The sequence below is a fragment of the Flavobacterium seoulense genome (assembly GCF_000695795.1).
Lineage (GTDB): Bacteria > Bacteroidota > Bacteroidia > Flavobacteriales > Flavobacteriaceae > Flavobacterium > Flavobacterium seoulense.
In genome coordinates this window covers 115,344-173,014 of the sequence record NZ_JNCA01000001.1, presented here as the reverse complement: position 1 = coordinate 173,014, position 57,671 = coordinate 115,344, and the positions used below count along the sequence as shown (strand labels likewise).

The following is a 57,671-nucleotide window of genomic DNA, read 5'->3' as shown; positions in this document are numbered from 1 at the left end:
ACAGAATAGAAGAATCTAAACTAAGCGAATTAATTGTTACTGATTCTATTCCATTAAAGAGAGAATCAAAGAAAATCAAAGTAGTAAGTTGTGCGCCACTTTTTGCCGAAGTAATGCAAATGGTACAAAACAACAACTCCATTAGTGGAAAATTTATAATGTAGTCATTGCGAAGAACGAAGCAATCTCACTACAAAAAGCGCTAAAGAACAGCACTCAAAAAGAGTTTAATTAATAACTATATAAATATTTAAAATGAAATCGATTACAATTAAAGGATCAGAAAGAGAAAGCGTGGGCAAAGTAGCTACTAAAGCCTTACGTAATGCTGGAGCGGTTCCTTGCGTGTTATACGGAGGAGATCAACCAGTTCATTTTTCAGCAGAAGAAAAAGCATTCAAAAACTTGGTTTACACTCCAAACGCTCACACAGTTGTGATCGACTTGGGTAACGGAAAATCATTCAACGCGATTCTTCAAGACATTCAAGTTCACCCTGTTTCTGACAAAATCTTACACATTGACTTTTTCCAATTGTATGATGACAAAGAAATCACTATTGAAGTTCCTGTAAAAATCATTGGTAACTCTAAAGGAGTTATGGCAGGTGGAGATTTACGTATAAGTAACCGTAAATTAAAAGTGAAAGCTTTACCTAAAAATCTTCCTGATTTTGTTGAAGCAGACATCACACCTTTAGACATGGGTAACAAATTATACGTTACTAAAGTACCTACTCCAAACTTCAAAATCATGCACCCAGACAATACTGTAATTTGTCAAGTGAAGATTTCTCGTGCTGCTATGAAAGCGGCTCAAGAAGCTGCAAAAGCTGCAAAAGCTCCTGCAAAAGGAAAGAAAAAATAATCTTTTTTCAATCATACTTAAAAGCATCAGTTTTACTGGTGCTTTTTTTTGCGCTATGCTTTTTTAAGAAGCAACAACCATTGTACTTTCAAATTACGAATCCACCTGCCATTCGCTAAATCTTTTTCTGGTCCCGTTACAAAAAAACGAGACCAGAAAAAGGATACCGCTGCTGTCAGGGCTAGACCAGCACTTCTAATTTACAAAACAACAAATAAACCCATTTAACAAATCAACTAATAAGCAAATTATACTATTTTTGCCCCATGATAAAATGGATTACAAAACTGTTTTCATCACCATCAAAAGAAGAAAACATAGACAATATGAAGAAATTTTTAATTGTAGGTTTAGGAAATATAGGCGCCGAATATGTAAATACCCGTCACAACATTGGCTTTAAAGTATTAGATTATTTAGCAAAAAAAGAAAGTCTTGATTTCCAAACCGTAAAATTAGGCGCACTAGCCGAATACAAATTCAAAGGAAGAAGTTTTTTTCTTTTAAAACCCAACACCTACATGAATTTGAGCGGTAAAGCAGTTCAATACTGGATGGAAAAAGAAAACATTCCGCTGGAGAATATTTTTGTAATTACCGATGATTTAAATCTTTCATTTGGAACTATCCGCATTAAACCTAAAGGAAGCGATGGCGGTCACAACGGATTAAAAAACATCAATTTAGTATTAAATACGAATCAATACACGCGTTTTCGTTTTGGAATCAGTGACGAATTTAAAAAAGGGAAACAGGTAGATTATGTCTTAGGCGAATGGAACGACCAGGAAAAAGAACTCCTTCCTGAACGACTGGAAGTAGCTTCTGAAATCATTAAATCTTTTGGAACTGCAGGTCTTGAAAACACCATGACATCTTTTAATGGAAAATAGAAAAGGCTGGAAAATTTTCCAGCCTTTTCATTATATATCTCAACAGCTTATCTTATTATCATTTTAGTCGTCTTTTTAGCATCTCCATCCATTAAAACCACAAAATAAATTCCCGCCTGCGGTTTGTTTGGCAATTGAACATCCTGAATAAAGCCGCCATTATTTGAATATTTTTGATCAAATAATCTTTTCCCTGAAACATCATAAACTAAAATCTGAATTTCTTCATTAGAAGAAGCACTATTGTATTTTACATTAAAATTACCATCATTAGGATTAGAACTCACCCTTAAATCCTGATTAATTTCGCCACTTGGCATCAAAGTATAATCCTGAGTACAAACAGTAATCGAAGCTGCATTTAAAACTCCTGTATCATTTGTAAAAATGTCACGAATACGCAATGACCAGTTTCCATTTGGATTTTCACCACTAAAATTACCTAAAACACCTAATGGAGCTACAGTTTGTAAAGTAGTATTTCCACAAGACAAAGCACCTCCAAAATCATCAAAATTCAGCTTCAAGCGGCCATTAGTACTTGTACATCCATTATAAAGTAATTTCACAACAGTTCCTTCCGGACTTACTAATTCCATTTGTACATCAGAAAAATAAGCATGAGTGACATCTACACTTACATTCACATTAACAACAGACGACGATAAAGGTACATTTACCACTCGCGAAGCAAAATTTCCCTGCTCAGGAATCACAAAATTCCCTTCAAAATCAAAAGTCTGACAACTGGAATCTACAATATAGCCAATAGAAAATGTTTTAGCATTAACAGCATAAAAAATATTATCAGCAGCCTCAATTAATATTTTACAAAACTGAGCCGAAACATCAGGTACAACAATAGTTTCTGAACCGTCATTAGCAACTCCTGAAGCCAGAGTGATTGGAAAAGTCAGTCCGTTATCTATAGACAATTTAATATTCACTCTGGAAGCGCCCGGCAAACTATTTGTCCCATTTACATTCCAATTAATAGTTTGATTGCTGTTTTGAAACCAACTCAAATTATCTATATTTTGAGAAGTCACTTCAAATGGTCCTGCCGATCCACTAACATTTACAATCATTTCATCTGAGATAGTCTGAGCCAATCCTTCTGCAGCATTATCTCTGGCGGTTAAAACAAAATGAAGCGTTCGGACAACTGTCGGAACCGATTCCCATCTGCTTGACAATCTTCCTGCCAAAACATTTTCTAAAGCGGGCATATAACGCACAGGAGTACTTACAGGAGGAAAAGATCTAAAAATAGGTCCATTCGTTTTAGAACCCGAAGCAATACTTAAATCACCACTGGCCGATGTAGCCGAATCATTTTGTTCCCAAACATAAGTAGCAGATGAAGAAGTCCCTCCTGTTCCTTTTAAAACAAAAGCCGTTCCCATAGGAATTGTATAATCTGCACCAGCATTTACTGTTGGCACAGCAGCACTTATAGTCGAAACTACAGGACAACTTTTTGTTGCCAAATTGTTTTGAATCTGAGCAATACTTGCAAAAGAAAAATAGTCACTAGAACGCTGTTCAACATCATAATCAGTAGTAATTCCCGCATATCCCATAATCGTAGAACCGCTTCCCGGCTCAACACTTACACCAGCCCCTTCCAGTTCATGAGAAAAAGTATGATTAGCCCCTAACTGATGCCCCATTTCATGTGCCACAAAATCAATATCAAAAGCATCACCTATAGGAATATTATTAGATGGCGAAGTATAAGCGCTACCCTTGCCAGTATCGCAAACACAACCGATACAACCTGCATTTCCACCACCACCAGACGCACCAAATAAATGTCCAATATCATAATTAGCATTTCCTATAACTGAGTTCAAATTATTTTGTAATTCTGCACTCCATCTTCCGGCAACAGTCGAAGTACCCACTCCCGGTCCTGCATCAGAATAAGGATCTGTCGAAGCATTGGTATATATCACCAAATTATTATTGGCAATAATTACTAATTTTACCGCTAAATCACGATTAAAAATTCCGTTAACTCTAGTCATTGTCGCATTCATAGCTGCTAAAGCTCCGTTAACAGTACCGCCATGAAAAGCAGCATATTCGCCAGTACAAGACAATGCTAATCTTAAAGTTCGAAATACCTGATTACTCGAAACTAATTTAGCATTTTGAGTTGTCGTTTTTTTATTCGAATTCACTGTTTTCTCCGTAGAACAAACAAAAGGCAAACGTTCTTTCAGCTTATTTTTAGAATCAAAAACAACATATAAATCCTCATTTTGAGTATCTTTTTCTATAAATTCCATTTGATTCCCATTTCGGGTAATCATGGTTTGAATTCCTAAAGGAGACATGCTAAAATTGATAACAGCTTTTGTATCTGTTATACCAATTCCTGAATAAGAACGAATATCCGGGAATTTTGCCTGAAGTTCGGGTTCGAAATTAGAATCTTCATGAATGGAGAATTTTTCCAAAACTCCATTAGCATTAGGAATTGTAATTACAACATCCGATTTTAAAGTTCCTTTATCATGAACCGAAGTTAATTGAGCTTTGAAAACCTGTTCATTCAATTGAAACAAAACAGCATCATTAACTTCTGATTTATCAAGAAGTTTATTCGTAATTTGAGTCGTAGAAGAATTAATTCTTTTCCAAGGTTCTGTATCCTGAGCATTAATTACAGAAAACCACAACAACAGAAATACGAATACACTATTTATTTTCATGACCAGCTTATATTTATCTTCCAAAAATAAAGTATTTATGTCAAAATAGATTCAACAAAATTGCTTTTAATTAAACCTAGCGAAGCATTTAATTTATTAAATAATATTTCCTTTTTTGATAGAATTAACACAAATACTTCAAAAAACACGATTGGCATACGGCTAAATTTAAATTAGATAGTATAAATTTGCAGCATTATAAAATAATTGCTTTGAAGATTTTTCATTCTATAAAAGATTTCAGTTCCTCAAAAAAAACAATCCTTACTTTAGGCACTTTTGATGGAGTACATATTGGGCATAAAAAAATACTTGAAAAAGTAATTCAGTACACTGAAGATGAAAAATATGAAAGTCTTGTACTGACTTTTTTTCCGCATCCAAGAATGATTTTACAGGAAAGTTCAGAAATAAAATTACTCAATACCATTTCTGAAAAAATCAATTTATTAGAGCAATTAGGGATCCAGAATTTAGTAATTCATCCTTTTGACGAAAGTTTCTCAAGATTAACAGCCGAAGAATTTGTAAAAACAGTATTGGTTGAGCAATTTAAAATCCACAAAATAATTATTGGTTACGACCATCGTTTTGGAAGAAACAGAACTGCCGATATTAATAATTTGATTGAATTTGGCGAAAAATACAACTTTGAAGTCGAACAAATATCGGCTCAGGAAATTAATGATATCTCGATAAGCTCTACTAAAATTAGAAATGCCATTCATGATGGCAATATAACTTTAGCAAATAAATATCTCGGATACGATTATTTTTTAACTGGGACTGTAGTTCAGGGAAAACAACTGGGAAGAACTATCGGTTTTCCAACAGCCAACTTAAAAATCGAAGAAGACTACAAACTTATTCCGTCAAAAGGAGTTTATATTGTGTCCAGCCAAATCAATAATCAAAAAGTATATGGCATGATGAACATTGGCCACAATCCCACTGTTGGCGGACAGGAATTATCGATTGAAGTTCATTATTTAGATTTCGAAGGAGACTTATACAATCAAAAAATTACTGTTTCAATCCTGAAACACATTCGCACAGAACAAAAATTCGATTCTGTAGCTTTATTGAAAGAACAAATCGAAAAAGATAAAATCCAGACACTTTTATTTACAAATTCTTTAAAATTGCAATAAAAAAACTATTCTTTTTTTAAAATCGCTCCTCTTTTTTACGTAAATTTGATAGAGAACGCCTTATTTATCAAACAATTATTTTTTAACCCTTAAAAAATTAAGCGTATGAAACTGCCAAAAGAATTATATAATGGAGTTATTATTTTTATAGGTATTGCTCTTTATTTCGTGTTAATGGAAGTTTTAAAACTTTCTGATCAAGTGTACTTACGATTATTCAATATTCTATTTATTTATTACGGAGTTAACAAGACTTTAAAATCTAATGTTGCTGAAGGCAAGACCAATTTTGCCGAAAATGCTATCTCTGCATTAATCACCGGATTAACCGGTGTACTTTTAAGCATTGCAGGTTTAGTTGCCTATATTTACTCCAAAGGTGGAGACGAATACATTCAAACACTTTCTGACACCTTATTATTTGTAGGTGAACCTTCAGTTATGACTTATAATATTTCTTTACTTATCGAAGGAATTGTATCGGTTGTAATTGTTACATTTTCATCAATGTTATTCTGGAAAAAGAAATATCCATCAGATTAACAAAACCAGCTATTAAAAACCACCGACCTTAGTTTAAGATTAATTTTTTAATTTTAAAACAATCCAAAATGAAACCACCTAAAGAAATTGTAAATGGATTTATCATTTTCTTAGCCATTGGGATTTATTTTTTGCTAATGCAAGTTTTAAATCTGACTCATATATTCTATTTACGTTTTTTAAATGTGCTTTTTGTTTTTTATGGCGTAAATAGAACTATCCAAATGAACCTGAATGAAGGAAAGAAGAAGTTTGTTTCCAATGCAACCTCAGCTTTATTCACTTCGGTTATTGGAGTTATCCTGAGCGTTATTGGATTAGTTATTTATAGCTATTTACAACAAAGTGATGAATTTTTACAATCCCTATCAGAAACTTTCCTTTTTGGAGGAAAGCCTTCTATTGATATGTATTCAATATCTCTATTATTTGAGGGTATTGCTTCTTCTGTTATTGTAACACTATTGCTAATGTTGTATTGGAACAATCAATTTTCATCAGATTAATCCAATATGGTTCTTTCTGTTCCATTCCTTTTTAAAGCTATTGCATTGCTATTTTGAACAATTTGACTACTTTTGACGCATCAAAACACACAATACAATGAGTATTACAAAACACAATTGGACAAAAGAAGAAATTATCGCTATATATAATAAACCTATGATGGATTTGCTTTTTGAAGCAGCTTCGATTCATAGAGAACACCACGATCCTAATGTGGTTCAGGTATCTACTTTATTATCTATAAAAACAGGAGGTTGTTCAGAAGATTGTGGTTATTGTCCGCAAGCAGCACGATACAATACAGGTGTTGAAGGAAATGATTTAATGAGTGTTAGTCAGGTAAAAGCGCAGGCTTTGCGTGCTAAATCTACAGGTTCTTCCCGTGTATGTATGGGAGCAGCCTGGAGAAACGTAAAAGACGGACCTGAATTTGATCAGGTATTAGAAATGGTTCGTACCATTAACAAACTAGACATGGAAGTGTGTTGTACACTAGGAATGATTACTGAGAATCAAGCACAACGTCTAGCCGAAGCTGGATTATATGCCTACAATCATAATTTAGATACTTCTGAAGATTATTATAAAGATGTTATTTCAACACGAGCTTTTGAAGACCGTTTAGAAACCATAGAAAATGTTCGTAAAACTAATGTTACGGTTTGTAGCGGAGGAATTATCGGAATGGGAGAAAGTATCGAAGACAGAGCAGGAATGCTTGTAGCACTTTCTACTTTAAACCCGCAACCAGAATCAGTGCCTATTAATGCACTTGTTGCTGTTGAAGGAACTCCAATGGAGGAAGAAAAACCAGTTGAAATTTGGGAAATGATTCGAATGGTAGCTACAACCCGTATCGTAATGCCAGAAACTCAAGTACGTTTATCAGCAGGAAGAACCAATATGAGTCGCGAAGGACAAGCCATGTGCTTTTTTGCTGGAGCCAATTCTATTTTTGCTGGAGACAAATTATTAACTACTCCAAATCCTGATGTTAACGAAGACATGAAAATGTTCGAACTGTTAGGTTTGAATCCGCAAAAACCTTTTACAAAAGTGGTGCAACCACAAACCGTCGAAGCAGCCGATTCTAAATATGCTTCTTTAGGTGAAAAACCAAAATGGTCTCGTCCAGGACATACTATCGAACGTAATATTAAAGCATCTGTTAAAGGAAAATAAATACAACAAACATTAATAAAAAAATCCATCTCGTTTTAAAACGAGATGGATTTTCTATTTAAAAGTGGTTATGGTTTTAAGTTATATCAATAGATTATTTTCTTTACTGCTTTTTTACCATTTTCTAATACAACCTGCACAATTAAAGCCTGATGAGCAGTTGATAAATTACTAATGGTTGTGCTTTCCAGATTAACCTCATTATCAGCATATACAAGTTTTCCTGAAAAATCATAAACAGCAACAGTTTCAATTATAGCATCGTCAGCGGCAATAGTAATTATTTTATTTTTAGTCGAAATTACCACACCCTCAACAGGAACATCAACATCTTCAATTACAGCATTTTTATCCTCATATCGTAATACAAATCGATTATTAAAAATACCTTTTTCGGTAGTAAAAGAATAAGGCGCTTTTTTAAGATCATGAAGCACTTGTAGATCTTTATCTTCAACAAAAATCTGCTGATTTGACAAAACCCCATCCAAATGATCAATACTAATTTTAAAATCTCCTTTTATAGCCGATTTATAACCTAACACAATACTGTCTTTTTCCTGAAAAGGTAAAGCCCGCCCCTGAATAGCTAAATTCAAATCTTGTCTCACACTGTAAAAATCCAGGTATTCATTTCCATCATAACTTACACCATCAAATTTTCCTTCATAATCATTAGTTGCCCCCGTAATATAGCCCACCAATGTTTGCTTAAAAGCACCTTCTTCATTCGTTAAATTCAACCATACACGGTTTTTTTCTATTGTCGTTGTAGCATCTGTTACATTTGATTTTGATGTATCACTCAATTTGAAAAATTGTGAATTATCCATTACTTCATTAGTCAAAAGCCGCATACTGTTATTAAAAACTATTTCCCCTCCCACTACACTTGTCGGAGCAAAAAAGCCTTGGGCAGCAGTAATATAACCATTAGGAATATTAGAATTAATATCCGGATAATTTAAATTAGAATCCGGTATAGCAGCTTTTGTAGCCGTACCACCTGTACGATTATAAGTAGCATAATCATTAGCTGTATAATTATACTTTTTATCCCCACTGATGTACTCACTAGGAGGGGAATTATGTGTCCAGAAATAAAGAGTTCCTTGTAATTTTGTTTCATTTGCTAATAAAAATGCATCTGCACTTATAGCTGATGGATAAGGATTCCCTAATAAATACACTTTATCACCTGCTAAATTCTTTCTTATTTCACCATTAAAAGGCACTCCTTTAAAAACTGCCGGATAATTTGCAGGATTTCCGCTAATAGCAATTATCTGTGGTGCTCGAACACTATAACCTTCCCCTATGTCCATAGCTGTTTCGCGAACTATAGACACCCAGGCATTGTTATACTTAAAATATTTATCATAGAATGTTCCAGGAGATAATTGTTTTAAAGTCATACCTACAACTGGCGAAGACCAATAGGTAAAATCATAACGATTTACCGGTGTAGTAATACGCTTGTAGTTAATAATTCCTGTATTTAACACATTATTTATTTGAACCAAACTCGCATTATTTTCAAAAGTAAGCGAACCATTAGAATCTACGATTAATTCATTTCTTAATTTCAAATAATACCCTGAATTAAAGACAACAACAGCACCTGATTTTACTTCGCAAGAACAAGCCGTAACACTCTTATTTATATTATAATCTGATTCGAATAGTACTTTTTCATCGATTGTTGGATCAGCACCATCCCACACACCATTTTTCCATGTTTTTACAGGCAATTTCTTTACTACAACTGAAAAATTTGCAGATGTACAATTTCCATTAGAAAATGTAAAATTATAAGTTGTTCCCGGTGTTAAGCCTGCAATTGTAGCAGTTGCTCCTGAACCTGTTAAACCTGTCAATCCTACATTAGGTGTAGCATTTATTATCCAGCTTCCTGACAAACCATTTACAACCACATTTGCTGTAGGCGCAGTACAAATAGGTTCTGTAGGAGTACCTATTACAGGTGCAAGAATACTATTTACTGTTATTGATACAGGATCACTATATACTGTTGCACAGTTGGCGTTAACATAATACCTAATATGTTTACCACTATCAGCTAAAGAAACCGTATAAGGAACTGTCAAATTCGCATAAGTACCACTTCCAACTGCGGTTTCTAATTGCCAACCAGATGCAGTAATTACAGAACTGTTAGTGGTAATTGATGGAACTGATGGATTCAATATACCTCCAGTACATAATGCTGCTGGTGTAGAAATAGTAGCTATAGTAGGCACACCACTAATGATAAACTTAACAGGTGTTCTACATTCTGGCGCAGAAGAACAGGCGGCATAATATGTATGTGTTCCTGCAATATTTGTATTAGCTAATCCTGAATTAGCAACTCCAACTGGATTAAAAGAAGTACCAGTACCTATTGATGTACCTCCAGATGAAACCGTATACCAATTTACAGGATTTGGAATATAATAAGTAACTGTAATCCCTATAGAACTCACAGTAGCTGTTGTTACATCCCCTAACAGACCCGAAGCACTAATATTTACCGCCAAGGCAACTCCAAAACTTGAACTATTAATCTCTGCTGGTGTCCATGTTGTACCCCATAAATCAGATTCATTTCCATAATTAACGTTACTTGAAGTAATCAACCAGTTACTAGCGGTTACTGCTTTATTAACCCCTACTACCCCAGTAGTTTTTATTAACTGTATAGTATTATCTCTAACATATCTAGAACTACTATTATCGCTACTATATCTATTTACAACAACTTGTATTCCTGTAATTTTAGCATTTGAGGGAATGGCAAAACCAAATGTTGTAGCCTGAAGATTATTAGTTATAACACTTTCACTTCCAAGTATTCCAACAGTTACTTTAGAAGAAGCAGTAGCTGTATTTATAGTCCAACTTGAACCTGTACTCGAATTTGTTCTAGCGCTTGGATTTTTCGCAACCGAAACAGCACTTCCATCAACACAACCCGATGCTGTTAAACTTCCTGCACCTCCAATACAAACAGTAACTGGGTTTGCCGCTGGTCCTGACACTGTCATTGTAATAGAATTAGATGTTGCCGGGCTTCCTGTAAGACAAGGAGAAGCATTTGATGTCATCACACAACTAACTACATCACCATTTATTAAAGTCGAATTAGTATAAGTTACAGCATTAGCACCCGCAACATTTACTCCATTTATTCTCCATTGATACACTGGTGCTGTTCCTCCATTAGTTGGCGTAGCTGTAAAAGTTACTGGTGTACCATAACAAATAGCCCCAGATGGAGAAGCTGCAATACTAACACTTGCATTTAAATTAGGATTTACAGTTACATCAACGTATTTATCTATATTAGTTGAACAATCAACTGATCTTATATTTTTTATAGTTATTCGGCTTGTCCCTACAGTCGTTAAACCTGTTACTGTAAACTTTAGAGTTCCTGTTGTAGTAACCCTTACATTAGCTGCCTGAAGTCCGGTTTGTGAAGGAGAGCTAACATCATAAGTTACAGTATATTTTCCTATAGGCAAAAAACCATTCAAGGTCACAACAGTAGTTCCAGGTGCAACACATACAGGATCAGCAGTAATATTTGAAACAGTATAAACTGGACAAGTATAAGTTACTTTTATTTGACCATTAGCTCCTGCACCTCCTGATGGACGACCAAAAAGACCTATTACATCTAACACAGTAATACTTCCTCCTCCACCTCCTGCCGGAAAACCACCAGCTAATCCATTACCATGAGTCAAATTTGAAGCAGTAATACCATCTCCACCTTTACCGCCTGCTCCGCCATCACTTCCATTAGCTATTCCGCCTGCTCCACCTGCCTGAGAAAGTATATCAACATTACTGCCTTTACCAGCGCCACCAGAACCGGCACCACCACCACCGCCGCCACTCACTAAACCAATACCTTGCCCCAGAAGACCAGCTGTAAAACCATCCCCTCCAGAAAAATTGCCTCCCTGACCTCCTTGGCCACCTATCCCATTCGAAGCATACAAATTTAATATTCCTCCTAAAAGTATTCCAGCTGCTCCTCCTTTACCACCATTAGCTGAGACAGTAGAAAAAAATGAATTCCCTCCATTTCTTCCATCAACAGTAGTAGGAGTTCCTCCTGCTCCTCCTGCTCCAATAGTGTAAGCAATTTTTATATTGTCTGGATCTTCACCTACATTATTTAGACTTCCCTCATGGAATGCACCACCGCCTCCACCGCCACCTACATTGAGCACATTAAGAAGACCCAATAGTGTTGCAGGACCACCACCACCACCACCAGCTCCCCAAGTTTGAACTTTTATTGAGTTCCCAGACATACCTACACCTGCGGGTATCTCTAAAGTTCCTGATCCAGGCAAAGAATTATGCAGATGATTCTTAACATCTTGCCCATAAGAAGAGATTGATAAAAAAATTACCAATAAAAAACAGAAGGTTTTAAACCTTTTTAATGGTAAATTAAAAGGAAAGTAGATTTTTTTCATGACCCCTACATTTAAAAAAATAAACAAACAGCCTGACAAAATTTATCAAGCTCATTTGATTTTTTAGGGGGTCTAAAAATCTGAGATAAAATTAATAAAAAAATCGCTTAAAGGAAGTTTTTCATCGTTAAAATACCTGTTTTAACAATAAAATAAAGTCAAAAACTACATATACAATTAATTATTTCGTCATAGATTAAGACTGATTAATTAGTGGCGAAAAAATACAAATCTTTGCAGTATAATTACAAAAAATCCCGATTACAGGACGCAATCGGGATTTTTATAAATCAATTTTCTAAATTAATTAATAATTTTTCTGCTGTGTTTTGTACCATCAGTCAATACAATATCGACTACTAATCCCTGATGATTCCAAAAAAAATTAGGAATCACTAATATGTTAGTATCCACTTTATTTTTTTGGAACAGCTTTCTTCCAGCCATATCATACACAATCACCTTATCTAATTTTGTTGCTGTAGCATTTATCTTGATTTCCCCATTCTTAACTGAAACAATAACTGCTGCATTTGAATCTTTTCCTGGTACTTCAGGAACGATTACTTCATCTACTGCATTTTTATCAGCATAACGTAATACAAAACGATTATTGAATACTCCTTTCTCAGTACTAAAAGTATACGCCTCTTTTTTAAGATCATGTAATACTTTTAAATCTTTATCTTCCAAAAAGATATTTTGAGTAGCCAAACTACCATCAATTTGATCAATACTAATTTTAAAATCACCTTTAATAGTCGATTTATATCCTAAAGCTACACTGTCCTTTTTTACAAAAGGCAAAGCACGTCCCTGAATAGATAGATTTACTTCATTATTTACACTATAAAAATCAATAAACTGATTACCATCATAAGTCACCCCATCAAATGCTCCATCATAATCATTAGTTGCTCCTGTAACATAACCAATTAAAGTTTGTTTGAAAGCACCTTCACTATTAGTCAAATTCAACCAGATACGGTTTTTCTCTGTCTTAGCCGTTGTTATTGTTTTAGCTGTTTTAGAATTAGTACTCAATTTAAAAAACTGTGTGTTATCTAATACAGCTCCTGTAGTACTCAAGCGCATCAAATTATTAAAAACTAACTCTCCTCCTGCAGCACTAGCTGGAGCAAAAAAACCTTGAGCCGATGCAATTTTTCCAGACGGTGGTAATCCTCCAGTAGTAGCAGCTTTTCCTGTTCCTACCCCACCTGTTCTATTATAAGTAGCATAATCATTGGTCGTGTAATTATACCTTTTATCTCCAACAAAAGCATCACTTGGTGGCGAATTATGAGTCCAGAAATAAAGCGTTCCTTGCAAAACTGATGAATTTAAAGCTAAAAATTGATCTGCATCAATAGCAGATGGATATGGATTACCTATAAGATAAACTCTATTTCCAGTTAGCGTCTTTTTTACTTCGCCATTATGTGGTTCTCCTGTAAAAGTCGCTAAAAAAGGAAGAGGATTACCAATAATTGCTGTTGTTTGCGGTGCTCTAACGCTATATCCTTCACCCTTAATCATAACGGTAGTACGAGGTACTGACACCCAAGCATTATTATAAATAAAGTATTTATCATAGAATGTTGTTGGTGATAACCCTACTGAAGGAAGACCTAAACTCATATCTTTAACTGGCGAAGACCAATAGGTAAAATCATAACGATTTAGCGGTAAAGTCACACGCTTATAAATGATATTTCCTGAATTCAAAGCAGCATCATTAACCTGAACTAAACTGGCATCATCTTCAAATGTTAATGTACCAGCAACAACCTGGAGCTCATTTATTACTTTTAAAGTATGCCCCGTATTAAAAACTACTACCGCATTATTCTTAACCTGACAAGAACAAGCATCTACATTCGCAGGAGAATTAGCATTAGATCCTGACGAATAATTAGCAAGAAACTCTACTCTATTATTAATAGTAGGAGTAGATGACCAATTTGAACCATTCCATGTAACAAGAGCTGGCGGTATATTTATTACAACATTAGCTGAAGCTGACGAATTACAACTTCCATTAGAAACCGTGAAAGTATAAGTTGTACCTCCTGTTAAACCTGTAATAGTAGTTGTAGCTCCTGTACCTGTCAAACCAGCGGTAGCTGGTGTTGCAGTTATAATCCAAGATCCCGAAGATGGCAAACCACTTAAATTTACACTTCCTGTAAGCACTGAACAGTTAGGTTGAGTTATCGTTCCAACTATTGGTGCTGCAGGAACTGTATTTATCGTAACTACAACAGATGTTCTTGTCGAACTTACACAACCTGTAGTGGTATTCCTTGATTGCGCATAATATGTTGTAGAAGATAAAGCCGTTCCTGATGTAAGAGCAGTACCACCTGATGAATTTGCATACCAATCAATAACACTTCCTGATGATGCTGTACCTGTTAAATTTGCAACCGTAGCACTACCACAAAAACTTTGAGCAGACGCTGTTGTAACTACAGGAACTGTATTTATCGTAACTGTTCTAGCAGTTGAAGTAACTGACGGTGTACATGTACCACTTACAACTACATCATAACTACCAGCATCAGCTGTTGTGGGATTTGTCAAAATCAAGGTAGCTGTTGTCGCTCCAGAGACAACCCCTCCATTTGATATATTTATCCCATCTTTCCTCCATTGATAAGTTAATCCAGATCCTGTAGCAACTACAGACATTGTTTGTGTTCCACTACCTGAACATGTTGCTGTTGGAGTCGATGGCTGTGTGGTTATACTTATTGGTGAAGAAACATTACCTAAATACAAATAAAAATACCTACTCCCAGGACTATTACATATTGAGCTGTTACTAGCAGAAACGGTGACATTCTCACTTTGAGAACTATTCCCTGTTATATAAGTTGCACTTGTAGTTCCTTGTCCGCTTACTAGAGTCCAACCAGGAGGAGTTGTCCAAACATAAGTTGTTGCATTCGGTACTGGATTGATACTAAGCACAACAGATGAAGAAGGACAATAATTAGCATTTCCATTTTCTGGATAAGCTACACCATTCATGGAAATTGCACCAGGAACCGCAACAGCTCCATATACGGTTATTTTAACTGAATTAGAATATTGTATATTACAACCTCCATTTTGAACAACTGCCCTGTAATAAGTATCTACTGTAACATTTGATGCAGTTATAGGACTTCCTGTACTATTAATTGTAGTAATTGTACCTCCAGAAAAATTATCCAAAGAAGACTCCCATCTTAAAATACTTCCAGTATTTCCATTTAAAGAAAGATTAGTACTATTACCTGGTAAACAAACATTTGTATTAGCTGGAGTTACTGTTCCTGCAATTGTAGCTGAACTAACAACAACCCATTGAGAGATTGAATTAGAAGTTCCACAACCAGTATTAGCAGCATTTACAGATACATTTCCCGTAGCTCCATTATTTGGAATATTAACAGTTATACTGTTTGTACCACTACCGGAGATTATAGTCCAGTTCGCAGGTAATGTCCAATTATAACTTGTCGCATTAGTCACTGGGTTTACACTATAAACCTGCGATGTATTACCAGCACATTGTGCACTTAATCCACTAATAGAACTTGGCGTGGTTAAACTACCATATACGGTTATTTTAACTGAATTAGAATATTGTACATCACAACCACCATTTTGAACAACTGCCCTGTAATAAGTATCTACTGTAACATTCGATGCAGTTATAGAACTTCCTGTACTATTAATTGTAGTAATTGTACCTCCAGCAAAATTATCTAAAGAAGATTCCCATCTTAAAACACTTCCAGTATTTCCATTTAAAGAAAGATTAGTACTATTTGAACTTGAACAGACATTTGTATTAGCTGGAGTTACTGTTCCTGCAATTGTTGGAGTACTAACAACAACCCATTTATCATAGCGCGCATTACCTGTACCACAACCATTACTGGCACTTACATATACATTACCTGTTCCTGCTCCTGAATTTAATCTTACAGTAACCGAATTAGTTCCTGCTCCTGAAGTTATCTGCCAATTACTATCAGGAAAAAACCAATTGTAACTCGTTGCGTTTGCAACAGCTGATACGCTATAAACTAGGCCTATAGCTCCCTGACATGCTGTTAAAGGTCCTGCAATCAAACCAGGTGTATCGGGATTACCTCTTGAAACCACTACATCATCTGAGACCGATCCACAACTATTTGTTACAGTATAACGGAAAATAGTAGTACTCGGACTTGTAACATTACTAACACCACCAGCTGAAGTTACATTAGCAGTTCCAGACACTCGTGTCCAAGTACCCCCTGATGGGCTAAATCCTGACAATGTAAAATTACCATTATTCGTTCTACAAACATCTGCTCCAGCATTTACAACTGGCAAAGTCTCTACTGTCACTAATTGTGAAGCACATGTCGTTGTATTACAAGTACCACTATATCGAACATAATAAGTTGTATTTGATGTTGGAGAAACAGTAATACTATTACCAGTTCCTACCGATGTTCCTCCACATGAACCTGTAAACCATTGTGCTGTAGCCCCTGTCCCTAGTGTTCCACCATTTACTGTAAGTGTAGTAGAACTTCCATTACAAATAGTTGTAGTTCCTGTAATACCAGTTGGCGCAACTGATGATGTATTTACTGTCACCATAGCAGTATTATTAGAACTAATAGCACTAGAACAAATTGATGGAGCTGTGCCACTTGAAAGATTAGTTACAGTAATAGTACTTGCAGCTGTTAAGGTTCTTGTAACAAATGTTCCTGTACCATCACTAAATGTCATAATAGCAGTATTGCCAGTACTTGTTGGAGAACTAGAGGTATTGTAAGTAACCGTATAAGTACCCGCTGGCAATGTAGTAGAAGTAAGTGTTACTGTAGAAGTTCCACCACTACAGATAGGAGTTGCAGAAGCTGCAGAGGTTAATGCGTATGTAGGACAAGTCCAAGAAACTCTTACTTGACCATTTCCTCCATTACCTCCTCCATATGGATCTGTAGAATATCTAAACCAATCATACCAAACTGGATCATAATAATAATCGGCTTCTCCTCCGCCTCCTCCGCCTCCAGGGGAATTTCCAACATTACCATTAGTATTACTTCTACCAGAACCTCCAGTTCCGCCAGAAGCAGGAGCATTACCCCCATTTCCACCAGTATTTCCACCACCATTACCTCCAACGCTACCTATTGTATTCGTAGAACCTCCAGTTGCTGTACCTCCAACCCCTCCCGAACCACTATTTGCAGTTCCTCCAGTCCCACCATTCGCTATCAAACTAGAAAAAGTTGATTGCCCTCCAGATGTACCATTTACACCTGTACTTCCAATACCTCCTATGCCAACAGTGTAATTAATACTAGTATTGGGACTAACTGAAAAACTAGGATTTGTAGTATAGCCACCAGAACCTCCACCAGAACCTCCATTGCCATTAGCTGTAGATCCTCCTCCAGCTCCTCCAGCTCCCCAAACTTGGACATTTACATTAATAACACCAGCAGGAACAGTAAAAGTTCCGGAACTATTATATGTTTGAGGTGATTGTCCAAAAGACAAAAAAGAAACTAATAATAAAACTAAAGTCCAGTAATTTATATATAAAAAGTAATTTTTCTTCATAGTAGTAGATTTTAAAATTAAAAGGGGGCTAACTTTTAAATTATCAATCAAAATAAATCAATCAAAACAGTCGCTTAAAACAAAGTCGTTTATCGGCATTTATAGTCGTTAAGTAGCCTGTTTTTGAGTATTCATTTCACAATTCAAGCAATTGTATTCAGCTTACTGAAAAGCAAGCTATTAGCTTTTTGACTACATCCGGTTTTATTTGAGTTTTGGTTTTAAGATGTAGCGTGTTTTTAACCGCAAAAATTTCGCAGAGTAGCGCGAAGAGACGCAAAGTTTTTTATTCTTTTTGAGATAAAATCAGCACTATCCGTGGGTAGTTTTACCGTAAAGAAAACGAAGAAAAAATCTTTGCTGAACTCTGCTAAACCTTTGCGAATCTTTGCGAAACTTTGGGAAACTTTAGGAAACTTTGCGGTAAAAAAACTATACAGTAGAGAAAGGTATTTATTAGAACACAAATTAATTGGTGCATTCGTGGCTAAAAATTAGTATAATTATCAAAAAAAATGCCCCTATTACGGGACACTTTAAATTTTCAAATCATTAATAAACAATCTTTCGGCTGAACTTTTTACCATTTGATAATAATACATCAACCATTATGATTTGGTTACTCGAAATCAATTCAGGAATAACAAATACTTTTTTATTCACTTTATTTTTCTGAAATAACTTTCTTCCGTTTATATCATATAGCACTAAATTTTCTAATGTTGTTAATTCAGAATTTATTGTAATTATTCTATCTTTAACAGAGATGATAACTGCCGCTTCAATACCTTCTTCTAAAGCATCAAGATTCAAATTTCCCTCAATCTTATTTTTATCTGTATAACGCAATATAAAACGATTGTTGAAAACACCCTCTTCGGTAGTAAAAGCATAAGCTTTCTTTTTAAGATTATGTTGTATTTTTAATTCTTTATCTTCTAGAAATATATCAAGAGTGCTAAGACTTCCATCTGTGTGATCAATACTAATTTGAAATTCACCCTTAATTGTCGATTTATAGCCTAAAACTACGCTGTCTTTTATAACAAACAGCAATGCACGTGCCTGAATAGATAAATTCTTAGTCTGATTTACACTATAAAAATCAACATATTGATTTCCATCATAAGTTACTGCATCAAATCCGCCATCATAATCATTAGTTACTCCTGTTATGTAACCAATTAAGGTTTGTTTGAAAGCACCTTGATTATTGGTTAAATTCAACCAAATTCGGTTTTTCTCTGCTCCAGAAGTAGTCATTTTAGAATTAGTTCCTAACTTAAAAAATTGAGAATTATCCTTTCCTGAAGTTCCTCCTGAAATTCGCATAGTATTGTTAAACACTACATTTCCTGTTGCTTTTAGAGGAGCAAAAAAACCCTGACCCGCTGCAATGTTTCCTGTCGGTGGCAATCCTCCGCTAGTAGCAGCTTTCGCAGTTACTATCCCCCCTGTTCTATTGTAAGTAGCATAATCAACAGTTGTATAATTGTATTTTTTATCTCCTGGAGTAGCTGAACTTGGTGGAGAATTATGTGTCCAAAAATAAAGAGTTCCTTCTAAAACATTCGAATTCAAATCTATAAAAACATCCGCATCAATTGCTGATGGATAAGGATTTCCTAATAAATGGGCTTGATTTCCAGCTAATGATGTTAGAATAACCAAACCATTGTGTGGCACTCCTTCAAAAGTCGCTAAGAAAGGAAGAGGATTACCGCTAATTGCTGTTGTTTGAGGTGCTCTAACACTATATCCTTCGGCTTTATTCATAGGAGTTTCACGTGGTACAGAAACCCAGCCGTTATTATAATTAAAGTATTTATCATAGAATGTTGATGGTGATAATTTCCCTAAAGTCATACCTGCAACCGGCGAAGACCAATAGGTAAAATCATAACGATTTAGCGGCGAAGTCTTACGCTTATAAATAATACTTCCAGAGTTAATTGTAGGACTTTCATTGACCTGAACTAAACTGGCATTATTTTCAAAAGTCAGTGTACCACTTATAACATCAACAGCATTAGTAATTTTCAAAGTATGGTCTCCATTAATAATTACGTCTGCCCCATTTTTAACTTGGCAAGAACAAGCTTCTATATCATTTATTGAATTGAAATCCTGCTCAAAAACAACACCTCTGTTAGCATCTGGAAGTCCATTAACCCAAGTCCCATTCCATATTGAAGGCAGTCCTACAGCAATTATTTGACAGGTAGTAACAGAAGAAACACAGCCTTCCGTATTCTTTATAATTATGTTGTAAGAACCAGCTGTTAGACCTGACTTTTCATTACTGATTTGAAAACTCAATCCGTTATCAAAACTGTAAACATCAGTTGCATTTTGAACAGTAACTGTAATTATCCCTGTATTTAATAAGCATGTTGGTTGCTTAATCGTTACTTGTGGTGTTGTCAACTGTGGTAGAAAAGTGATTTTACGAGGTCTGGTTGTACTTGCTACACTACAATCGGTACCCGAAGATTTAAAAGTAATATACGCACGATATTCTCCACTCTCAGCAGGAGTTCCTCCTATAATACTTAATGTTGCGGTGGTAGCTCCTGAATAAATCGCGCTATCACTAATTTCATCCCAAACTCCGGAAGTTACTGATTTTTTCCATCGATAAGAAACCACATTAGCCGGATAAGAAGTTGTAACCGTATATGAATAATTGGTACCAAAACACTGAGTAACATTAGTACCTCCAGTAACATTGGTAATTTCATTTATAGTAAGTGTGGCAATATTAGAAGTTATATTACAATTAGCATTAGAAACAACAACTCTAAATTGTGTTCCATTAGGATATTGGGCACTTCCTGCATTTGCTATCTGAATTTCATTTAAAACAGGACTGAAAGGATAAGATGTATTATTTTCATTACCTGTAAGTGTTATGAAACTTGCATCAGTAGGCTTTTTATATTGCCAGGAGTATGTTAATCCTGAACCAGAAGCTACTACCTTAAAATTCACAAGATTGCCTTCACAATCTAATTGACTTACAGGCTGACTAATAATGACAGGAAAAGGGTTTACGGTTGCAGTAACAGCTGTTCTCGAAGGAGTTGTACAGCCAGCATTAGTAGCAGCAACATAATATGTTGTTGAGTTTGAAATAGAAGGAGTGCTAAAAGTTGTCCCTGTTCCTAATGAAGTCCCTCCTGAAACTGCCGAATACCAATTAATCGTTCCCACAGAAGTTGTCGCTCCTAATGTTACTATACCACCCCCGCATATCGAAGATGGAGTTGTACTTGTTATTGTTGGAATAGGATTTACAATTACAACGACTTCTCTTCTTGGTGTAGTTATTGAGCCAGTAGTAGCCGAAACGTAATAAGTGGTGGTCGAAGTAATTGTTGGCGTAATTAAAGTTGTGGAATAAGGACTGGTAGTTGATACTATACTTGAAACGGCACTTCCACCAGTCGCTGTTGTATATAAATTATATGTAGTAGCTGCTGTAGGAGTTGGAATTTTAGAGACATTAATGAATGCGGTTCCAGATCCACAAACTGGATTAGAAGTTGCTTTCACATAATTAAAACCTCCATTAAGAACTAATTGATTAAAAGTATAGTCTGCTCCGGCACCACCATTACAACTAGCAATTAATTCAGCACCTATATATATTCTTTCAGAAGCATTACAACTGCCTCCTATTAAGCTTCCCCCAGTTTCTACTATTATAGAAGAACCTTCTGGCAAAACCAAACGTTCATTGCCCGGAGAAAAATCAACCGAAGCATTATTTCTAATAATAAACTGAATTGGACCTAAAGAACAGGAATTATACAAATTTAAAGTCTGATTCATTAATAAATTTGTATTAGTTATTCCATTCCCAATATAAATAACTGAATTACCTGAAAATGTAGCACATGAATACGAACTTGAATTTACAGACCCAGTAATAGTATATTGCGCATTTCCATTTGTTGTAGCAAGAAGCAAGACAACGAGTTGAAGTAGAAATAGTCTCATAAGTTTCGAATTATAAATTAAACAATCCTAAATCTTAACAAAAGAGTATATTAAAGTAAGCCACTAATAATCAACAACTAAAATATAATCGTTGATATACATTTATTAACGTTAATCAACTATAATTGTCAAAAACTAAGGTAAAATTCGAATCTTATCTCTATAATTAATTTTTACAAAAGGGATTAAAGATCTATTTTATTTGTTGAAAAAAAACTTTCACTTTACTATTCTTGCCAAAAACATAAGCAAAAAACAATTCTTGTAATATTGAATTGATTTTTTAAACAGTTATGAACAAATAATTACATTCAAAAAAGCACATTCAGTCTCAATAAAAAACTTACTCACTATTTTCGATTCATTACGCAACCTATACTATCAAAAAACCATCCAAAAGACAAAACATCATTGTCTTTTTCAGGGGTGATGTCATGAAGAACTGGAACAAAAATTGAGGGATATAAAAATGAATTAGAAAGAAAACAGATAATCGTGTATCTGATTCATGAAAATTTTCTAAATAAAAAGCGCTTTCCCTGTAATTTTAGCAGAGGAAGACACCGCATCAAACAATGAAATAAAACCCTAATTGCCAATAAATTAAAATTTAGAAGAATAAATCAACACTATCAATATTGTACTAAAAGAAATTAGTAACGAATAGCATTATACTAATATTGATAAACTGGAAAATAGAAATTGGGGCTCTATTAGAGAAACTAACTGCTTAGTGAATTTTTCTTAAAAACCTTTACTAAACTTTGCGGTAAAAAAAACTATACCATAGAGAAACAATTTTTTAAAACACAGAATTAATTATGTATTCGCAGCTAAAAATTGTTATAATTATCAAAAAAAATGTCCGTATTACGGGACATTTTAAATTTTCAAATCATTAATAAATAATCTTTCGACTGAGCTTTTTACCATTTGATAATAATACATCAACCATTATGATTTGGTTACTCGAAATCAATTCAGGAACAATAAACACTTTGTTATTCACTTTATTTTTCTGAAATATTTTCCTTCCATTTATATCATATAGCACTAGATTTTCTAATGTAGTCAATTCAGAATTTATTGTAATTATTCTATCTTTAACAGAAATGATAACTCCTTTATCGAGACCTTCCTCTGATGCATCAAGATTCAAATCGTCTTCAAGATTATTTTTATCTCTATAGCGCAATATAAAACGATTATTGAACACACCTTCTTCGGTAGTAAAAGTATAAGCTTTCTTTTTAAGATTATGTTGTATTCTTAATTCTTTATCTTCTAGAAATATATCATGCGTGCTAAGACTTCCATCGGTGTGATCAATACTAATTTGAAATTCACCTTTAAGAGTCGTATTATATCCTAAAGCCACACTATCTTTTTTAACAAATGGCAAAGCACGCCCCTGAATAACTAGATTCTTATTATTGTTGACACTATAAAAGTCGATATATTCATTACCATCAAAAGATATTCCATCAAAGCCATCATCATAATCATTAGTTGCTCCAGTAACATAGCCTATTAAGGTTTGTTTGAAAGCACCTTCACTATTAGTTAAATTCAACCAAATTCGGTTTTTCTCTGTTCCAGAAGTAGCCGTTTTAGAATTAGTTCCTAACTTAAAGAATTGAGAATTATCCTCTCCTGAAGTTCCTCCTGAAATCCGCATAGTATTGTTAAACACTACATTTCCTGTTGCTTTTAGAGGCGCAAAAAAACCCTGACCCGCTGCAATATTTCCAGTTGGTATCTTCTTAATTATTCCATCAGTGTCAGCAGCTTTTCCTATTCCTACTCCACCTGTCCTATTGTAAGTAGCATAATCATTAGTAGTATAATTATACTTTTTATCTCCGGGAACAGCATCACTAGGTGGCGAATTATGTGTCCAGAAATAAAGAGTACCTTCCAGAACACTTGAGTTCAAGTCTATAAAAATATCCGCATCAATTGCTGAAGGATAAGGATTCCCTAATAAATGAGCCTGATTTCCTGCTAATGATGTTAAAGTTACCAAGCCATTATGTGGTATTCCTTTAAAAATTGCTGAAAAAGGAAGAGGATTACCGCTAATTTCTGTAGTCTGCGGAGCTCTAACGCTATACCCAGTCCCTTTACTCATAACAGTTTCTCGGGGTACTGAAACCCAGGCATTATTATAACTAAAATATTTGTCATAGAATGTTTCTGGTGATAAGCCTACTAAAGGAAGACCCAAAGTCATATCTGCTACTGGCGAAGACCAATAGGTAAAATCATAACGATTTAACGGCGAAGTATTACGTTTATAAATAATACTCCCAGAGTTAATCGTAGGACTTTCATTGACCTGAACTAAACTAGAGTTGTTTTCAAAAGTTAAAGAACCACTAACAACAGCAACAGCATTAGTAATTTTTAAAGTATTCGTACCATTTATAACCACATTTGCACCATTAATTACCTGACAAGAACAGGCTACTAAATCACTTGTAGAACTAAAATCTTGTTCGAATACAACACCTCTGTTAGCATCGGGAAGTCCATTAATCCAGCTACCATTCCATATTGAGGTTTCACTTATTATCTGACAATTAGTTACTGGAGACAAGCATCCTGCTGAATTTTTTATAATTACATTATAAGATCCAACTCCTAATCCTGATTTCACATTACTTGATTGAAAATTGGCTCCATTATCAAAACTATAAGTATCGGCAGCACTTTGAACCGTTACCGTAATAGTTCCACTAGGAGTCAAACATGTTGGCTGAGTAATCGTAGTCACTGGCGTAGTTAACTGTGGTAAAAAAGTAAGCTTACGTGTTCTACTTGAACTATCTACAGAGCATTGTGTAGTAGAATTGTTAAAAGTAATAAATACGCGATATTCTCCGCTTTCTGCTGGCGTGCCTCCAGTTATAGTCAACGTAGCAGTATTAGCACCTGAATATGCTCCACCATTACTAATATTATCCCAGACACCAGATGTTACTAACTTTTTCCATTGATAAGACACAATATTAGAAGGATAAGAAGTGGTAACAGTATAAGAATAATTAGCGCCATAACATAGGGTTACATCAGTGGCAATTGGAGAAATCCCTGTTATAGTATTTACAGAAAGTGTTACTGCATTTGACACTATACTACAATTAGCATTTGCAACAACAACCTGAAATTGTGTACCATCTGGATACTGAGCACTACCAACATTTCCAATTCTAATTTCTCCAGCAGACGGATAAGTCGTATTAGTTTCTGTTCCGTTAAGCGTTATAAAACTAGCATCTGAAGGTCTTTTATATTGCCAGGCATAATTTAATCCTGTACCTGATGCTACAACTTTAAAATTAACAAAGCTACCTCCACAATCTAATTGATTTATAGGCTGGCTAGTAATTACCGGAGCTGAATTTACAGTTACTACTGTAGCTACTGAAGCCAAACTTTGGCAGCCATTTGCATTAGTAACTCTAACTGTATAGTTTCCAGATCCACTCACATTAATACTTTGGGTTGTTGCTCCTGTTGACCATAAATAACTGCTACCTACACTGGATGTCAGTGTTACACTTCCTCCTATGCAAAAAGTTGTTGGTCCTCCAGCAGTAATTATTGGCGTAGCAGGCAAAGCATTTATTGTTATTGTTCCTGAAGTAGTAACATTACCACATCCGCCTATCAACGTTACTGTATAAGGAAATGATCCAGAAACCGAAGATGTTCCACCAATAGTAAAAACATTAGCAGACCAAGAACCGGAAACTCCAGTTGGTAATCCAGAAACTGTAGCTCCTGTAGCACCAGTTGTTCCAAAAGTTATATTCGTTAATGCCGTATTAATACACCTTGTTTGATTATTTGTTCCCGCTCCTGAAGTCAAGGTAACTGTATTAGCTTCTGTTACCGTTATTGTTCCTGAAGTAGTAACATTGCCGCAACCACCTGTCAATGTTACTGTATATGGAAATGATCCAGAAACTGAAGGTGTACCACTAATAGTAAAAACATTAGCAACCCAAGAACCGGAAACTCCAGTAGGCAAACCAGAAACCGTAGCTCCTGTAGCACCAGTTGTTCCAAAAGTTATATTAGTTAATGCCGTATTAATACACCTTGTTTGATTATTTGTTCCTGCTGCTGAAGTCAACGCAACGGTATTAGCTGATGTTACCGTGATTGTTCCTGAAGTAGTAACATTGCCGCAACCACCTGTCAATGTTACTGTATAAGGAAATGATCCAGAAACTGAAGGTGTACCACTAATAGTAAAAACATTAGCAACCCAAGAACCAGAAACTCCAATAGGTAATCCAGAAACTGTAGCTCCTGTTGCTCCTGTAGTTCCATAAGTTATATTGGTCAATGTTGTATTAATACATCTTGTTTGATTATTTGTTCCTGCTGCTGAAGTCAACGCAACGGTATTAGCTGCTGTTACCGTGATTGTTCCTGAAGTAGTAACATTGCCGCAACCACCTGTCAATGTTACCGTATATGGAAATGATCCAGAAACCGAAGGTGTACCATTAATAGTAAAAACATTAGCAGCCCAAGAACCGGAAACTCCAGTAGGCAAACCAGAAACCGTAGCTCCAGTTGCCCCTGTAGTTCCATAAGTTATGTTTGTTAACGCTGTATTAATACATACTGTTTGATTATTTGTTCCTGTTGCTGAAGTCAATGTAACTGTATTAGCTGCTGTTACCGTTATTGTTCCCGTAGCGCTAACCGAACCACAACCTCCTATTAATGGAATACTATAATTAAACACCCCTGAAACCGTTGGAGTACCGCTAATAGTAATCGTATTAGATCCCCAACTTGCGCTAACACCTGCAGGCAATCCTGTAACTGTTCCAATTCCAGTTGCTCCAGTAGTTCCAAAAGTTATATTGGTTAATGCAGTATTGATACATCTTGTCTGGTTATTTGTTCCTGCTCCTGAAGTCAAGGCAACTGTATTAACACCTGCTATAGTAAGTGTAACAGCCCTGGTAGCAGTACAATTCCCATTATTGATTGTCATGACTCCTGAATAAGTTCCTACAGGCGGAGCAGATGGAACGAGGATACCTGTTACACTACCTCCACCTGGAGCAAAAGCAAAAGCAGTCACACCTTGATCAGCTAGTCCTGCTAAATTTGCTGCATTATCCCAATCAATACTATAATTAATTGGAGTACCTGTAGTAGCTGAATAGGCCAATGTCGTTGTTTGATTAACATTACTTTTACAAACAGGCACAACTACTGCTGGTGTATCTATAGTTGCTGTGGTAAGAGAGACTAGAGGAGTAACACTTCCGGTAAAACTAAAACTGTCAATACTCCATACTCCCGTAGTGCTAACTATACTATTCCATCCATATACTCTAAAAGTAATTGTTGAAATAATATTTTGATATGATGCTCCTGTTAAATTTATTGTAGCACCCGTTGCAGTAACTGTACCTATATTAGAAGAATAATTATCAATACTAGAACGAATAGCAAAATTTTGTGGTCCTCCTAATAAAGGAGGTCTGCTTGCTACAAAACTAAATTGAGTAAAATTAATTTTATAACAAGCATTAGGTATTAAAGTAAATTCAAAATAATCATTTGATCCAATGGTGTTATTTGTTGTCCAATTGCTAGCAGCGAATGTATTTGAGTATGCAAAAATAGTTGTAGTCAATGCAGGTGCTCTCCTTAAACCTGAAACAGTAATATTAGCATCTCTTGTTTGACCTGTAGTGTATGGATTTTCAGTTTGTGGATTCGTTCCTGTTATTGGATTAGTCCAAATATTTTGTCCAAAAGAATGTAAAGACATTAAAACAACAGTCATTACTAAAAGTAAACTTCTCTTCATAATTTCAGTATTTAAAGTTCAATTCCAATAGTTAAACAACTATTTTCTTTTTACATAAAGTGATTTTTATACCAATAAAAAAGAAACAAATTTTATTGGAGTGACACTAATTGGGGGGATTTTAATGTCATCATTAAAGCAGTAATTACCTAAAAAGGCAACATAATTCAACTTTAATTTATTGATATGCATACCAATAAACATAAAGTTAGAAGTTTTTAACTACAGAAACAAAAAAAGTCGTTAAACTGCATTTATTTTTAAAACTAGCATTTATAAACAAAATTCTAATTTGAAAAAACAATAAAAAAAGCGATTTTTGAATGCTCAAAATCCTTCAAAATGAAAGACATTTACACTATAAAAGAAGCCATCCAGAAAATAGAACATTATTGTGCCTATCAGGATCGTTGTCATGAAGAAGTGGAGCAAAAATTGAGGGAAATGAAAATGACTATAGAAGAAAGAGACCAAATAATTTCACATCTTATCAATGAAAATTTTCTGAACGAAGAGCGCTTTGCCTGCAGTTTTGCCCGGGGAAAACACCGTATTAAACACTGGGGAAAAATCAGAATTACCAATGAATTAAAATTCAGGGGCATCAATCAAACCCTGATTAATATTGCTCTAAAAGAAATTAATTCAGAAGAATATTGTGAGAATTTTGAGGCTTTAGCCAACAGACATTGGGAGTCTATTCGAGAGAACAACTCCCTTAAAAAAAGAAAGAAATTTTGCGATTTTATGTTACGAAAAGGATACGAAAGCAATCTGGTTTATGAGAAAGTTCGTGAATTAGAAAGTGATCAGTGATCAGTTCTTAGTGTTCAGTTAAAAAGTTTACAGACATTTTTAAAATTTCTTGAATTTATAAAATCTGCGTTCCAAAAATTAAACCGACAACAAAACACTCACTGCATTCCCGCCAAAACCTACCGCATTAACCAATACTTTTCTAATTGGTTTTGTTTGTTGTTGCGCTTTCGCAAAAGGAACTCCGACAAATTGATTGTGTTGCATCATCAAAACAGCCAACTCAACACTTAAAATCCCCGACGCACCAAAAGTGTGCCCTATTTTCCACTTATTTGTAGTCAACAAAGGGAGTTTTTCACCGAAGATTTTCTGAATCGCTTTGTATTCGGTTAAATCGCCTGCCTTAGTTCCCGGAGCATGCATTACAATAGCATCAACCTCTTCGGGATTGGTATTTTGCAAAGCCATTTTCATCGATTTTTGGAAACAAGTCGCCTCAGCCGAAATCGAAATATTATGTTCCAAAATTTCAGTAGCATAACCAATTCCTTCTACAAAAGCCAAAGCATTCTCTTTTTTACCAATTTCGAGACAGCACACTGATGCTCCCTCACCCAGGATCATCGAATTAAGTTTTTTATCGAAATTTAATGCCTGATTAGGATAAGCTTCTTTACTATGCGAATAAATTTTTAAAGCCCGCATTTGCCCAATTGTAAAATCCGTCAGAGGAGCTTCACTACCTCCAACCAAAAATTTATCAGCCATACCCGAACGCAACCAAGCCACACCATTTAAAAGTGAATGTAAAGCCGTAGAACAGGTAATAGAATGTGAAATTTCCGGTCCCGTACATTGCAAATCGTGCCCCACCCAGGAAGAAATATTTCCCAAAGTGGTGGTAGGCGAAGCCAGTGTATGAGCTTTTCCTGTCTCCAAATATTCTTTGTAATGATCCTCAAACAGCTCCGTAGCACCGCGTGAAGACCCAATGTTTATTCCAAAAACAGCATCCTTGTCCCAACCTGCATTTGCAACCGCCTGACGCGAAGCCGCCATAGCATACAAAACCGATTTATCTAAAGATTTGTATTTAATATCCGAAGCTTGTAATTCAACTACAATTTGCTGTGAGTTTTCATCCAGCTGAGCCACCCAACTTTCCTGATTGTCCAAATATTTTTTAGAAAAAAAATGGTTTTCAGATAGGTAATTCTCCCAAATGGTTTTTGAATCATTACCCAAAGGAGAAATCGAAGCTAAGGCTGTAATTGAGATTATTGTTGACAAGATTTTTTATTTTATTACACGAAGATTCGCAAAGAATTTTCGCAGAGATACACAAAATTTTTATAAAATAACTTAGCGGAACTTTGCGTTTACCTCAGTGAATCTTTGTGAAAAATTTTCAGCAAATTTAAACTATTTCCAATGCTTTTTCGACCACTTCATAGACTTTTTGCAATTGCTTATCAGTGATAATATATGGAGGCAAAATATAAACGATATTCCCTACAGGCCTTAAAACGATTCCGTTTTCGATAAAGAAATTATACAACTTAGTACGCATTGTTCCGTAATAGGTTTCTTCGTTTTCTTTCTTTATTTCCAATGCAAAAATAGTCCCTAAAACCCGTGTGGTAGTCACTTTTGGATGATTCTTAATACGTTCTTCAAACGACAAATGATTAGCATTCACACGAATCAAATTAGCCTGCATTTCTTGAGTTTGCAACAAATCTAAACTGGCTAAAGCCGCTGCGCAACCTGTAGGATTAGCGGTAAAAGTGTGTCCGTGAAACAAGGCTTTATTGATATCGTCATCATAAAATGCTTCAAAAATTTCCTGCGTAAAAGTAGTTATCGCCATCGGAATTGTTCCGGCAGTCAATGCTTTAGACAAGCACATCATATCCGGTTTTTCCTCCGTATAATCCATTGCAAAAGTCTTCCCTGTTTTCCCAAAACCGGTCATTACTTCATCAGCAATGGTAAGTACATTATTGTCTTTGCAAATTTTAATTAATTCATCCAAAGCCTCAGCTTCATACATGACCATTCCTGCTGCTCCCTGCACCAAAGGCTCAAAAATAAATCCGGCACAATTGTATTCCTGAATTACTTTTTTCAAAGCATCAAAACTCTGCTGTTCCTGACCTTTTAACGGAACTGGAATTCGCACCACATCTATAAACATTCCCTGAAAAGCCTGGGTATAAAACGAAATTCCGCTAGCTGCCATAGCCGCAAAAGTATCACCATGAAAAGCATCTTCAAAAGCAATGATGGTAGTTCGTTTTTCGTCTTTATTGAAAAAATACTGCAAGGCTACTTTGATAGCGACTTCCACCGAAGTCGAACCATTATCGGAAAAAAATATTTTTTGTTGGTTTTCAGGCAAAATAGTCATCAGTTTTTCCGCCAAAGCAACTGCAGGTTCATGCGTAAAACCTCCAAAAAGAACATGTTCTAAAGTGGTTAATTGCTTATAAATAGCATCGGCTATAAATTTATTACTGTGCCCAAAAGGATTCACCCACCAGGAAGCAATAGCATCGATGTATTCTTTATTGTTTTCGTCCCAAAGCAAGGCACCTTCGCCTTTAGTAATTGCAACTGGCGTTTGAGCTGTTTTATGTTGGGTATAAGGATGCCAAAGGTATTGGCGGTCTTTTTCGATTAAATTCATTTGATTTATGATTGAAGATTACCGAATTTTGATTTCAGATTTCGGCATTGAAATTGATTTTTGAAATTACTATTGAAGTTTCAACAGCTCGTCTCGAAACAAATCAGCATATTCCCGAATTACATTTTGGTCAAAATACGGTTCTTGGTCTATTCTTCCAATATATTTTACGCCTGCCTTATTCAAGATAATAGATTCTGTAGATTGATTTTCGTTACCATTAAACAAAATTCCCGCAATGGCTATTTTTCGACTTTCTAAAGCCTCTATAGTAAGCAACGTATGATTGATACTACCCAAATAATGACGGGAAACCACAATTACTTTATAATCGGGCTGAATTAAATCAATAACACAATCGGAATCATTCAATGGAACAAAAAGCCCTCCAGCTCCTTCAATAACCAAATGATTTTTAGTTTCAGGTTCCTGAATTTGTTTCAAATTAATAGTAATTCCATCAATTTCAGCTGCAAGATGAGGACTGGCTGGAGTATTTAAAGCATAACTATTTGAATGAATAACTGTTTTTTCATTCGATATAAAAGACTTGATTTTATGACTGTCGGAGGTATCTAAATCTCCTGCCTGTACTGGTTTCCAATAATCGGCTTCTAAAGCTTCTGTTATAATTGCTGAGGCAATGGTTTTACCTACATCGGTTCCAATTCCTGTTATAAATAATTTCATATTTCTTATTTAACCGCAAAGTTCGCAAAGAAAGCGCAAAGTTCACCATGAATTAACTTTTAAAAACTATCTCACTCAATAACTGCAAAACATTCGAGATTTCTTCTTTCGAATTAAAAGCATGTAAACAAAAACGCAATCGTTCCTGACCTGCCGGTACCGTAGGCGAAAGAATGGCTTTGACATCAAAACCTTTTTCCTGAATTTGCTTAGCAATAGATTTCACCTTTTCATTTCCAGGAATAATAACCGATTGAATGGATGACTTAGATCTAACAAAAATAGGTTTCAAACCCAATAAATTCTTTTGTTGATTGAAATGAATAATATTTTGAATAAGTTGCTCAATATTTTCTTTCTCTATTTCCAAATGTTTATAAGCAACTAAAATTGTAGCTACCGAATGCGGAGAAAGTCCAGTTGTGTAAATGAAACTCCTAGCAAAATTAACCAAATATTGCTTCAATTCTAAACTTCCTAAAATAGCTGCTCCATGACAACCTAAACCTTTTCCGAAAGTCATGATTCGCGCAAAAATTTTGTCCTCAAAACCAAATTCCTGAACCAATCCCTGTCCTTTATCTCCAAAAACACCCAAAGCATGTGCTTCATCAAGCACTAAATAACAATTATGTTTTTCAGATAAATCAACTAGTTCTTCTAAATTTGGTGCATCACCATCCATAGAAAAGACACTTTCGGTCGCAATGTAAATAGTTGTATTTGGGTTACTAAGAATTAAACGTTCTAAATCTTCAAAATCATTATGATTGAATTTATAGGATTTCGCATAAGACAATTGAATTCCGTCACGAATGGAAGCATGACATAATTCGTCATACAAAATCAAATCGCCTTTTTGTGGAACCGAACTAAAAAAACCTACATTAGCATCATAACCCGAATTAAAAATCAAAGCACTTTCTGATTGATGAAACTGCGCAATATGAGCTTCTGCATCCAGATACAGCTGATGATTTCCTGAGAGCAGACGTGAACCCGTTGCTCCATTTTGAGTATAATTATTATCCAATAAATATTTATGGGTTTCTTTAAAAATAGATTCAGATTTTGAAAAACCAAGATAATCATTGGAAGCAAAATCAACTAAACTATTACCAAAGGGCAATTGTCGCAATGCATTATTTTGAATTCTGGATTCTAATTTTGCTTTAAGAATATTAGGAAGTTGTTTCATAAAATCAAAAGTAAAAAAAAACGCCAAGCAAAAGCTTGACGTATTCATATAAACCTTAATTATCTTAGTCAACTAAAACAATTACTTTATTGTCTTTCATTTCGATAGTTCCTGAAGAAATAGCTAACGTATAGTTTTGATCATTTACTTTCGCAAACAATTTTGCTGCTTCTTTGCTAAACTTAAAACTCGGAGCTGTAATTTTAACAGTCCCTTTTTGAAGTAAGGAAACTATAGGAGCGTGATTGTTTAAAATTTGGAAACTTCCGTTTACTCCCGGAACCGTTACTGATGTAACTTCTCCTTTAAACAATGTTGCTTCTGGTGATACTATTTCTAAAATCATAATTTTTGAGTTATGGGTTATGCGTTATGAGTTAAAAGTCTAGTAAAGCAATTGCCTAACTCACAACCTATAACTCATAACTTATAACTTTATATTAAGCTTCAGCTAACATTTTCTCTCCAGCTTCGATAGCTTCTTCGATAGTTCCTTTAAGGTTGAAAGCTGATTCTGGCAAGTGATCCAATTCACCGTCAATAATCATGTTAAATCCTTTAATAGTATCTTTAATATCAACTAATACACCTGGAATACCTGTAAATTGCTCAGCTACGTGGAACGGTTGAGACAAGAAACGTTGTACACGACGTGCTCTAGAAACCGCTAATTTATCTTCTTCAGATAACTCTTCCATACCTAAGATAGCGATAATATCTTGTAATTGTTTGTATTTTTGAAGAATCTCTTTTACTCTTTGAGCACAGTTATAGTGGTCATCTCCTAAGATATGTGGAGTCAAGATACGAGAAGTAGAATCTAATGGATCCACCGCTGGATAAATACCTAACTCAGCAATTTTACGAGACAATACTGTTGTAGCATCTAAGTGTGCGAAAGTTGTAGCCGGCGCAGGGTCAGTTAAGTCATCCGCAGGAACATAAACCGCTTGTACAGATGTAATAGATCCTTTGTTTGTAGATGTAATACGCTCTTGCATTGCACCCATCTCAGTTGCCAATGTTGGTTGGTAACCTACCGCAGATGGCATACGTCCTAAAAGTGCAGACACCTCAGAACCAGCTTGTGTAAAACGGAAGATATTATCAACGAAGAATAATACATCTTTTCCTTGGTCTGATCCTGCTCCATCACGGAAATACTCAGCAATAGATAATCCAGAAAGTGCCACACGTGCACGAGCTCCTGGTGGCTCATTCATTTGTCCGAAAACGAAAGTAGCTTTAGACTCTCTCATTCCTGGCAAATCTACTTTAGACAAATCCCATCCTCCATTTTCCATAGAGTGCATGAATTCCTCACCGTATTTAATAATTCCTGACTCTAACATCTCACGAAGCAAGTCATTTCCTTCACGTGTTCTTTCTCCTACTCCTGCGAATACTGAAAGTCCACCGTGACCTTTTGCAATATTGTTAATCAACTCCTGAATCAATACAGTTTTACCTACTCCGGCACCACCAAACAATCCAATTTTACCTCCTTTTGCATAAGGCTCAATCAAATCGATTACTTTAATACCTGTGAATAAAACTTCAGAAGATGTAGATAAATCTTCAAATTTAGGAGCTTGTCTGTGAATTGACATTCCGTTCTCACCTGTTTTAGGCAATTCAGGCAAACCGTCAATAGCATCTCCAACAACGTTAAATAAACGTCCGTAAACATCTGCTCCAATCGGCATTTGAATAGGGTTTCCTGTTCCTATTACTTCATATCCTCTGCTCAAACCGTCAGTTGAATCCATCGAAATGGTACGAACTGTATTTTCTCCAATGTGAGATTGTACCTCAAGAATTAATTTTGTACCATCCTTTTTTACGATTTCTAATGAATCATAAATTTTTGGAAGTTCAACATCCTTACCGTTGAAAACAACGTCAACTACTGGACCAATGATTTGGGCAACTTTTCCTATTACTTTAGACATTACTTATGTATTTATTAAACAGCTATTTAGGTTTACAAAACTTACCTTATCAAAATTCAATGATTTAGGTGTTTTTTCAGAGCGCAAAGATAATTTTTTAAAATAAAAAATCAACAATTTTATTCAAAAAACATAAAAAAATAAAATTCGATAAAAAAACAGCTCAGGAACCATTGTAAAAACGAATGTTTTGCTGAAAAACAAAAAATCACTTCCTTGAAAAAAGAAGTGATTTTTCATCCAAAAACCTTAATCTTATAATGCTCAATTACAAGAATACCGTTATGGATTTATTGTCCAAGCCACAAAATATTGCTGACCTATCAAACCTGCACCTAAAACTTGTGCATATTCTTTACCAGCAATATTAGAAGCACCTATTTTTAATGTTGATTTAAGATTTGGCATCGAATAATTTATTTGCGCATCAAAAACAGTAGCCGCATCAATCATACCATCCACCATACTTGATTGCCATAAATACTCACTATTCCATCTTCCGCTTACATTAAAACCAAAATTTTTAAATAATTTTTCATTTCCAAAAGAAGCTTTCGCTCTATGTTTTGGGGTATTAAATCCCGCTTCAAAACTAGGATCTTTTTCCTGATCAAAACTAAATTCAGCATAATTGTAATTAATTCCGAATTCAAAATCTTTATAGACTTTTCTATTAATCCCTACACCAAAACCAAATGATTGTATCTCAACAGCAGCATTAGTATATAATTGATAGGCTCTAAAATTTCCGTTTTGAAGTGCATGCAATGTCTGAGCACCCGGATCAGTAGGGCCAGCCAACGGATTTGGAGCATCCTGGGTAGTACCATAATAAGGAGCAACTACATTTAAATTACCAATAAAGTCATTATAAATATTATAATAAGCACTAATATCCACAGTCGTTTTACTCACATAAGAACGATAACCCAATTCAAATGCCTTAACCTGTTCTGGCTGTACATAACCTACATTAGTCCTTCTCAACAAAGCTGAAGCAGCAACAGGATTTGTCGGTGCCAGAGCAGCAAACGCCTGAACTGTTGTTGCCGTATATGAATTATTATAAGCATTTTCTCCAGTCATAACTTTAGTTGCTCCACCTGCCAAAAACTGACCTGTAGCCGTACTAACTGGCAATGTTTCTGAATAACGCAATAAATTATCAGGAGCCGAACCTATTAACACAGCGTTCCCCACATTAAATCCTATGTATTGATCCTGAGTAGTAGGATTTCTAAAACCTGTTTGAAAAGAAGCTCTGAAATTATGTTTTTTACTTTCACCTCCAGCATACACTAAAGATAATCTTGGAGAATAATTTCCATCAAAATTTTGAGATTTATCATATCGCAATGATCCTGTAAATTTCAATCTTTCGTCCATAAATTTTTTCATCATTTGAACATAAGCACCATATTCACTATAGTGAATAGGCCCGTTATCATCTGTATAAATTCTTCCATGAGAATTTAATTGGTATTCTCTAAAAGAACCTCCTAACTGAATTTCTGCAAACTTAATTTGATCTTTGAAATTATAATTCGCATCAGAATGATAAATCTTAGAATTATCAACTAATCGCGAACCTGTCAAAACATCTGGTTCAGCAATAACCGAATTAAAAGCATTTTTAAAAGCAGCTGTACCCGGCATTAATCTGCCCACATCAGCCTGTGATCTTGCATAAGCATGTGCGCCTGCAGGATTATTAAACAACGGACTCGCAGGATTTCCAACTGCTCCAGCATAATTTGCTGCATAAGTACCAAACCAAACATCATCAGCTTTCCATGCTCTATTAACATTAATTCCTGTAAAAAGCATATCATAAGACTGACCTCCATCTTCAGATGTAGTATAACCTCTTAAGTAAAAGTTTTTTCCTTTGAATTCTATTTTATGCTGTTGCATGAAAAAATTATTCAAATAATAACGATTGGCTCCTTGGTAAACAGCATTTCCGTAACCAAATTTACTCAACCAAATAATTTCAAAATTTTCATCTCCAAAAGGTCTAAAATGAAGCGAAAGGTCGATTTTAGTATTACTCGCTTTGTTATCAGTCAAATCCGTTTCATTATAACCCGTTCTTGACACATTTTCTTTAGGCAATAACTCTGCAAAACTAGCAGGTAAACCAGCAGCTGCCCATCGGCCATTAGCAATCATTGTTTGTCCTACATTATAAATATTAGTTATAACCTCATCACCATACACGTTGATTCCGTCATAATTAGGATTACTTCTGTCTCTTCCCGCTACTGTTTTATCATTATAATTTGTCGCAAACCAATCGGTTCCACGCATGTAAGTGAAATTTGCTTTGGCAGCAAAATGTTTATCAAATGCGTGTGCCATTCGAATACCATAATCAATAAAATCATTCGTGCCGGCCGCCTTTTGACTCGTCTGACCGTATTTTGCGTAAGCGGTTATTCCCTGATAAGTAAAAGGACTTTTACTATTCATGAACATAATCCCGTTAAAAGCATTTGCACCATACAAAGCAGAAGAAGCACCAGGCAACAATTCAACATTTTGAACATCAATTTCAGAAATACCAACCATATTACCTAAAACAAAGTTTAATAAAGGAGAAGAATTATCCATTCCGTCCACCAATTGCAGAAAACGAGAATTGGCAACTGTTGCAAAACCACGAGTATTGATTGATTTGAAAGACAAACTACTGGTATTCATTTGTACTTCTTTCAAATTTTCCAATCCATCATAAAAACTGGGAGATGCCGTTTTTTTCACATCAGCAATACCCATTCTTTCAATAGTAACGGGTGATTCAAAAACTCTTTCTGGTGTTCTGGATGCCGAAACAACAATTTCATCTAATAAGGTTTGCTCTTCTTTTAGAATAACATTAATTGTTTGTTTACTCGAATTGACGGTAATTTTTTTCGATTCAAAACCTACACTACTCACTTCAATTTCAAAAGGAAATTTCGAGTTAGTTTTCAGGATAAACTTTCCGTCACTGTCGGTTACAGTACCGCCAGAATCGCCAATCACTTTAACATTGGCACCAATAACTGGTAGATTATTTTCGACAACTGTGCCCTGAATAGAATTCTGTGCCTGTATTATACCACAGAAAAACAACGATAAAAAAAATAAATACGCTCTCATATGATTCAGTTTTTATTGATTTATATCTTTAAAAGCCATTAACTTTCACTAATCACATCACCAAAAAAACAAAGCGTTTCTGACTAATTAAATTTACACATAAAAATCAATATTTAACAAAAAATATGTTATAAAATTATTTTTTTAATAATTCACCCAATCAAAATCCATTTTAAACAAAAAAAGCAAGGCGATTTACCTTGCTTTTTCTACTTTTAATTATAATATTTTTCTACTCTACAGTAACTGATTTTGCCAAATTTCGAGGCTGATCAACATTACAATCTCTATAAACAGCGATGTAATAAGACAATAACTGCAATGGAATAGTAGTAATCAACGGCGACAAAGCATCTGAAGTTTCCGGAATTTCGATAACATAATCAGCTAATTCTCTAACCTGAGTATCACCTTTAGTCACTACAGCGATAATTTTACCGCTTCTTGACTTAATTTCCTGAATATTACTAACTATTTTATCATAGTGTCCTTGCTTAGGCGCAATAACCACAACTGGCATTTGCTCATCAATCAAAGCAATTGGACCGTGTTTCATCTCAGCAGCCGGATAACCTTCAGCATGTATATATGATATTTCTTTAAGCTTTAAAGCACCTTCTAAAGCTACCGGAAAATTATAACCACGTCCTAAATACAAGCAATTAGGCGCATCTTTAAACGCAGCTGCAATTTCTTTTGCTCTTTCAATAGTTCCCAAAGCCTCTTTTACTTTCTCCGGAATCAACTCTAATTCCAACAAATACCTGTGAAAATCAGAATGAGTTAAAGTACCTTTTGCTTTTGCTAAACGCAAAGCCAACATAGTTAATACCGTAATTTGAGTTGTAAATGCTTTAGTTGAAGCTACTCCAATTTCCGGACCTGCATGCGTGTAAGCACCTGCGTGAGATTCTCTCGAAATAGAAGAACCCACCACATTACAAACTCCAAAAACAAAAGCACCTTGCTCTTTAGCCAACTTAATAGCCGCCATAGTATCAGCAGTTTCTCCTGATTGTGAAATTGCAATAACTACATCTTTACTATTAATAATTGGATTTCTATATCTAAATTCTGATGCATATTCTACTTCAACAGAAATACGGGCAAATTCTTCAATAATATACTCAGCTACCAAACCAGCGTGCCATGAAGTACCACAAGCCACAATAATAATTCTGTCAGCGTTTAAGAATTTCTCCAGATTATCTTCAATTCCAGACATCTGAATAATTCCTTTATCAGCATGTAATCTACCTCTGTAAGTATCTTTAATAACACTCGGTTGTTCGAAAATTTCTTTTAACATAAAATGATCGAATCCTCCTTTTTCAATTTGCTCCAAATTCATTTGAAGCTCCTGAATATAAGGATCGACTAAACTATCATCTTTAATTTTTCTGATTTTAATTGGCTTACGAAGACTGATATTAGCCATTTCTCCATCTTCTAAATATACCGCATTTGAGGTATATTCGATAAAAGGAGAAGCATCAGAAGCAATAAAATATTCTTCCTCACCTACCCCAATTGCTAATGGACTTCCTAAACGAGCTGCAACAATTTCGACAGGATTTTTTTTATCAAAAACAGCAATTGCATAAGCACCTACCACTTGATTAAGTGCCAATTGAACTGCTTTTCCTAATTTCAGGTTTTCTTTTTTCTGAACTTCTTCAATCAAATTCACCAATACTTCAGTATCAGTATCTGAATGAAAAACATAACCACGCTTTACCAATTCCTCTTTTAATGGAGCATAGTTTTCAATAATTCCATTATGAACAATCGCTAATTCTCCTGAATTAGAAAGATGTGGATGTGAGTTCACATCATTTGGAACACCATGAGTTGCCCACCTTGTGTGACCAATTCCAATAGTTCCGCTAGTAGTAATCTCTTTCAAAGCGCGCTCTTCCAGACCAACTACTTTCCCTTTTGTTTTACAAAGTTTAAGAGCTCCGTCATAAACCATAACTCCTGCACTATCATACCCACGGTATTCCAGTCTTTTTAAACCTTTAATAACAACAGGATAAGCCTCTCTATGACCTATATAACCAACTATTCCACACATATAATTTTAATATTAATTTGGCTTTGTATAATAAATTTCTAGTTTCAATCTTTTTTCAGCAGGCACAGAACTTTTACCCCCATGAAATATAACACCTCTGGGATTCGTCAACGAAACCTGAGGAACTTGAGAAAAGTTAGATAAAGGTGATCTCAAGTTATTCATTGTACTATTTGTATTGGCAATATCATTAGAAACGACAATACCAAGTTTAACATTCGTAGAATCCTTATTATTTATTAAATTTCTAATGTGATTAGTAATTCTAAACTTATACGTTTTATCACTAACTTTAGTTGCATTCAAAAGACCTCCATATACCAATCCTCCAGTTGTACCATCAGATACGTAATCGAGTATTGGTCTACGATTATTAAAATCATATAAATACATTCTGATTGGCAGCTTATTTGTTCCCATTACATCACCATCAACATGAAAAACAAGATTTGCTTCATTAATTAATAGCTTCTTTTTATTTGCTGGATTTCTTAAATCATCTAATTCGTCTGGAATATTATTCGCTCCGACAACAATTTCTCCCTTATCATTATAACCTATATCATCTTTTTTATCAAAAAGATCTAAAACCGCCATAGCACCTTCGCCTCCTTTCAAATACAATTTCTCATCTCCTGCTGTAGTATTTGGATTATTCACAGCAGTATCATAATCCGGTTTATTTGTATTTGATAATAAATTTACCGTATTACCAGTTAAATTAAGCACAATAGATCTTTCCACTCTCTCTACTGGTGTTGTCGAAGAATCTTCCTTATACTTAATTGTTATAGTACCTTTAGAAAAATCCATCAAAGCCATACTACCTGGATTAGTACCCGATTTTTCTACTTTGAAATACAAACCTCTAAAATGATTTTTAAAAACATCATTAGTTGCTAATTTTCCAGAACCCGAAGTAACTGCATCAATAATTGCCGTTTTAAAATGAGCTTTATTCAAAGCCAAACGCATTCCGGGAGGCGTTCTTGTTATTGTAGGTTCTCCACCAGTTGTTGTAGCCGGCGTTGTTTCTTTAAATTCTGTTTTATCAAAGAAAAATGCTGTATTTTGAGTTTCAGAAGTATCATTATTTAATAAAACAGGCTTTTTTAAACCTTCAAATTCACTAGCCTGATTAGTGTAAAATTTTTGTCTTTCTAAAAAACCAGTCAAAGGATCTAAATCCCTCATAAAATAACCGTTCTCATAAATACTCAATTTTATCTTTCCGGTTTCAGGACCATAAATAGAATCTAAAACATAAGTATTATCTCCTGTTGTAGCATCAGTAGTTGTTGATTTTACAAGATAAGGAACATACAAAATTACGCTTTCAATTTCAGGATTAGCTCCAATAACAGGATTAGGCGACGCTAAAACCACCTGCGTAACAAAACTTGCTTCAGTTGTACCAAAAACAGGGTCTTCATAAACTCCCAAAGCATTTATAGGTAAATTATTAGACTGAACAGGACCTATTTTTTGATTATATGAAAGTACATTGAAAGATTTACTTTCTAAACCAAAGTGTTCATTTCCAATTAAATTATCTCCAATAGTATTGAAATCTTTATCACAAGATGTAAAAAAAACAACACCCAGAATCAGTATAATTATCTTAAAAAAAGAATTATTGCGCATATAAATAATAAAATTGAATTAAAGCATTTCTCTGTAAAAATTGCTATACGCTTCTGCGAAAGCATCTTTCGGCACGAAAGGTAGAAAAGGTTTGCCTGAAGTTTCAATAAATTTTGTTAAACTTGAACTAACATTTGGAGAAGCAATAATTACCGCATCCGAATGCATAACGGTTGCTTTAATAATATTTTCATAATCTGGAGTCGAAAGCATTGCTACCTGATCTTCTGGAACTCCGTCAAGTTTCACTTTATTCAACATTTCTACATCTAAAGTTCCATCAAATGATTGGCCATAAACCGAAGTCACTATTTTAGTTTCAGAAAACAAAGCTTCGTTTTTATAAAAATGCTTCATATATACCGGCAACATCGCTGCCATCCAGCCATGAACGTGAATAATATCAGGTACCCAGTTTAATTTCTTTACTGTCTCAACAACTCCTTTTGCAAAAAAGATTGCTCTTTCGTCATTATCAGGATACAATTGTCCATCTTCATCAGCAAAAGTAGCTTTTCGCTTAAAATATTCGTCATTATCAATAAAATAGACCTGAATTCTTTCTTTAGGAATAGAAGCTACCTTAATTATCAAAGGCATATCTAAATCATTTACTACCAAATTCATTCCAGATAGTCGAATTACTTCATGCAATTGGTGTCTTCTTTCATTGATATTTCCATATCTTGGCATAAAAATTCTAATCTGTCCTCCCTGATCATTTACCATCTTAGGAACATCATAAGACATTAAAGAAACTTCATTTTCAGCCAAATAGGGCACCACTTCAGATGATACATATAATATCCTCTTATCTTTCATATTATAATTTGCTTAGTTTAGTTGGTAATAAAAACCATGCAAAATTACAAAATTTTATGCAGTTATTAACTAATATATTATGTTTGCACTGAATTTTAATAAAATAACCATGCCTATTTTCTATGGAAAAGCAGCTTTAATCGAATTTTTAAATTCTGTTAAGACGTTAAATTCCACTATTGGCTTTGTTCCAACAATGGGAGCTTTACACCAGGGTCATCTCTCGCTGATGCAACAATCACTAGCAGAAAACAACAATACAGTAGTTAGTATTTTTGTAAATCCTACCCAATTTAACAATGCCGAAGACTTAGAAAAATACCCTAGAACTTTAGATAAGGATACACAAAAAATTGCCGATTTAAATTCTGACATAATTATTTACGCACCTTCAATCGAAGATATTTATGAAGGAAAAATAGCATCACAAGACTTTGATTTTGACGGATTAGAAAATCAAATGGAAGGCAAATTCAGACCTGGTCATTTTAATGGTGTAGGAACTATTGTGAAAAAATTATTCGAAATTGTCTCCCCTACCAATGCTTATTTTGGTCAAAAAGACTTTCAGCAATTGCAAATTGTCAAGAAAATGGTTCTCAAAAACAATTTGGCAGTAAACATCATTGGTTGCGAAATTTTCAGAGAGGCTAACGGGCTTGCAATGAGTTCCAGAAACGAACGCTTATCAGCTCCCGAAAGAGAAAAAGCAGCAATTATATACCAAACATTGCTTGAAGCCAAAGAAAAATTCAAAACTCAAAGCTGTGCAGAAGTAAAAAATTGGGTTAACCAAGTTTTCAAATCCAATCCTATTTTCGACTTAGAATACTTTGAAATTGCCGATGAAGAAACACTTATTTCGTGTAACGAAAAATCAAAAGATAAAAATTATCGTGCATTTATAGCCGTATTTGTTAATAATATCCGATTGATTGATACCATTTCGCTAAAATAATTTACTTTTGTGCCATGCAAATTCAAGTATTAAAATCAAAAATTCATCGGGTAAAAGTTACTGGAGCCGATTTAAACTATATTGGCAGTATTACCATCGACGAAAACTTATTAGAAGCTTCTAATATTATTGAAGGAGAAAAAGTATCTATTGTTAACATCAACAACGGAGAACGTTTTGAAACTTACGCCATAAAAGGACAACGAAATTCAGGCGAAATCACTCTTAATGGTCCGGCTGCCCGAAAAGTACAAAGAGACGATATTATTATTATCATTTCTTATGCTACTTTAGATTTCGAAGAAGCAAAAACCTTTCAACCCTGGATTATTTTTCCAAATGAAAATGATAATTCATTGACCTAAATTAGTATTTTAAAAACATAAATAACCGAAGCGTTTCTTAACAGGAACGCTTCTTTGTTTTATAAGCTTTATTTTACTTTCATTAAAAAGTACTATCTTGCTGTTCTATTTGATACCAAACATAAATACAATGTAGTCCAATCGTTGTGGTATAATGCCGTTGTATATTTTATTGGTCCAATGAAATAACAAACGGTATAAAATACTCATTTTAAAATCCCAAATCATGAAACAAACACTACTTTTATTCTTCTTTTCGATTTCATTATTTGCTCAAAAAAACACCGAGTTAATCAAATCCAGTAAACTTGGCGAAACCAGAGAAATTGTCATTAGCTTACCTTCTTCTTACGAAACAAATACGACCAAAAAATATCCCATTCTATTATTATTAGATGGTGATTATTTATTAGAACCTTTTGAAGGTGCATTAAAATATGGCGAATATTGGGATGATTTACCCGAAACTATCATTATAGGAATTAATCAAAAAAATAGCCGCATGAACGATTGTGGTTTTGATGAAACCGAAGGAACTCCTACAAAAAGATCAGCTGCTTTTTATAATTTCATCGGTGAAGAGCTGATGCCATTTATCGAAAAAAAATACCGTGTTGCTCCTTTTAGAATTATTGCCGGACATGATACCACAGCCGGATTTTTAAACTTCTTTCTTTACAAAGAAAATCCTTTTTTCAACGCCTATATTTCACTAAGCCCTGAACTTGCTCCAGGAATGGAAAACCAAATTGCAACAAGCTTAACCAATACCAAAAAGACTTTATTTTATTATCAATCTTCTGCTGATGGTGACATTAAACAACTACGCGAACCTGTAGAAAATTTAGACAGCAACATCAAATTGATCACAAATTCGTTAGTAAATTACCGATACGACAAATTCAACAATGCTTCGCATTATTCCTTAGTTTTATATTCGATTCCAAATGCATTGTACCAAATTTTCGATAGTTACAAACCTATTTCTTCTACTGAATTTTCAGAAAAAATTGTTACTTTACCATCAGGATATGTTGATTATTTAACAAAGAAATACCAAATCACAACTGAAAAACTAGGTTTAAATATTCCTATTCGAATTAATGATTTCAAAGCTATCGAATCCGCTATTTTAAAAAACAAAGCTTATGATGAACTGGAAAAACTGGCTCAAATTGCCAATAAAAATTATCCAAAATCAATGCTTGCCGATTACGAATTAGGTTTGATGTATGAAAAAACAGGCGATGCCAAAAAAGCTGCCGCTAAATACCAACGTGCTTCACAATTAGAAGAAATTGGTGATTTGACCAAAGAAATGATGTACAATAAGTACGATGATATGAAAAGCTTAACTGTTAAAAAATAATGTCGAAAGTTAAAACCTCTTTTTTCTGCCAGAATTGCGGAACATCTTATGCCAAATGGCAAGGTCAATGCAATGCCTGCAAAGAATGGAACACCATTGCCGAAGAAATCATTCAAAAGCAAGATAAAGTAGCCTGGAAAAGCGAACCCACTCCAAGCAACAGAGCGCCAAAACCTCTAAAAATAACCGAAATCGATTCAACTCAGGAAATCCGGATGGACACAACTGATGCCGAATTAAATCGTGTTTTAGGTGGCGGAATTGTTCCTGGATCTTTGACTCTTTTGGGTGGCGAACCAGGGATTGGAAAAAGTACACTTTTACTCCAAATTTCATTAAAACTACCTTATAAAACCTTATATGTTTCAGGCGAAGAAAGTCAGAAACAAATAAAAATGCGCGCCGAAAGAATCACACCATCAAGTGACAATTGCTATATTCTAACGGAAACTAAAACGCAAAATATTTTTAAGCAAATTGAAGCCATTGAACCCGAAATCGTAATTATCGATTCGATTCAAACGCTACATACGGATTATATCGAATCGACAGCAGGAAGTATTTCGCAAATTAGAGAAACTACTGCCGAACTGATCAAATTTGCCAAAGAAAGTAATATTCCTGTGATTTTAATTGGTCATATTACCAAAGATGGAAACATTGCCGGACCAAAAATATTAGAACACATGGTTGATACCGTTTTGCAATTTGAAGGCGACAGAAATCATGTGTACCGAATCCTTCGTTCATTAAAAAACCGTTTTGGTTCTACTGCCGAAATTGGTATTTACGAAATGCTGGGCAGCGGATTAAGAGAAGTTTCTAATCCGTCCGAAATATTGATTTCGCATAAAGACGAAGAATTATCAGGAACCGCCATTGCCACCACACTCGAAGGCATGCGCCCGCTGATGATTGAAATCCAATCCTTAGTAAGTACTGCAGTTTACGGAACTCCACAACGCAGTACCACTGGTTATAATGCCAAAAGACTGAACATGATTTTAGCCGTTTTAGAGAAACGTGCCGGTTTCAGGCTTGGCGCCAAAGACGTTTTCCTGAACGTAACCGGAGGAATTTCGGTGGATGATCCTGCAATTGACTTAGCAGTTGTTGCCGCGATTTTATCATCAAATGAAGATATTCCTGTAAACAAAGAATTTTGCTTTGCCGGCGAAGTCGGACTTTCAGGCGAAATACGCCCTGTAAATCGAGTTGACCAACGCATTCAGGAAGCCGAGAAATTAGGATTTTCGACTATTTTCGTTTCTAAATACAATAAAATTGCCTTAAAAAATCCAGGAATCAAAATTGAATTAGTCGCTAAAATTGAAGATGTAGCGAGTATGCTTTTTGGATAAAATTATCAAAATCCTGAAAGCTTAAATACTTTCAGGATTTTGTTTTTACTTTATCGTGTCAACAGCAATTTTAGGTTCTACAGATTGAACAGCTTTTGGAACTATTGGTTTTTTCCTAGTAGGCATTGCCAGAGTATTGACTTTCGTTTCCAGAACAACCCGAGGACTAGGCTTGATTACTTTTTTGATTGTTACAGCATCATTTAAAACAAAAGGAGTTGGCATCATCCAGTCTGCTCTTTTATTCATTGTAAACAACGGATTTTGCATTAAATCAAACGAACTTTCTAACAACGTCATATCAAAAACAGCAGCTGTATTTATATTAAATTCTAAAACCAACGGATCATTATCAACTACATAATAACTCAATAATTTTTTACCTTCTCTTTTATAAATTTTTCCTTTTTGCTGTAAATGAGTAACTCCATTTGCCTTAATATTATGAAGTTGCATTTTTTCATTAGCAAAAATATCATAACGATTCACTTTTCGATTCGGCGAAATACGAATCTTCAGATACCTTTGACCATCCGAAATACTATCCGTTAAAAAATCAATTGTTGGCTGTGGAATATTTTTTAAAGGAGCTTTCGCAGCAAAAGTAAAGTGAGTATCGTATTTACTAAAAAGTGGAATTTCTTCCAATCCTTTTGGTTGATTTGGATTTTCGCCTAAATAATTCTTAGTCCAGGAATCAAGGTTTTTATCATAAGTCAACCATTGAGCAGAGTTTGTATCAGCATCCAAAAGATAAATTAAACTATTCGATTTTGCTTTGCCTTTTTCATAATTAGATTCTAAATGGGCTTTGGTAAAAAAACCTATTGAAGCTAATAAGAAAAGAATAGACCAACTTCCTTTTTTAATAAAATTACCTAAAGTGGGTAATAATAATCCAAAACATAAAGCGGTAAGAATTGCAGTTGCAAACAACATTTTTAGTCCAAGACCTATTGGAAACATTTGGATAAAAGGAGCAATGATTAACAATGCGGAAATACTAAAAATCAGGTTTAAAATGGGACTGTACTTTTGAGTAAGAATATAAAATCCGAAAGCAAAAATTCCAAAATAAGTAGGAATAATTAAAAATCCGGCACCTTGTAATCCAAAAGCAATTCCGATATTGATAAGTAACCAAATAAAAATGGGCGCTACAAAATGATTAGCAGTAATTTTATCTGGAGTGAAGAAATGATAAAACGCAAAACAAATTGCCAAACTCAAGGATACAAAAGCAGCTATATAGGCATGTCCGTTATAAGTAAAGCCATTAAGTAAATCATTGTATTGTGGGTAAATTTGTAACAAGAGTTGCCATCCTAAAAAAGTAATAAGTCCCGCTGCAAACAACGAACCCAAAAACGGAACAAAACCTTGCAGCATTTTTTGAGGTGTCAATATTCTCTTGGCAATTCCTAAAAAGATGAAAAATAAGAACACGACAAAAGCAACAATCACCATAGGAATTACCCAACTAAATGGATAACTGATAAAACTAAAAGGAATTGAAAAATAAACATAATCCTCAACTGCTTCAGTAGTATTCAAATCAGCATTCGAAAAATAGTTAAGTAAAGGCATCAGATAAGAACCTTGATGTGCTAAGGAATTAACATCTAAATGCTGAATATCATCCTGAGCTGTATGATAATTATAATGACTATCAATAAAAGCAAAATTAAATCCCTGAATACTGCCTTGCTCTCTAAAAACAGTCAAATCAGTATCATTAGGCAGCATTTTATAAATGCTGTACATTAACGAATTTGAGACTGGAAAAGTAGGATTTGCAGCGGCAAAATTTTCAACCATTCCGGCATTACCATTATTGGTTTCCATTAACATATAACTTGGTCCCGATGTCCCGCGTGCTTCAAAATTGAGCGCTAAACCTACTTCTTTTGCCCATTGATGTTGGGTTACAAAAAGTGCAGCACCGTTTAATCCTAATTCTTCTGCATCGGTAAATAAGATAATAATATCATTCTTGTGAGGTGTTTTAGAATGTAAAAAAGCGCGAACACCTTCTAAAATAGTCGCTACACCTGTAGCATCATCACTAGCCCCCAGCGAAGCCGAATGTGGTGCGCTGTCATAATGAGAAAGCAACAACAAGGCTTTTCCGTTTTGACTTCCTTTTATTCGAGCCAGAATATTTTTAGATTTAGTCAAATTCCCCCAATCAGTCAAGGTATATCCATTTTGAAAACTGGTTTCAAGTCCTAGTTTTGTTAATTCATACCTTAAATAATTGGCAACCTGATTATGATTTTCTGAACCTACATAATGTGGTTTTTGACTCATATTTTTTATGTGTACCAAAGCTCTTTCTGTCGAAAACTCTGCAAGCGGTTTATTTTCGTCAGAAGTCCATTGCGGCATCATGCTGAAGAAAACCACAGCCAGAACTGTTATAAAAAATAGCATCGAAAAAACGGATGATAAGTCTTTTTTCATTTTAGGTAGATTTGGGAGAAATTGCTAATTGTCTTTTTTGACCAGAATGTAGAAGTCATTTTCTAATAACATATAACCCTGATCATACAGGAAATAGTATGTATTTCCTGTTTTTGTTTTTAGAATATTGGTAAAAAAATCAAAATCAAAACCTTTTCCTAATAATTTTGTTTTAGTTGTTTTTGACTTTCCATCAACATTGAGTTCAGTAAGAATGCGATAATTTTTACGCAATTTGTTATTGATATTACGCATGATGTTATTACTATCCTTATTCATTTTATTGTTATAGGCATTACGGCAACCATCACTACAAAACTTCTTGTCTTCGCGACCTATAATTTTTTCACCACATTCTAAACAGTTTTTACTCATGACTCATTCTTTATAAGTAGATTAATAGAGTTTATTTTTTTATAATATTGATTATATCTTGGACTTTATTAATATCACAATTAGTTAATAAAATTTCTTTTATACCATTTTTCATTTTTATTTGTAGTTTATCAGATCTTTTTCGAATATTTATTCCAGAAACAAAAGCTATTATGTATTCTATAAAATCAAATTGTTGTTTTAAAAATTTGATTTCTAAAATATCTGACAAATCGATTATACCGTTATCTTGAGCATAATCATGATTATTTATAATTAGAAAATTATTTTCCACATATAATTCAAACAAAGGAAATTTTCTAATTTCATTTTTCATGGCCTATTATTTTAGTTTTTTAATTCGGTATAAATCATGACGACGGTCTTTTAAAATCTTCACACTTCCGTGTTCGTGTAATTCTTTTAACAAATCTAAATCGACATCAACAATCAAGGTCATCTCAGTATTAGGCGTTGTTTCGGCCTTGATTCCGTTGCTTGGAAACGCAAAATCCGAAGGTGTAAAAACCGCCGTTTGTGCATATTGAATATCCATGTTATTTACTTTTGGTAAATTCCCCACACAACCTGCAATCGCCACATAACATTCGTTTTCGATTGCTCTGGCCTGAGCGCAATGTTTTACGCGGGTATAACCGTTTTGAGTATCTGTCAGGAAAGGAACAAATAAGATATTCATACCTTCATCGGCCATTAATCGGGAAAGTTCCGGAAATTCGACATCATAACAAATCATGATTCCTATTTTACCACAATCGGTATCAAAAGTCTGAATATGATTTCCGCCTGTTATTCCCCAATGAAAAACTTCATTTGGTGTAATATGAATTTTAGTGTAGGTTTCATAAGTCCCGTCTCTTTTGCATAAAAAACCACTGTTATACAGTACGCCATCAACTAGATTGGGCATGCTTCCACTAATGATGTTGATGTTATACGAAATCGCTAATTCCTGAAAACGTTTCCTTATAGGTTCGGCATATTTAGCTAATTCCCGAATAGCATCGGCTTCAGATAAATGATTATAATCGGCCATTAAAGGCGCGATAAATAATTCGGGAAAAACGGCAAAGTCACTTCCATAACCCGAAACAGCATCAATAAAAAATTCGGACTGTTCGAATAAGGCTTCTAAATTGCCCAATGGTCGCATTTGCCATTGAATCAATCCTAATCGAATAACTGTTTTCTCTTTGTTAATAATCTGCGGACTTTCAACATAATAAATATTATTCCACTCCAACAGTACCGCAAATTCTTTAGACTTTTTATCGCCTTCAAGATAGTTTTTCATGACTCTCATTACGTGAAAATCATTACTCAGCTGAAATGACAAAACAGGATCGTGAATTTCTTTTCTTTTTACCTTATCAATATAGGTTTTAGGATTCAATTCCTGAGCATAATTCACATAATTAGGAATTCGTCCTGCAAATACAATTGATTTCAAATTGAGTTCTTCGCAAATTTCTTTTCGGGCATCATATAAACGGCGTCCTAATCGTAATCCGCGGTATTTTGGTATCACAAAAACGTCAATTCCGTATAAGATTTCGCCCTTGGATGTATGTGTCGAAAAAGTATAATTTCCGGTAATTTTAGCATAATCATGATTTTGATCGACTAAATCTTCAGGAACAATAAGCGATAATGCCGAACCAACAACAATATCATCTACAAGAATAACCAGTTGGCCTTCGGGAAATATTTTAAGTAATTTTTTAATATCAGCTTCTTTCCAATAATCATTTACCATTTCAGGATAAGATTCGATCATTGAATTTTTTAATTCATTATAGTCTTGAATTTTTAGATTTCGTAGCTCGACTTTGTTAATTTCTGCTTGCATAAAAGAATTGATTTTCTGAAAGATACAAAAAAAAGTATCCGTTTACAAACGCTTACAATTATTTACAACCGAAAGTAAGTAACTAATAACCGAATAATGTATTGCTGTGGTTGCAATTTTGTACCGTCGAAAGCCAACAAACTCTTTCGATAATTATAATCCACAAAGTCTGAAGAGTTCAGATGATAACAATTTAATACTATACGCCATGAATGCATTAAGAAACAAAGTACAGTTGATAGGTCATTTAGGAAATGAACCAGAAATCAAAAATTTTGACGGAGGAAAAAAGTTAGCCAATTTTACATTAGCGACTAATGAAACTTACAAAAACGACAAAGGTGAAAAGGTAGAAGAAACCCAATGGCATCGATTAGTAGCCTGGGGAAAAACTGCCGAAATCATCGAAAAATATGTGACTAAAGGAAAAGAAATTGCTATTGAAGGCAAATTAACACATCGCACTTATGAAGATAAAAACGGCGAAAAACGTTATGTTACTGAAGTAGTGGTTTCTGATTTGCTTTTATTAGGTAAACCATAATTTAATCGAAATATTTTAACCGCAAAGAGCACAAAGATTTTCGGAAAGTTTCACTAAGTTTTATACCGAACAAAAAGAAATTTGTGGTGGAAAAATTTACACGCTTTGCGTTTAAAACCCGTAATAAAACAGAAAACCCATCAAGTTCTAAAAAAACGAGATGGGTTTTTATATATAAAGTTAAGCTACTTTTTGAATCAAATCATACATAGGACAACGTTTGCAACGTTTGCTTTCAGATTTTTTGAACTTTTCGCAACAAGAAGATTTACAGTTTTCTACCTTTTTAATGACATTAAGAGCTTCTTTTTTCTTTTTGTCTTTCTTCTTCTTTTTCTTGTCCTTTTCTTTTTCTTTCTTACTCACCTTTCCTTATGCTTTAAAACCGAGGCAAATATAAAGAGAAAAACGCTATCTTTATATATTCTAAATAAAATTTAACGTTTTTTATTTTGGACTAACCGCTGCTGAACTAACTACTGTTAGTTGCTGAATATCACGATCAAACAAGTACAATCCGCCTTTATCGTCACCAATTAAGTTGATTTTATCTAAAATAGTTTTTGCTGTAGCTTCTTCTTCAATTTGCTCAGACACATACCATTGTAAGAAATTATGAGTAGCATAATCTTTTTCAGCAAAAGTAATATGTACTAATTCGTTAATTGAATTGGAAACAAAAAGTTCGTGCTCGTACAAAGCTTCAAACATTTCTTTGAAAGTCGTATAAGTCGTTTTAGGCGCTTTCAAATCGGTAACTTGTGCGTGTCCGCCTCTTTCGTTAACATATTTAACCAATTTAAGCATGTGAGCGCGTTCTTCATCAGACTGCGCATACATAAATTGAGCAATTCCTTCTAATCCGTTTACTTCGGCCCAACAAGCCATTGATAAATAAGTTTGAGAAGACTCTGCTTCAATACGGATTTGAGAGTTTAGCGCTTTTTGTATATTCTTTGATAACATAATTCTATGGATTTTTATTAAACATAGAGTAAAGTTACTGAAAAGCAAATAAAAATCCTGCAACAAACTCCATTTGATTTTTATGCAGTAATAGTTTTAATCTATTTAGTCACTTTCAAAATCAAAACCAATATTGAAACTATAAAAGAGAAATAACCTCTGTAATTTTTTCAAAAGCGCTAAAGTTCACGTGTTTTACTTCATGATCAATTTTTTCATGTGCCCAAGTAGTATGAAACGGAACGTGTGCGGCATAACCACCAATACCTAAAACAGGCAGAACATCTGATTTTAACGAATTTCCAATCATGAAAAATTCGGAAGGTTGAATTTCTAAACGCTTAATAAGGTCAAGATAATCCTGTTCCTGCTTGTCTGACATCACTTCGATATGATGAAAATATTTTCCTAATCCTGAGTTGTGTAACTTTCGGCGTTGGTCTAACAAATCACCTTTAGTAGCTACAACCAGTTTGTATTTTCCATGCAAAGCCTCCAGCGTCTCTTCGACACCATCAAGCAAAACAATTGGTTTCTCTAACAATTCTTTACCATACTGAATTATTTTTGCAACAACCTCAACAGGAATCGTATTATCAGAAATTGTCATTGCCGCTTCTATCATTGAAAGAATATAAGCTTTGATGCCATAACCATATATCGGTAAATTTTTTATTTCTATTCTAAAAAGTTCCTGAGAAATACTTTTGTGTGAAAGATAATCGCTCATCAATTCACAAAACTTTTCTTCGGTTTCCAGAAAATAAGTTTCGTTTACAAACAAAGTATCATCAGCGTCGAAGGCAATTACTTTTAGGCTCATATTTGTTTTAAATTTTTAAATCCAATGGGTTTGTTATAAAAAGTGATTCGTATTCCTAAAAGTAGAAAAACGGCACCAATAATCCTAAACCAACTCATTTTTTCGTCTAAGAAAATCCACGCCAGCAGAGTTGCTAAAACCGCTTGTCCTAACAAACTAAGTGAAACTCTTGTTGCCTGCAAATGCTGCGTTGAGTAACTAATTAACAACCAAGCCATCAGCTGACAAATAGCACCTTGTATAAATAATACCATCCAAGCCGTATTAGAAAATCCGGTAAAATTTTCTTCTGAAATAATACAAACCAAACCCAGAAACAAACTCGATGAAACTAAAACAATACTCATAAACGAAAGAATATCTACTTTAGTCAATAGGTTTTTACTAATCAAGATGTAGGTAGCATATAACATTCCCGACAAAATCGCTAATATAAAAGCCAAATCAAAGTTAAATTGAACAAAAGTTTCATAACCTACTAAAGTTACCATCCCAAAAAGAGCGATTGCGGTTCCAATCCAAAAGTTAACTGATGGTTTGTTCTTCAAAACTAAAAATGAACCGATGCCAACCCAAACCGGCGATAAATTAGCTAATAAAGTAGCTTGTGTTGCACTTGATTTTTGAATAGCGATATTCCAAATAGCAATATCTGTCGCAAATACAAGACCACCAACTACTGCAAGGAATGTAATCCTATGATGTGGCAGTTTGAATTTTCCGCTAAATATTACATAAGGTAATAAGAGAACAGCAGCAATAAACATTCGATAAAATGCAGAAATCAATCCACTTGTTAAATGCAGTCGAACTAAAATAGGAAATATAGAAATACAAAGTATTCCAAGCGCTAAAGCTAATTTGGGTTTTGCATTATTCATATTTACTACTCCTTATAAAAACCAATTGCCACGTAAAAATTGTGGCAATTGAGTATAATTTATGATTGTATTTCGTTTAATTTATTGTCTCTCCATTCCCTACTCCATCAGCATCCGGATTTACGAAAACCAATTTTCCTTCGGCGTTATTGGTCATCAAAATCATTCCCTGACTTTCTACACCACGAAGCGCTCTTGGAGCAAGATTTACTAAAACAGTTACTCGTTTTCCAATAATATCTTCTGGTTTGAAACTCTCAGCAATTCCGGAAACAATCGTACGAACATCAATTCCCGTATCTACTTTTAAAATCAGTAATTTGTTTGCTTTTGGCATTTTTTCAGCTTCCAAAATTGTTCCTACACGAATATCCATTTTAGCAAAATCTTCAAATTGAATCAAATCTTTTTGCGGCTCAACCTCTTTATTTTCTGCTAAATTTGCTGTTTTTGTAGCTTCCAGTTTGTCTATTTGTTTTTGAATTGCTTCGTCTTCAATTTTTGCAAATAATAATTCTGCTTCGCCTATTTGATGACCAGCAGGCATTAAATCTGAATTTTCAGCAATTGCATCCCAGTTTAATCTATCTTCGATTTTTAAAACACGAGTCAACTTAGCAGCGGTGAAAGGTAAAAACGGCTCACATAAAACGCTTAAAGCAGCAGCTATTTGCAATGCCACATACATCTGAGTTTTGGTACGTTCTTCATCCATTTTTATCATTTTCCAAGGCTCTTCGTCAGCCAGGTATTTATTTCCTAAACGGGCAACATTCATCATTTCGCTCAAAGCTTCACGGAATCTATAACGTTCCACTGAGCTCGAAATTACTGCTGGATACGCTTTTAATTCTGCTAAAGTTTGTTCGTCTACTTCCGAAAATTCATTTGGAACAGGAACAATTCCTTCATAATATTTATTAGTCAAAACCACCACACGATTAATGAAATTTCCAAAAATCGCTACTAACTCGTTATTATTTCTAGCCTGAAAATCTTTCCAGGTAAAATCATTGTCTTTTGTTTCTGGTGCATTCGAAGTCAAAGCATAACGCAAAACATCCTGCTGATTTGGGAATTCTTCCAAATATTCATGCAACCAAACTGCCCAGTTTTTAGAAGTCGATAATTTATTTCCTTCTAAGTTCAGGAATTCATTTGCAGGAACATTGTCAGGCAAAATATAGCTTCCTTCGGCTTTTAACATCGCTGGAAAAATCACGCAATGGAAAACAATATTGTCTTTCCCAATGAAGTGAACCAACTTCGTCTTTTCATCTTTCCAGTACGGTTCCCAGTCTTTTCCCTCTCTCGCAGCCCATTCTTTAGTTGACGAAATGTATCCAATAGGAGCATCAAACCAAACGTATAATTTCTTTCCTTCGGCACCTTCCACAGGAACATCAATTCCCCAATCCAAATCACGGGTTACCGCACGAGGCTCTAATCCACCGTCAATCCAGGATTTGACCTGACCAAAAACATTAGGTTTCCAGTCGTTTTTATGTCCTTCAAGAATCCATTCTCTCAAAAAGGCATCGTATCTATCCAATGGTAAAAACCAGTGTTTTGTCGATTTCAAAATAGGAGTTTCTCCCGTAATAGTCGATTTTGGATTAATCAAATCGGTAGCATTCAAAGTCGAACCACATTTTTCGCATTGGTCGCCATATGCTTCTTCGTTGCCACATTTTGGACAAGTTCCAATTACAAAACGATCTGCCAAAAATTGATCTGCTTTAGCATCATACAATTGTTCCGTAACTTCTTCGATAAAATCACCTTTATCATATAATTTTTTAAAAAATTCCGAAGCCGTATCATGGTGAATTTTAGCTGAAGTTCGAGAATAATTATCAAATGCAATTCCAAAATCAGAAAACGATTTACGGATAATTCCATCGTATTTATCAATAACTTCCTGAGGTGTAATGCCCTCTTTTTTAGCTTTCATCGAAATGGCAACTCCATGTTCGTCGCTTCCGCAAACAAACAAAACGTCTCTTCCTTGTAATCTTAAATATCTGGAATAGATGTCCGAAGGCACGTAAACACCCGCCAAATGCCCAATATGAATTGGTCCGTTAGTATAAGGCAACGCCGCCGTAATGGTATATCTTTCTGGATTCTGTAGCATAATTCAATTTTATAGAGCGCAAAAATAAGGAATCCAATTTTATTTGGAGCTATTTACCACTCCCGAAACTTCTGGACATTGCAATCTTTCTATTTTTAAAGAAAAAAGTAAAAGGATTTCCCAATCAAAAACTCCAATGCTAATAAGATTAATTTTTATATTTGAAAAAAGAAATCAAAGATGCAATATACCTTTAGAAAAGCCGAAATACCTGACGCAGATTCGATTTGGAAGCTATTACAACAAGCCATTATTAGAAGAAAAAATGATGGAAGTAATCAATGGCAGGATGGTTATCCAAATCTAAACGTGGTAAAAAATGACATTGAAAAAGGATATGGTTTTGTATTAGTTGAAGAAGAAACAATCATAGGATATGTTGCCGTGATGATTAATAACGAACCTGCCTATGAAGCTATTGAAGGAAAGTGGTTGACAAATGATGATTTTGTTGTTATACACCGAGTAGCAATTGATGAAAATTATTTGGGTAAAGGTCTCGCCAAAAAGATTATGAATTATGTAGAAGATTTTGCACTTCAAAACAAAATTTACAGCATCAAAGCCGATACTAATTTTGACAATTTTGCAATGATGAAAATTTTCGAAAACCTAAACTATACCTTATGTGGTGAAGTGTTTTTTAGAGGAGCACCAAGAAAAGCCTACGAAAAAGTGCTTAAATAAAATTACAAATCTCTTTTCCCCTATCTTTGCGAACGGATTTAAAGAAAATAAATCATGCCAAAA

Annotated in this window: 39 protein-coding genes (2 of these 39 cut by a window edge); 15 read left to right on the top strand and 24 right to left on the bottom strand. The window is 34.6% G+C overall.

Annotated elements, in window-relative coordinates; translation table 11 throughout:
* From FEM21_RS00585 to pth, 3 genes are all read left to right on the top strand, one after another.
* Positions 1 to 164: the final stretch of a ribose-phosphate pyrophosphokinase gene (locus FEM21_RS00585; RefSeq protein WP_035656692.1), read on the top strand. 778 nt of this gene lie to the left of the window's left edge; the window shows 164 of its 942 coding nt (coding positions 779-942); its start codon lies off the left edge, out of view; it ends in the stop codon at positions 162 to 164.
* A gap of 91 nt (positions 165 to 255) precedes the next feature.
* On the top strand, positions 256 to 867 hold the full coding sequence (locus FEM21_RS00580) for a 50S ribosomal protein L25/general stress protein Ctc (RefSeq protein WP_035656690.1): 612 nt from the start codon (positions 256 to 258) through the stop codon (positions 865 to 867).
* Positions 868 to 1,133: 266 nt separating this feature from the next.
* Positions 1,134 to 1,760: an aminoacyl-tRNA hydrolase gene (gene pth, locus FEM21_RS00575; protein ID WP_035656688.1), complete on the top strand. Its 627-nt coding sequence runs from the start codon at positions 1,134 to 1,136 to the stop codon at positions 1,758 to 1,760.
* Positions 1,761 to 1,807: 47 nt separating this feature from the next.
* On the opposite strand, the gene FEM21_RS00570 is transcribed toward pth, so the two are convergent.
* The gene (locus tag FEM21_RS00570) at positions 1,808 to 4,480 is read right to left on the bottom strand and encodes a reprolysin-like metallopeptidase (RefSeq protein WP_035656686.1); all 2,673 of its coding nucleotides are present in this window, start codon (positions 4,478 to 4,480) and stop codon (positions 1,808 to 1,810) included.
* Positions 4,481 to 4,692: 212 nt separating this feature from the next.
* Here FEM21_RS00570 and FEM21_RS00565 point away from each other — a divergent pair, with 212 nt between their 5' ends.
* The 4 genes from FEM21_RS00565 (at position 4,693) to bioB (ending at position 7,863) form a co-directional block, all read left to right on the top strand.
* Entirely contained in the window at positions 4,693 to 5,631 is a 939-nt protein-coding gene (locus tag FEM21_RS00565; protein WP_035656684.1) for a bifunctional riboflavin kinase/FAD synthetase, read from the top strand.
* A gap of 105 nt (positions 5,632 to 5,736) precedes the next feature.
* Positions 5,737 to 6,174, top strand: coding sequence for a hypothetical protein (locus tag FEM21_RS00560; protein WP_035656682.1), 438 nt, complete (start codon positions 5,737 to 5,739; stop codon positions 6,172 to 6,174).
* Positions 6,175 to 6,242: 68 nt separating this feature from the next.
* Positions 6,243 to 6,680 carry a hypothetical protein gene (locus FEM21_RS00555; RefSeq protein WP_035656681.1) on the top strand — a complete coding sequence of 146 codons (438 nt, stop codon included), beginning with the start codon at positions 6,243 to 6,245 and terminating at the stop codon, positions 6,678 to 6,680.
* Between the two features lie 97 nt (positions 6,681 to 6,777).
* Positions 6,778 to 7,863, top strand: a complete 1,086-nt coding sequence (bioB, locus tag FEM21_RS00550; RefSeq protein WP_035656680.1) for a biotin synthase BioB — start codon at positions 6,778 to 6,780, stop codon at positions 7,861 to 7,863.
* 86 nt (positions 7,864 to 7,949) lie between these two features.
* On the opposite strand, the gene FEM21_RS16750 is transcribed toward bioB, so the two are convergent.
* From FEM21_RS16750 to FEM21_RS16075, 4 genes are all read right to left on the bottom strand, one after another.
* A complete protein-coding gene (locus tag FEM21_RS16750) occupies positions 7,950 to 12,359 on the bottom strand; it encodes a T9SS sorting signal type C domain-containing protein (protein WP_051627421.1) in 4,410 nt (1,469 codons plus the stop codon).
* A 303-nt stretch (positions 12,360 to 12,662) separates the two neighbouring features.
* The gene (locus FEM21_RS16085) at positions 12,663 to 17,984 is read right to left on the bottom strand and encodes an Ig-like domain-containing protein (RefSeq protein ID WP_152547346.1); all 5,322 of its coding nucleotides are present in this window, start codon (positions 17,982 to 17,984) and stop codon (positions 12,663 to 12,665) included.
* Positions 17,985 to 18,536: 552 nt separating this feature from the next.
* Positions 18,537 to 21,986, bottom strand: coding sequence for an Ig-like domain-containing protein (locus FEM21_RS16080; RefSeq protein WP_152547345.1), 3,450 nt, complete (start codon positions 21,984 to 21,986; stop codon positions 18,537 to 18,539).
* 898 nt (positions 21,987 to 22,884) lie between these two features.
* Positions 22,885 to 27,834 (bottom strand): hypothetical protein, encoded by a 4,950-nt coding sequence (locus FEM21_RS16075; RefSeq protein ID WP_051627418.1) that lies wholly within the window; start codon positions 27,832 to 27,834, stop codon positions 22,885 to 22,887.
* A 342-nt stretch (positions 27,835 to 28,176) separates the two neighbouring features.
* On the opposite strand from FEM21_RS16075, the gene FEM21_RS00505 reads away from it, so the two are divergent.
* Positions 28,177 to 28,650, top strand: coding sequence for a regulatory protein RecX (locus FEM21_RS00505; RefSeq protein ID WP_035656676.1), 474 nt, complete (start codon positions 28,177 to 28,179; stop codon positions 28,648 to 28,650).
* 78 nt (positions 28,651 to 28,728) lie between these two features.
* Here the strand turns inward: FEM21_RS00505 and FEM21_RS00500 are convergent, their stop codons facing one another.
* The 10 genes from FEM21_RS00500 to FEM21_RS00455 form a co-directional block, all read right to left on the bottom strand.
* Positions 28,729 to 29,883: a beta-ketoacyl synthase N-terminal-like domain-containing protein gene (locus FEM21_RS00500; protein ID WP_035656675.1), complete on the bottom strand. Its 1,155-nt coding sequence runs from the start codon at positions 29,881 to 29,883 to the stop codon at positions 28,729 to 28,731.
* 127 nt (positions 29,884 to 30,010) lie between these two features.
* The gene (bioA, locus tag FEM21_RS00495; protein WP_035656672.1) at positions 30,011 to 31,282 is read right to left on the bottom strand and encodes an adenosylmethionine--8-amino-7-oxononanoate transaminase; all 1,272 of its coding nucleotides are present in this window, start codon (positions 31,280 to 31,282) and stop codon (positions 30,011 to 30,013) included.
* A gap of 69 nt (positions 31,283 to 31,351) precedes the next feature.
* Positions 31,352 to 31,972: a dethiobiotin synthase gene (bioD, locus tag FEM21_RS00490; protein ID WP_035656671.1), complete on the bottom strand. Its 621-nt coding sequence runs from the start codon at positions 31,970 to 31,972 to the stop codon at positions 31,352 to 31,354.
* A 52-nt stretch (positions 31,973 to 32,024) separates the two neighbouring features.
* Complete coding sequence (locus tag FEM21_RS00485; protein ID WP_035656669.1) at positions 32,025 to 33,170, bottom strand: aminotransferase class I/II-fold pyridoxal phosphate-dependent enzyme; 1,146 nt, start codon at positions 33,168 to 33,170, stop codon at positions 32,025 to 32,027.
* Positions 33,171 to 33,234: 64 nt separating this feature from the next.
* Positions 33,235 to 33,516 (bottom strand): FoF1 ATP synthase subunit delta/epsilon, encoded by a 282-nt coding sequence (locus tag FEM21_RS00480; RefSeq protein WP_035656667.1) that lies wholly within the window; start codon positions 33,514 to 33,516, stop codon positions 33,235 to 33,237.
* Positions 33,517 to 33,610: 94 nt separating this feature from the next.
* Positions 33,611 to 35,122: a F0F1 ATP synthase subunit beta gene (atpD, locus tag FEM21_RS00475; RefSeq protein WP_035656666.1), complete on the bottom strand. Its 1,512-nt coding sequence runs from the start codon at positions 35,120 to 35,122 to the stop codon at positions 33,611 to 33,613.
* A gap of 282 nt (positions 35,123 to 35,404) precedes the next feature.
* Positions 35,405 to 38,266, bottom strand: coding sequence for a TonB-dependent receptor domain-containing protein (locus FEM21_RS00470; protein ID WP_035656663.1), 2,862 nt, complete (start codon positions 38,264 to 38,266; stop codon positions 35,405 to 35,407).
* A 232-nt stretch (positions 38,267 to 38,498) separates the two neighbouring features.
* Positions 38,499 to 40,343 carry a glutamine--fructose-6-phosphate transaminase (isomerizing) gene (gene glmS, locus FEM21_RS00465; protein WP_035656662.1) on the bottom strand — a complete coding sequence of 615 codons (1,845 nt, stop codon included), beginning with the start codon at positions 40,341 to 40,343 and terminating at the stop codon, positions 38,499 to 38,501.
* Positions 40,344 to 40,355: 12 nt separating this feature from the next.
* Positions 40,356 to 41,987: a DUF4270 domain-containing protein gene (locus FEM21_RS00460; RefSeq protein WP_035656660.1), complete on the bottom strand. Its 1,632-nt coding sequence runs from the start codon at positions 41,985 to 41,987 to the stop codon at positions 40,356 to 40,358.
* Positions 41,988 to 42,005: 18 nt separating this feature from the next.
* Positions 42,006 to 42,809 (bottom strand): glycogen/starch synthase, encoded by an 804-nt coding sequence (locus FEM21_RS00455; protein ID WP_035656658.1) that lies wholly within the window; start codon positions 42,807 to 42,809, stop codon positions 42,006 to 42,008.
* Between the two features lie 79 nt (positions 42,810 to 42,888).
* Here FEM21_RS00455 and panC point away from each other — a divergent pair, with 79 nt between their 5' ends.
* The 4 genes from panC (at position 42,889) to radA (ending at position 46,862) form a co-directional block, all read left to right on the top strand.
* Complete coding sequence (gene panC / locus FEM21_RS00450) at positions 42,889 to 43,767, top strand: pantoate--beta-alanine ligase (protein ID WP_035656655.1); 879 nt, start codon at positions 42,889 to 42,891, stop codon at positions 43,765 to 43,767.
* A 14-nt stretch (positions 43,768 to 43,781) separates the two neighbouring features.
* Positions 43,782 to 44,132, top strand: coding sequence for an aspartate 1-decarboxylase (panD, locus tag FEM21_RS00445; RefSeq protein ID WP_035656654.1), 351 nt, complete (start codon positions 43,782 to 43,784; stop codon positions 44,130 to 44,132).
* Positions 44,133 to 44,358: 226 nt separating this feature from the next.
* On the top strand, positions 44,359 to 45,501 hold the full coding sequence (locus FEM21_RS00440) for an alpha/beta hydrolase-fold protein (RefSeq protein ID WP_035656653.1): 1,143 nt from the start codon (positions 44,359 to 44,361) through the stop codon (positions 45,499 to 45,501).
* Positions 45,501 to 46,862, top strand: coding sequence for a DNA repair protein RadA (gene radA, locus FEM21_RS00435; protein WP_035656651.1), 1,362 nt, complete (start codon positions 45,501 to 45,503; stop codon positions 46,860 to 46,862). Before FEM21_RS00440 ends, radA begins: the two co-directional genes overlap by 1 nt.
* A gap of 45 nt (positions 46,863 to 46,907) precedes the next feature.
* Here the strand turns inward: radA and FEM21_RS00430 are convergent, their stop codons facing one another.
* Genes FEM21_RS00430 through FEM21_RS00415 form a run of 4 tightly spaced genes read right to left on the bottom strand, consistent with a single transcriptional unit; the run spans position 46,908 to position 51,570 of the window.
* Positions 46,908 to 49,325 (bottom strand): M20/M25/M40 family metallo-hydrolase, encoded by a 2,418-nt coding sequence (locus tag FEM21_RS00430; protein ID WP_316930329.1) that lies wholly within the window; start codon positions 49,323 to 49,325, stop codon positions 46,908 to 46,910.
* 24 nt (positions 49,326 to 49,349) lie between these two features.
* Positions 49,350 to 49,700: a hypothetical protein gene (locus tag FEM21_RS00425; protein ID WP_035656647.1), complete on the bottom strand. Its 351-nt coding sequence runs from the start codon at positions 49,698 to 49,700 to the stop codon at positions 49,350 to 49,352.
* Between the two features lie 31 nt (positions 49,701 to 49,731).
* Positions 49,732 to 50,037 carry a hypothetical protein gene (locus FEM21_RS00420; protein WP_035656646.1) on the bottom strand — a complete coding sequence of 102 codons (306 nt, stop codon included), beginning with the start codon at positions 50,035 to 50,037 and terminating at the stop codon, positions 49,732 to 49,734.
* 6 nt (positions 50,038 to 50,043) lie between these two features.
* Entirely contained in the window at positions 50,044 to 51,570 is a 1,527-nt protein-coding gene (locus tag FEM21_RS00415) for a carbon-nitrogen hydrolase family protein (protein ID WP_035656645.1), read from the bottom strand.
* A gap of 208 nt (positions 51,571 to 51,778) precedes the next feature.
* On the opposite strand from FEM21_RS00415, the gene FEM21_RS00410 reads away from it, so the two are divergent.
* Entirely contained in the window at positions 51,779 to 52,114 is a 336-nt protein-coding gene (locus FEM21_RS00410; RefSeq protein WP_035656644.1) for a single-stranded DNA-binding protein, read from the top strand.
* A 180-nt stretch (positions 52,115 to 52,294) separates the two neighbouring features.
* Here FEM21_RS00410 and FEM21_RS00405 read toward each other — a convergent pair whose 3' ends face one another.
* From FEM21_RS00405 to metG, 5 genes are all read right to left on the bottom strand, one after another.
* Positions 52,295 to 52,480, bottom strand: a complete 186-nt coding sequence (locus tag FEM21_RS00405) for a hypothetical protein (protein ID WP_035656643.1) — start codon at positions 52,478 to 52,480, stop codon at positions 52,295 to 52,297.
* An 81-nt stretch (positions 52,481 to 52,561) separates the two neighbouring features.
* Positions 52,562 to 53,080 carry a ferritin gene (locus FEM21_RS00400; protein ID WP_035656641.1) on the bottom strand — a complete coding sequence of 173 codons (519 nt, stop codon included), beginning with the start codon at positions 53,078 to 53,080 and terminating at the stop codon, positions 52,562 to 52,564.
* A gap of 139 nt (positions 53,081 to 53,219) precedes the next feature.
* On the bottom strand, positions 53,220 to 53,903 hold the full coding sequence (locus FEM21_RS00395; RefSeq protein ID WP_035656640.1) for an HAD family hydrolase: 684 nt from the start codon (positions 53,901 to 53,903) through the stop codon (positions 53,220 to 53,222).
* A complete protein-coding gene (locus tag FEM21_RS00390; protein ID WP_035656639.1) occupies positions 53,900 to 54,784 on the bottom strand; it encodes a DMT family transporter in 885 nt (294 codons plus the stop codon). Before FEM21_RS00390 ends, FEM21_RS00395 begins: the two co-directional genes overlap by 4 nt.
* Before the next feature lie 76 nt (positions 54,785 to 54,860).
* Positions 54,861 to 56,921: a methionine--tRNA ligase gene (gene metG / locus FEM21_RS00385; RefSeq protein WP_035656637.1), complete on the bottom strand. Its 2,061-nt coding sequence runs from the start codon at positions 56,919 to 56,921 to the stop codon at positions 54,861 to 54,863.
* A 180-nt stretch (positions 56,922 to 57,101) separates the two neighbouring features.
* On the opposite strand from metG, the gene FEM21_RS00380 reads away from it, so the two are divergent.
* Both FEM21_RS00380 and FEM21_RS16570 read left to right on the top strand, forming a co-directional pair.
* Positions 57,102 to 57,608 (top strand): GNAT family N-acetyltransferase, encoded by a 507-nt coding sequence (locus FEM21_RS00380; RefSeq protein ID WP_035656633.1) that lies wholly within the window; start codon positions 57,102 to 57,104, stop codon positions 57,606 to 57,608.
* Positions 57,609 to 57,662: 54 nt separating this feature from the next.
* Positions 57,663 to 57,671 carry the beginning of a hypothetical protein gene (locus FEM21_RS16570; protein ID WP_201448260.1) on the top strand. Its footprint extends 162 nt past the window's final position, so the window shows 9 of its 171 coding nt (coding positions 1-9); its start codon is at positions 57,663 to 57,665; its stop codon lies off the right edge, out of view.

Excerpts from the sequence above, each read along its gene's own strand:
- FEM21_RS00580 (WP_035656690.1), top strand. The coding sequence starts at position 256 with ATGAAATCGATTACAATTAAAGGATCAGAAAGAGAAAGCGTGGGCAAA.
- pth (WP_035656688.1), top strand. The coding sequence starts at position 1,134 with ATGATAAAATGGATTACAAAACTGTTTTCATCACCATCAAAAGAAGAA.
- FEM21_RS00570 (WP_035656686.1), bottom strand. The coding sequence starts at position 4,480 with ATGAAAATAAATAGTGTATTCGTATTTCTGTTGTTGTGGTTTTCTGTA.
- FEM21_RS00560 (WP_035656682.1), top strand. The coding sequence starts at position 5,737 with ATGAAACTGCCAAAAGAATTATATAATGGAGTTATTATTTTTATAGGT.
- FEM21_RS00555 (WP_035656681.1), top strand. The coding sequence starts at position 6,243 with ATGAAACCACCTAAAGAAATTGTAAATGGATTTATCATTTTCTTAGCC.
- bioB (WP_035656680.1), top strand. The coding sequence starts at position 6,778 with ATGAGTATTACAAAACACAATTGGACAAAAGAAGAAATTATCGCTATA.
- FEM21_RS16750 (WP_051627421.1), bottom strand. The coding sequence starts at position 12,359 with ATGAAAAAAATCTACTTTCCTTTTAATTTACCATTAAAAAGGTTTAAA.
- FEM21_RS16085 (WP_152547346.1), bottom strand. The coding sequence starts at position 17,984 with ATGAAGAAAAATTACTTTTTATATATAAATTACTGGACTTTAGTTTTA.
- FEM21_RS16080 (WP_152547345.1), bottom strand. The coding sequence starts at position 21,986 with ATGAGACTATTTCTACTTCAACTCGTTGTCTTGCTTCTTGCTACAACA.
- FEM21_RS16075 (WP_051627418.1), bottom strand. The coding sequence starts at position 27,834 with ATGAAGAGAAGTTTACTTTTAGTAATGACTGTTGTTTTAATGTCTTTA.
- FEM21_RS00505 (WP_035656676.1), top strand. The coding sequence starts at position 28,177 with ATGAAAGACATTTACACTATAAAAGAAGCCATCCAGAAAATAGAACAT.
- bioA (WP_035656672.1), bottom strand. The coding sequence starts at position 31,282 with ATGAATTTAATCGAAAAAGACCGCCAATACCTTTGGCATCCTTATACC.
- bioD (WP_035656671.1), bottom strand. The coding sequence starts at position 31,972 with ATGAAATTATTTATAACAGGAATTGGAACCGATGTAGGTAAAACCATT.
- FEM21_RS00485 (WP_035656669.1), bottom strand. The coding sequence starts at position 33,170 with ATGAAACAACTTCCTAATATTCTTAAAGCAAAATTAGAATCCAGAATT.
- FEM21_RS00480 (WP_035656667.1), bottom strand. The coding sequence starts at position 33,516 with ATGATTTTAGAAATAGTATCACCAGAAGCAACATTGTTTAAAGGAGAA.
- atpD (WP_035656666.1), bottom strand. The coding sequence starts at position 35,122 with ATGTCTAAAGTAATAGGAAAAGTTGCCCAAATCATTGGTCCAGTAGTT.
- FEM21_RS00470 (WP_035656663.1), bottom strand. The coding sequence starts at position 38,266 with ATGAGAGCGTATTTATTTTTTTTATCGTTGTTTTTCTGTGGTATAATA.
- glmS (WP_035656662.1), bottom strand. The coding sequence starts at position 40,343 with ATGTGTGGAATAGTTGGTTATATAGGTCATAGAGAGGCTTATCCTGTT.
- FEM21_RS00460 (WP_035656660.1), bottom strand. The coding sequence starts at position 41,987 with ATGCGCAATAATTCTTTTTTTAAGATAATTATACTGATTCTGGGTGTT.
- FEM21_RS00455 (WP_035656658.1), bottom strand. The coding sequence starts at position 42,809 with ATGAAAGATAAGAGGATATTATATGTATCATCTGAAGTGGTGCCCTAT.
- panC (WP_035656655.1), top strand. The coding sequence starts at position 42,889 with ATGTTTGCACTGAATTTTAATAAAATAACCATGCCTATTTTCTATGGA.
- panD (WP_035656654.1), top strand. The coding sequence starts at position 43,782 with ATGCAAATTCAAGTATTAAAATCAAAAATTCATCGGGTAAAAGTTACT.
- FEM21_RS00440 (WP_035656653.1), top strand. The coding sequence starts at position 44,359 with ATGAAACAAACACTACTTTTATTCTTCTTTTCGATTTCATTATTTGCT.
- radA (WP_035656651.1), top strand. The coding sequence starts at position 45,501 with ATGTCGAAAGTTAAAACCTCTTTTTTCTGCCAGAATTGCGGAACATCT.
- FEM21_RS00430 (WP_316930329.1), bottom strand. The coding sequence starts at position 49,325 with ATGAAAAAAGACTTATCATCCGTTTTTTCGATGCTATTTTTTATAACA.
- FEM21_RS00425 (WP_035656647.1), bottom strand. The coding sequence starts at position 49,700 with ATGAGTAAAAACTGTTTAGAATGTGGTGAAAAAATTATAGGTCGCGAA.
- FEM21_RS00420 (WP_035656646.1), bottom strand. The coding sequence starts at position 50,037 with ATGAAAAATGAAATTAGAAAATTTCCTTTGTTTGAATTATATGTGGAA.
- FEM21_RS00415 (WP_035656645.1), bottom strand. The coding sequence starts at position 51,570 with ATGCAAGCAGAAATTAACAAAGTCGAGCTACGAAATCTAAAAATTCAA.
- FEM21_RS00410 (WP_035656644.1), top strand. The coding sequence starts at position 51,779 with ATGAATGCATTAAGAAACAAAGTACAGTTGATAGGTCATTTAGGAAAT.
- FEM21_RS00400 (WP_035656641.1), bottom strand. The coding sequence starts at position 53,080 with ATGTTATCAAAGAATATACAAAAAGCGCTAAACTCTCAAATCCGTATT.
- FEM21_RS00395 (WP_035656640.1), bottom strand. The coding sequence starts at position 53,903 with ATGAGCCTAAAAGTAATTGCCTTCGACGCTGATGATACTTTGTTTGTA.
- FEM21_RS00390 (WP_035656639.1), bottom strand. The coding sequence starts at position 54,784 with ATGAATAATGCAAAACCCAAATTAGCTTTAGCGCTTGGAATACTTTGT.
- metG (WP_035656637.1), bottom strand. The coding sequence starts at position 56,921 with ATGCTACAGAATCCAGAAAGATATACCATTACGGCGGCGTTGCCTTAT.
- FEM21_RS00380 (WP_035656633.1), top strand. The coding sequence starts at position 57,102 with ATGCAATATACCTTTAGAAAAGCCGAAATACCTGACGCAGATTCGATT.